Source organism: Dyella choica (genome assembly GCF_003977665.1).
Classification (GTDB): domain Bacteria; phylum Pseudomonadota; class Gammaproteobacteria; order Xanthomonadales; family Rhodanobacteraceae; genus Dyella_B; species Dyella_B choica.
Map to the genome: position 1 here is coordinate 55552 of NZ_RYYV01000011.1, position 55894 is coordinate 111445.

A 55894-nucleotide genomic window follows, 5' to 3' on the forward strand; every position below is an offset into this window, starting at 1 on the left:
CGTCGGTTCGCCGGTGGAATTTCCGTTGCGCGGAGAAGCCATCACGCTGGACTGGGCCGAAGGCGTGTATCCGCGTGTCGTTGCCTTTGAAGGCGGCCTCACGCTGGAAATTCCCCGCCCGCACAGCCGCGCTTTGCCGGTCGCGCGCGGCTTGCTTGCCTCGTATTTCGAAACCCAGATCCGCCGCGACGTCTCGCGCTGGCTCGCCAGCTATGTGCCGCAATTGGGCCTTGCACCGACCGCGCTGCGCATTCGTCCGATGAAGAGCCTATGGGGCAGCCTGGACACCCGCGATCGCATCAATCTGGATCTTGCGCTTGCCCTCGCGCCTCCTGCGGCTTTGCGCTACGTGTTGGCGCACGAGCTGTGTCACCTGAAAGTCCGCAATCACTCGCCGCGCTTCTGGGCGCATGTGGAAGCGATCTTCCCGGATTGGCGTGAGCAGCGTGACTGGCTGCGCCAGAACGGCGCATTGCTGAAAGCGGAGCTGGATCGTTTGATCGCCGACGTCGCTGACTGAAGGGGGTTCATGCGTCACTTCTTCTGCAAATTGCACGTCCCGCGCGCTACGTTTCCCGTCGACATCACACCGGAGGAACGGGCGCTGATGAGGGCGCACGCGGACTACTGGCGCGAACAGATGAGCAAGGGCCACGTGGTGGTGTTCGGCCCCGTGATGGATCCCGCATCCCCATACGGCATACTCGTCATGCAACTGCCCGATGACCTGGCCCCCGAGCGGCTGGTCGACGCGGATCCGGTGATGAAGGCCGAGTGCGGATTCCGCTTTGACGTGCACCCCATGCAGGCTGTGCTGCCGCAACCTGGATAGACGCACCATGCCAGCCTTGCCAGGCTTGTGGTTCGACATCGCTTGGCTGCTTTGGCTGGGCTACTGGGGTATCAGCGCGTTGCGAGTCAAACCCGCGGTCCGTGTCGAGTCGTCCGGATCGCGCTGGAGCAGGCATATGCTGCTGCTCATTCTGGCCGTGCTTCTGCTCGGCAGACACCCATGGCTGGACGGAACGTTTTTCAACCGGCGCTTTGTACCGGACCAGACATGGGTTGCATGGTTGGGTTTCGGCTTTACGCTGATCGGCTTGGGCCTGGCCTGCTGGGCGCGCGTAGTGCTGGGCCGCAACTGGAGCGGCATCGTGCAGCTCAAGCAGGATCACGAGCTGATCGTGCGCGGCCCGTATGCTTTCGTGCGGCATCCGATCTACACCGGCTTGCTGTTGGCCTATTTCGGTACCGGCCTCGCCATCGGCGAATGGCGGGTGCTGATCGGCACCGCGATCTTGGCCACCGCCTTCTGGCGCAAGCTTCGGCTCGAAGAGCGTTGGCTGTGCGAATTGTTCGGTGATCAATATCGCGGCTACATGCGCCAGGTGAAGGCCTTGGTGCCCTGGGTGTTGTGAAGCGCCGCGGCGATCTAATCCTTGGTGCGGTGATAGTAGCGGCGCGCCTTGTCCCGGCTTCCGCAATCGGCCATGTCGCACCAGCGCCGTTGACCGTTGCGGGTCTGATCCTCGAACAACCAGTCGCAGGAGGGGCAGTAGCGCAAGCGGCCGTGATCGCCTGCCGTAACCAGCTCGGCAGCGTCGAGTAAAAGCGGAAACAGCGCCTCTGCCGCGCTTTGCGGCGATGGCCAGCGCCACGTAAGGGTTGCGGCGTCGATAAGCCGGCTTTGCTGGGCTCGGGCAACCGCTTTGCTGAGTTGGTCGACGGCATCTCGCGCAGGCGGCTCGCCATGGGCAAGGGGCCGCAGCACGGCGTTCATCACGTGCCGTATGTCGCGCAGTGAGTCCAGTTCAACTTCCTTTCCACGCGGGAAAGGGAGGTTCATGGCCTGAAACCAGCGCTTTACGTTGCCCGGCGAGCCGAGCCAGTCGTGCCTGCGCTCCGTTTCGGGCCAGCTGATCGTGTTGATGAAATCGAGGGACGGCCGCCCCCCGACCGGCTTGTAGGTGCCCCGGTAATCGCCGGGATCGAGATTCATCGCTTCCATGGGCTTATTTTACCATCTATGCGTATTTGACAGGTGATGTTTATCAGAGTATATGCCTCACCGTCATGAGTACATTAGATAGTAAAGTAACCTCATCACCCTCTACGCTTGCCGAGCGCATTCCGCCGCAGGCGTTCTTCGTCGGCAGCGCGATTTTTCATTACCTGGGACCGTCGTTCGCTGTACTGCTGTTTGCTCGCGTGCCAGTTGCGGGCGTCGCATGGCTGCGCATCGTTTCGGCGGCGCTGGTCTTCGCGCTATGGCGGCGGCCATGGCGAAATTTCTTCGCCGCGAGCCGCCGTACACGCTGGACGATCGTCGCACTCGGCGGCGTCTTCGCCAGCATGAACTATTCCTTCTATCGGGCGATTGCCGAACTGCCGCTAGGCACCGTAGCGGCGATCGAATTCGTCGGACCGATTGTCCTGGCGCTGACGGGTGTGCGTTCCAGACGCAATCTTGCCGCGCTCATACTGGCCGTAGGCGGGGTATACCTTTTGACCGAAGTGCGACTGGCTGGCGCACCGCTTGCATTCGCGTGGGCGTTCGCCAACGCGATTCTGTTCGCGCTGTATATCGTGCTCGCCCACGATGTCGCGCGCGCCGATCCCCTGACGAGTCCAATCGATCGCCTTGGCGCCTCGATGATCATCGCCGGTGCTGCGATATCGCCTATCGGGCTAGACGCCGCCATACCAGCGTTGCTTGATCCGATCGCCCTTGGCGCGGGTGTGGCCGTGGGCATCAGTTCGTCGGTGATCCCCTATGTATTGGATCAGCTGGCGATGAAGCGTTTGCCGCGCGCGACCTACGCGCTGTTCGTTTCCCTGTTGCCGGCGACGGCAGTCATCATCGGCGTCATCGTCCTGCGTCAGGTGCCATCGCCCGTCGAAAGCCTTGGCGTATTGCTGGTGGCCTGCGGCGTGGCCTTGCACCGACCGGCGTCCTGAGCGAGGTGTTTGGTCATCGTTCGGCAACGCCAGGGATTGACCGTGGAGCAAGGTCAGGAGCGCGTAGGCTGGGATGATAATCCCAGCATTGCGTGCGACATCCCGGTGCTGGGATTGCCATCCCAGCCTACGCTGCGCCAGACGCGCATACAGACGTACAGTGCGGACTCGGGTACGTGGAACAGAGCATCCCCAGACCTTGCCCGTGGTGCAAGGTCAAGCGCGCGTCAATGCGCCAGCATGAAGCTGGTCAATACTTGCGTGAATGCTTCAGGCTTCTCCATCTGCGGCATGTGGTTGCAGCCGTTCAAAATGCTGGTGCTGATCGATGGTGCGTGCGTGAGGCCGCCGCGCAGGCTTTCCAGCGCCGAAATATCGATGATCTTGTCGTCATGGCACCACATGCCGAGCACCGGCATGGTGAGCTTGTCGAGCCGGGTCTGCAGCGACAGCACCTGTGAGTTCTCGCGCAGCTCATGGAAAGTGTTGTCGATGAAGGCGCGGTTCTTGATGTTGTCCTCAACGAACACGTCGACAAAGCGCCCAGGAAGCTTGGGTACGTGCTCGAAGGCCCAGGCACTGGCTCGTACGAAGCCGGCGTGGTCGTCGTAGACGAAGGGATCCTTGCCTCCCATCGCCTCCTTGGCGAAAGCGTTCTCCTTGAACTGGAGGCCGAACGCATCGACGAGCGCCAGCTGTGCGACGTCCTGCGGATGCTCGGCGGCATATACGCCGGCAATCGCCCCGCCCATCGAATGCCCCACGATCAGCGCATGCTGCAGATGCAGCGTCTGGACGAAATCGTTCAGGCGCTCGGCCTGGTTGTCTATGTTGTAGCTGGCGCCGGGATTGCGCGAAGACTCGCCCCAGCCGGGCAGGTCGGGAATCACTACGCGGAAATGCGCGGTCAGCATCGGTGCAACTTTCAGCCACACTTCTTTGCGTGCGGCGAAGCCGTGCAGCAGCACGATGGTTGGACCCTGGCCACCTTCGTAGTACACCCAGCGAGTATCGCCGGCTTGCACGTTGCGCTTTTCCAGCTGCGCGTTCATCGCTTCGCGCCAGCTGTTGACCTGCATTAGCCATTGCGGCGCGAACAGATAGCTGCCGCCAAGCACGACGATGGCGAGCGCCGCGATGATGCCCAGGAACTTGAGGCGGCGGATCAGCAGGCGCTGCCAGAGGGGGCGGGTGTTGCTGGTGTTCATTGGCTTCATGTCCAGGCCATGCAGAATTTGCTCCCTCCCCTGCTTGGCAGGGGAGGGCTGGGGTGGGGTCGTCCGAGCTTGCCCCGACGTTTGGAATCATCGCGAGGCTGCTTCACCCCGTCCAGGCACTCCCTTGCCACACGCAGGGGAGGGAATCTTGATGACGACAAGTGTGAACCGAGCGTCAGTGCTTGCCAGCCTTCTCAAACAACACTTCCACCGCCTGCTGCGTCAGCGGGTGGTAGCCGCTCTTCGCCTTTGCATACACCTGCCGGGCAAACGCCAGTCCATCCGGCGTCTTGGCCAGCGCACGGTACACCGGCAGGGTGAGATACAGGCGGCCTATGCGCGTCATATGTTCCGCCGCCGCCGGCCAGGCGGCCTTGTCGCCGGCGGCAATGGCGTGCACATACCAGCGCATGCCGATTTCCGCATTGGGCGTGCCGGTGAGGTGCCAGGCGGTGTCGAGTTCCTGCATCTTGGCCAGCGCAGGCGCGTCCGGCAGGCCGTCCAGGAAATACATCCATTCCTGCGTATTCCAGCCCTTAGAATCGAGCTTGTCCGCGCCCAGCGTGCCGGCGAGGAAGGCGCTGCGCGCCTTGTCGATGGCATCGAAACTTGCCGAATCGGGAATCGGTGCGCCCTTCGGGATGCCGGTGCCGTACACCCATTGCTTGACTTCATCCCAGCTCATCTTGCCGGGGTATTTGTCGATCAGATTGGGCTTGAGATAATCGAGCATCTGCTCGGTAGTGATGCTCTGGAAGGCAAAGTGATCGAAATAGCCTTTGAGGTAGTTGTCGAAGGCTTCGCGGCCAAAACGCTGCTCCAGCGTGCGCAGGAACCATGAGCCCTTGCTGTAGGGCAGGTCGGTGAGCGTGTCGTCCGCATCCACCTTGCCGGGCTCCGGGGCAAGCCGCTGCGAATTGTCCGGCAGCTCGCCGATATCCTTCTGCAGCGAGTGGATCGACAGCAGCGTTTCCTCGTCGGCCTGGCGCTTACCGTACACCGCTTCGGTGATACGGCCCTGCACATAGGTGGTAACACCTTCGTTGAGCCAGATGTCGCGCCACGTCGCCGCGGTCACCAGGTTGCCGGACCACGAGTGCGCCAGTTCATGCGCTACCAGCGATACCAGGCTCTTGTCGCCGACCAGCACCGTCGGCGTGGCGAAGGTCATGTTCGGGTTTTCCATGCCGCCATACGGAAAGCTCGGCGGTAGCACCAGGATGTCGTAACGCCCCCAGCGATAGGGGCCGTACAACTGCTCGGTGGTCTGGATCATTTTCTCGGTGTCTTCGAACTCGTGCGCGGCCTTGCCGATGACCGAAGGCTCCGCGTACACCGCGGAGCGGGGGCCGGTTTCCTTCACCGCCAGGTCGCCGGCGGCAATCGCCAGTAGATAGGAGGGGATCGGATGCGTCTGCTCGAAGCGGAAATCGCCATTCAAGCTGTGCGCCGGATCGTTCGGGGCGCTCATCGCAACACGCGCATCCTTCGGCGCAGTGACCTCGGCGGTGTAGGTGAAGCGGATCGCCGGCGAATCCTGCAGCGGCACCCAGGAGCGCGCATGGATGGATTCGGATTGCGAGAACATGAAAGGCTGTTTCTTGTCCGCGGTTTGCGCGGGCGGCAGCCACTGCAGGCCACTGGCGCCGGGTGCAGTGACGTAAATGATGCGCACCGCGCGCGGATGCTGGGGCGCCTGGATGGTCAGCTTGCTGCCAAGCTGCTTGTCATGTGGCGCCAGGGCATATTTGAGCGGCGATATGCCGCCATCGGCGCCTACGGCTTCCACGCCGCGGATGGTCAGGTCGCGCGTATCGAGCACCAGCGTGGGCGCCCTGGGGTCCTTCCAATCCAGGCTCAGCGTGGCTTGGCCATCCAGCTTGTGCTGAGAAAAATCGAGCTTGAGCTTGAGGTCCAGATGGGTGACGCGCACCTCGTCCGGCTGGGCATAGGAGTAGGGATCGTTGGCATGGGCGGCCAGCGGCAGGACCAGTGCGCCAAGGGCCAGGGTGCGAAGCGTGGACATCGTGCGGCTTCCATGGGGAATCGGGAGCGGCGAGTATGCCATCGTCACCCCGCCCATGGCCCGTGGCGGAGGTTGGTCCTGAGGCCGTTCAGCAGTAGCGATCGGCAAGTCTGTCGGTAGCCTGCACCAGCACATCGACGATCGCCGGTTCGGAGGCTGCATGCCCGGCCACGACGACATGAAAATCCGCTTCCGGCCAGACGGCCGCGAGATCGAAGGCGTTCTTCACCGGGCAGATGATGTCGTAGCGGCCATGCACGATGGTGGTGGGGATGTGACGCAGCTTGGCGACGTCGCGCAGCAGCTGGCCCGGTTCGAGAAAGGCGTGGTTGCGGAAATAGTGGGCCTCGATGCGCGCAAGGCTGAGCGCGACTTCCGGCGCCGCGAAACTCGCTTCGGTTTCCGGGCTCTCCTCCAGCGTAATGCCGCCGCCTTCCCAGGCGCCCCAGGCCTTGGCAGCTTCCAGGCGGACGTTCTCGTCATCGCTGGTCAGCCGCTTCCAATAGGCTTCCAGCATTTGGCTGCGCTCTGCCGGTGGTACCACTGCGGCATAGCGCTGCCACTTTTCCGGCAGGATCCACGAAGCGCCGCCTTCTTCGTAATACCAGCGGACTTCCTCGGGACGGCAAAGGAAGATGCCGCGCAGGACGAGCCCAAGCACGCGCTCGGGGTGTGTTTGCGCATAAGCGAGCGCCAACGTGGAACCCCAGGAGCCTCCGAACACCACCCAGCGCTCGATGTCCATCTGCTCGCGGATGGCTTCGATGTCCGAGACCAGGTGCCAGCTGGTGTTGTCGGTGAGATCGGCGAATGGCGTGGAGCGCCCCGCGCCGCGCTGGTCGAACAGCACGATGCGATAGCGTTGCGGATCGAAAAAGCGCCGGTGGTAAGGCGACAAACCTGCGCCAGGGCCGCCGTGCAGGAAGACTACCGGCAAGCCCTGCGGATTGCCGCATTCCTCGACGTGAAGCGTGTGCCTGTCGTCGACCGCAATGCGATGGCTGCGGTAGGGTTCGATCTCCGGATACATCGTGCGCATGGTTGGATTGTCCTCGGGCGCCTGTAGGCTGGGATGGCAATCCCAGCATCTGGAAATCGCCAGGGAGCTGGGATTGTCATCCCAGCCTACGTTGTGTGAACTCAGTCGGTCGAAAGCGAGCGTGCCGTATCCCACATGCTGCGTGTGATCGGGCGGTTCGTATGCGGTGTCTGCAGGACGATCAGCGTGGTGGTGCTTACGCTCGAATGTATCTTCAGCAGGCGATCGAGTACTGCTTCCAGATGCGTGATCGACATCGCCACCACGCGCAGCAGCGCGGAATCCTCGCCGGCGAGGCGGCGGCAATCCAGCACTTCCGGTATGTCGGTGACGAGTTTGCCCATGCGCGCGCAGGTGCCGCCATCGCAGCGCACACGCACCATCGCCTCGATGCCGAAACCCATGCGCTTGGGTTCGACCACGGCGCGGTAGCCGCTGATGACGCCGGCTTCTTCCATGCGTTTGATTCGTTCGGCCACGGCCGGCGCGGAAAGCCGCACCTTGCGGCCTAGCTCGGCGTAGCCAATCCGCGCATCGTGTTGTAGGGCTTCAAGTAATTGCCAATCCTTGATGTCCCAGTCGGGTTTCGATTCGTAAGTCATAGGCGCGGATTGATGCTTCGATCGATGGCGAAATATGGGGGTGGACTTCGGATGCATTATTCATCAGTGGCCACTCCAAGACTAGGATTTTCCCTACACCTGTCCCCCCTCCACGGGATCGTCCCCATGAACAGTACCGAACGCCTCGATGGGCGCGCGCTCATCTACATTGCCATTGCGCTGCTCACCTGGTCATCCGCCTATGCGGCGATCGCGTATGCGCTGCGCTCGTTCTCGCCAGGCGAGGTGGCACTGGCGCGCCTGGCCGTCGGCTCGCTGTGCTTCGTAGTGTTGTTGTGGATGCGGCGTGCAGCGTTGCCGCGGCGTGCCGATTGGGCGCGACTGGCAGTGCTCGGTGTATTGGGCCTTACCGTCTATCATTTGTGTCTCAACACTGCGGAAACACGCATCGCCAGCGGTACGGCGGCGATCCTGATATCGCTGATCCCGGCGGTAACGGCCGTGCTATCGGCATTCTGGATCGGCGAACGCATCAGCGCGCGCAGCATGCTTGGCCTGGGCGTGGCGATGTTTGGCGTGGTGCTGGTGGTGCTTGCCAGCGGCAAGGAAGTGCGGTTTGAACCTATGGCTGCGCTGGTGCTGATAAGCGTGCTGGCGTCAGCAGTGTTCTTCGTGGGTCAAAAGCCTTTGTTCGCGCGCAACGACATGATCGGCGTGACCACATTCGGCTTCCTTGCCGGGACGCTCGGCGCAGTACCGTTTGGTCTGGGACTGCCGCATGCGCTGGCGGTAGCGCCGTGGTCGCACATTGCTGCGCTGCTATGGCTGGGCATCGCGCCGACCTTCCTGGGTTACCTCACCTGGAACGCGGCACTGAAACGCGCGCCGGCTTCACAGGTCACCAGCTTTATCTACTTTTCGCCGCCGATTGCCGTGCTGATCGGCTGGGTAACGCTGGGCGAACAGCCGAGTTGGCCGATATTGCTGGGCGGTGTGATCACCGTCAGCGGCGTGGTCCTGGCGAATACACGCCGCCGTGCACCTGCCGCACCGGCGCAGATGCCATCTTCCACCGTCGAACAATCCTGCGAGCAGGCCTGACTGAAACCATGAGCCTGATCCGTTTGGCCGAATCTGCACAGCAGTTGCCGAACGCCTGGTCCTCCGGCCTTATCGCAAGATTCGGCAACGCCAGCCTCAAGCTGTTGCGCATGGATGCCAGCGCCTATCCGGAGGAATGCCATGACTACGCCGAAGGTCTGCTGGTGCTGGACGGCGAGATGGTGCTGCACGTTGACGGGCAGGTTTTGCGTGTAGGCGCGGGCGAGATCTACATCGTGCCGGCAGGCGTCGCCCATAGTGTCGGCGAGGGCAGTTACGGCAGCTTGCTCATCCTGGACACCTGAAGTCTTTTAAGGATGGTCTGAAAAAGTCCGTCATGGCGTTTTTCAGACGCGCCGCGTCCGGTACACGCCCGGACGCGGCTACACCAAATCAAGCGCTTACGCGCCTGAACTGTGGCGGGCTATCCCTGGCCCGCGGAAACTCCGAGCTTATTCAGAGTTTCCTTAACCCTTGAGGAGAGGCTCATGTACACGCTTTACATCGCCAACAAGAATTACTCCTCCTGGTCGCTGCGGCCGTGGGTGCTGCTGACCCAGCTGGAGATTCCCTTCGAGGAAAAGCTCGCGCCGTTCAGGGGCGGCACCTCATCGAGCTGGAGCGCCTTTCGTGCGTTTTCCCCCACCGGCAAGGTGCCTTGCCTGTATGACGGCGATACGGCCGTGTGGGATTCGCTGTCGATCGCCGAATACGTGGCGGAAAGTCATCCTGGGGTATGGCCGTCCGACGCACGCGCCAGGGCCTGGGCGCGGAGTGCCGCGGCGGAAATGCACTCGGGCTTGCAGGAGCTGCGCTCGCGCTGCCCGATGAATTGCGGCATCCGCCTGCAATTGCACGCGATAGCGCCTGAGCTCAAGCGCGACATCGATCGCGTGCAGGAACTGTGGAACGACGGCTTGCAGCGCTTCGGCGGACCTTTTCTGGCCGGCAACGCTTTTACGGCGGTCGATGCGTTCTATGCGCCGGTGACATTCCGTATCCAGAGCTATCAGCTGCCCGTCGATGACGTCGCCAGCGCCTACGTCCAGCGCATGCTGGCCCTGCCTTCGATGCGTGCCTGGTACGAGGCAGCGCTGAAGGAAACCTGGCGTGATGCCGATCATGAGCAGGAGACGCTGGGTCAGGGCGTGTTGCTGCAGGATCTGCGCGTGGCTTGACTCACGCGGCTTACGAATCCGCCCAGGTATCGAACATTCCCGGGGCGCTGCGTTGCGGGCCGCGTGGCGAAATCTTCGCCTTTCCAGAACAAATGAATAAGTAGGGTAGCGGCAGCCTGTTCCGGCAGCCGCGCGCGAGTGTGGCGGCTGGCCAAGCAAACCATCCGGGCGGATGGACAGGGGGGGGCTTGGCGGGGCGGACAGGCATAAACAGGCAGGTTTTCCGATGGCTGTGATGCCCGCTTACCGCCGCCTTGCGGCTGCGATGTTGTTGACCCTTATGATTTCGCCGGCCATGGCCGAAGGTCCGCGCTTTTCCATCGAAGGCGGCGAAAGCTTTCTGGGCGGCTATTTCACCTGGAACGATGGCGCGCCCACGGTGTTCGCCGAAGCCGTGTTCGATGCGCACCCTATGGGTAACAGTGCCTTCACCTGGGCACCTGATATCACGGCGGGCTGGATCGATGGCCGCGACAACATCAGCCGTTTTCGGTACGCCCGCTATACCACCCGCGATCACATCTGGATGCTTGCCGGCGGTGTGCGTTTTCAATACGGAGCGCCGGATGCGTGGTACCGCCGCTTGTTCTTCAGTTTTCAGCCCAGCCTGCATACCGGCCGCACGCAGGGGCTAAGCAGCAGCTACGAGTTCACCAGTACGCTGGGGTGGCAGGCCGAGCACTGGATGCTTGGCCTGCGCCACATCTCCAATGGATTTCTGCATATGCCCAACCGGGGCGAGAACATGCTGCTGGTCGGGGTTACGTTCTGATCAAAATTTGTACCCGCGGTGGATCGCCACGATCCCGTTGCTGAGATTGCGCACCTCAACGCGCTCAAGACCCGCGTTTTCCATCATGCTCTTGAGCGTTTCCTGATCGGGATGCTTGCGGATCGATTCGGCCAGATACTGGTAACTGTCCGCATCGCCCGCGAACAGCCGGCCCAGCTTCGGCAGCACCTGAAAGGAATGGAAATCGTAGAGCTTGCCGAACAGCTCGTTGCGCACCTTGGAAAACTCCAGTACCAGGGCGCGGCCGCCTGGCTTGAGCACGCGGCAGATATCGGCCAGCGCCTTGTCCTTGTCGGTTACGTTGCGCAGACCGAAGGCCATGGTTACTGCATCGAAGCTGTTATCCGGGAAAGGCAGCGCCTCGGCGTTCGACTGCACCCAGCGTAGCCCCGAGACCAGGCCACGATCGGTAAGGCGGTCGCGACCCACGCTGAGCATGGCCGCATTGATGTCGCCCACGACTACGTCGCCCTTGTCACCCACTACCGGTTTGAGCAACGCGGCGATGTCGCCGGTGCCGCCGGCCAGGTCCAGCACGCGGTCGCCGGGGCGGATGCCGCTGATGCTCACGAAGTAGCGCTTCCACACGCGGTGGATGCCGAACGACATGAGATCGTTCATCAGGTCGTAGTTGCGGGCGACTGAGGTGAACACCTGGCCGACCAGCTTTTGCTTGTCCGCGACCGGCACGTCGCGGAAACCGAAATGGGTAGTGGACTGCTCGCTCATCCGCGCATGGTACAGGATGTCCCTGGCGAATAAATCGGCCTTATATGTCATATAGGCAACATGAAGTGGCCTGATCGCTCCGGCTGGCGTAGCCTTGCCTTGGACACCCACGACGGAACGTAAACATGAAGTCTTCGATCGCGCTGTTCTCCATCCTAGGTTTGCTTGGGTTCGCCACCGCCACCGCTGCCGCCCAAGGCACAGCGAAGCAGGTGATCACCGCGGCCGGGAATTACCACCCCTTGCCCAACGCGGCTTACCAGCCCAACCCCGCCAATACCTACAAAGTGGTGTTCTCGCTGACCAAGGCAAGCGACAAGCCCGATCAGGTCAATCCGGCGCTGGAGCGCGTAGCGCGTACCGTCAACCTCTACGTTGGCGCCGGGGTGCCGCTGGATCATTTGAAGTTTGTGGCGGTGGCTTACGGTCCGGCGACGCCGTTGGTGCTCGACGATGAGCATTACAAAGCGCAATTCGGCGTGGCCAATCCCAACCTTCCGGTGATTGCGCAATTGCGCAAGGCGGGGATCGACGTGGTCGTATGCGGCCAGGCGATGGCCGAGCACCATTTCGCCAATGAGTGGGCGTCCAAGGACGTGACCCTCAGCCTGGCCGCCTTGACCACCATCACCGGGCTGCAGCAGCAGGGCTATGCCCTGATGCCGCTGTAGACCTAGGAGTCACGCATGTCGCCGTCGTGGAAGCGTTGCCGGCAGGTGTTGCTGGCAGGCTGGTTGTTTGCTGTCGGCAGCGTGGCGCAGGCCGCGCAGTCGGACTACCTGCCGCCATGGAATCCGCCGCCCCCCGGCGGTGTTTCGTTCGCGGTGCCGCCGTTCGACGCGATAGCCGATCTGCACGGCGATATCGTCGATCCACAGCTCACGGTATTTTTCGCCGGCAACCAGTTCATGGTGGTGCATGATCTGGTGGAGGCGTTCAAGCAGCGCTATCCCCAGGACCAGCGGGTGTTCGTGGAAACGCTGCCGCCCGGCATCCTGGCCAAGCAGATCGAAACGGGCTCGCTGGTGATGGGCAATCTGCGCATCGCACTGAAGCCGGACATTTTCACCAACGGCAAGAGCTCGATCGTCGAGCTGCAAAAGCAGCACGGCTGGTTTGCGCAAACGATTGACTACGCGCGCAATCCGCTGGCGATCATGGTCGCCAAAGGCAATCCCAAGCACATCGAAGGCTTGCAAGACCTCGGTCGCGCCGAAGTGCGAGTCAGCATGCCCAATCCGCAGTGGGAGGGCATTGCCAAGCAGATCGAAGCCAGCTATCGCAAAGCTGGCGGCGATGCCTTGGACCGCAGCATCATGCAGGACAAAGTGCGGGACGGCAGCACCTATCTCACCCGTATCCACCATCGCGAATCGCCGCTGCGCATCCTGCAAGGCTCATCGGATGCGGCGCCGGTGTGGTCGACCGAGGTGTATTTCCAGCAGCAGATCCTGCATCGCCCGGTGGAAACGGTGGCGATACCGGCGGACCAAAACGTCACCGCCACTTACACCGCCGCGCGCATGAAGGATGCGCCGCATGAACAGGCCGCCAAGGATTTTCTGGCCTTCATGGCCTCGGCCGAGGCGCAGGCGATCTACCGCAAATATGGCTTTCAGCCGGCGCAGCCATGAACGTGTTTGCTACCGCTCTCTTTGTGTGCGGTGCGCTGATCGCAAAGAGCGTGTCAGCGAACACGCCAGATGGCGCCGTCATCGCGCAGCAGGGCAATGGTCATGGCGTGGCACCTTGCATGGCTTGTCACGCTGCCGACGGCAGTGGGCAGTCAGCAGCCGGTTTTCCGCGCTTGGCGGGACTGTCCCCAACCTACTTGCGCAAGCAACTGGATGACTTCGCCAACGGTTCACGCACGAATGCGACCATGCAGCCGGTGGCGAGCGGATTGAGCGACGCGGAGCGCGATGCAGTTGCGGCCTATTACGGCGGACTGCCAGTGCCACGTGTTGCGCCTGCATCGGTCCCGTCGGGTGAAGTCGCGCAACTTGCGCAGACGCTCGCCACCCGCGGGCGCTGGCCGAAGGGTGTGCCGGCATGCGAGCAATGCCATGGACCAGGGGGGATGGGCGTAGGCGATCACTTTCCACCGCTTGCCGGACAGCCTGCGCTCTATCTTGGCAATCAACTGCATGCATGGCAGCAGGTAGCGCGTCGGAACGACCCGTTGCAGTTGATGCAAAGCGTTGCCGGCAAGTTGAACGATGCTGACATTGCCGCGATTAGCGCATGGTATGCGGCGCAGCCGGCTACGTTGGCGAAGGAGCAGCAGCCATGAAGCCGTTGCGATGGCTGGCGATGACGGTATTGCTTGCGCTTGCGGCTTGTCATCGTTCGGAGCCGCAGGCCGCTTCGCCGGCGCCACATGCATCGGCTGCCGTAACGCCGGTAACGAAAGATGCCGGCCGTTTCGAGCCGCCAGCGGAGTCCTCGATGCCTGCTGACGACTTCGGCAAGCAGATCCTCTTGGGGCGGCAGATCTTCAACGATACCAGTCATTACGCCCAAGCCTATGTCGGCAATGCACTGACCTGCGAAAACTGCCACCTGGACGCGGGCCGCCTCGCCAACAGCGCGCCGATGTGGGGTGCTTATCCGATGTATCCCGCGTACCGGGCCAAGACTCACCGCGTAAACACCTTTGCCGAACGCCTGCAGGGCTGCTTTCAATACAGCATGAACGGCAAGGCGCCGCCGTTGGGCGACGATGTGCTGGTTGCGCTGGAAGCGTATGCGTACTGGATGTCGCAACACGAGTCCATCGGCGTGGCGCCTCCCGGGCACGGCTACCCTAAATTGCCAAAGCCTGCGCAGGCTCCCGATTACGCGCGCGGTGCGGCGGTTTTCAAACGGGATTGTGCGCTCTGCCACGGTGACAACGGCCAGGGCCAGCAGACTGCAGGCCGCACTGTTTTTCCACCGCTGTGGGGCCCGCAATCCTTCAACTGGGGCGCGGGCATGGAGCGGCTCGACAACGCTGTGGGATTCATCAAGGCCAACATGCCGTTGGGGCGCGGCGACATGCTTACCGATCAGGATGCGTGGGACGTGGCGTATTTTATGAACGCGCACGAACGTCCGCAGGATCCCCGCTTCAGGGGCTCGGTCGCGGAGACGCGCAAGGCTTATCACGACACGCCCTATTCGTTGTATGGCGTGACGGTAAATGGCAAGGCGCTGGGCGAGGGCACGGCTCATCCCTGAGGCCCGAGATGTCTTGCCGCAAATTCATGGGAGCCGGCTGAGGTTGCATGCAATTTGCTGTGTCTATCGGCATGTACCATCCAGCAGGAAATGACGTAACATCGTGCGCGGAACAGGGGCAGGCACAACATTCAACGAAAGTGCCACGCAAGGGATAAGCAGAGCTTTAGCGTCACTGCACGCATCTGATCGAACGCTGCCGCAATTATGCCGGCCATGACGGATGCTTCTTGAGCGGATGGCTTCTGGAAGAAGGACAGACGGACGGCACGCCTCTGTCTCCATGTTATTCAGGGAGTCGATGGACCGATGTCAGTGCATTATTCAAGCGCCTTGCCGATCGCGACGATTGGCACCCGGTTGCATCAACCTGATCGCGCCTCAATCGCAGACTGCCAACGCAAGCGTCTTCATCGCTGACGCAGGGCCGTCTGTTTCTTCCGACACCGAAGTCGCGTGCGTATTGCATACCGGCAGCGCACGCATTTGCCTTTAACAGGGAGCGGCATCCATGAGTCTGTTCAATCGCCACAATGCGTTGGCATTTTCCGTAGCTATCGCGCTGACTGCTTCGCTCACCGCTTGTGGCGGAGGAGGCGGCGGCGGAAATGGCAATGTCCGCCCGGTGCAGACGCCTGTGCCGACTCCAGCGCCGACACCCACTCCGACGCCGACACCCACTCCGACGCCGACACCCACTCCGACGCCGACACCCACCCCGACGCCGACACCCACCCCGACGCCGACACCCACCCCGACGCCGACACCCACCCCGACGCCGACACCCACCCCGACGCCGACACCCACCCCGACACCGACACCCACTCCAACACCGACCTACGGGCCAGCACCCACAACGCTAACTGGCAGCCCGACGCCGCTTCCGACGCCGTTCATTCACGGCTATACACCCCTGCGCGCGCAATTGGACCCGGAGAACGTCCCCCTGGCGTGGGTGACGGCACAAAGCATTACCGGCAATCAGGGCCAAGGTGTGAAAGTCGGTGTCATGGACACTGGCGCGCAAGCCAGCAACCCGGGCCTGGTCAATCGCATCAGCTGGTTCAAGGATTATGTCGATCCCACCAACACGACGCCGCAGGATCCGGATGGCCACGGCACGATGATGGCCGAAATCATTGGCGGTACGGCGAACGCCAGCGGCCCGTTCGATGGCGGCGTGGCGCCGCAGTCTTCTCTGTACGTAGCGAGGATTGGCGACAGTAGTGGCAAATTCAATATGAGCCTGCAGCCTCAGGCACTTGCCGATCTGAATGCGCAAGGGGTCAAGCTGATCAACAATTCCTACGGTAGCTCGACTGCGATCACGGCTGTCAATTCGGCTGATCCACAGATTGCACTGCACTATGCTGCCTATTCGTCGACGGCGACCAACGGACAGTTGATGGTCTGGGCCGCGGGCAACGAAGGGAAATCCCAGCCGAGCATCGAAGCTGGTTTGCCGTATTTCGAGCCCAGCCTGCAAAACAATTGGCTTGCGGTGGTCAACGTTGCGCTGAACGCCAACGGCCAGGTGACGGGTCTGGATACGACGGCTACGTCGAATGCCTGTGGTGTTGCTGCGCCGTGGTGTCTGGCGGCGCCTGGCTACACTTACGTGTCTCCTGCAACGGGCACCTCCTTCGCAACAGGTGCGGCCGATGGCACATCGGGCTCGGCAGCTGTGGTCAGTGGCGTGGCGGCGCTTGTCTGGCAAAAATTTCCGTTTTTCACGGCATCCAATGTACAACAGACGCTCTTGGGCACAGCCACCAATCTGGGTAGCCCGGATTACTATGGCTACGGGTTGGTGAATGCGCAGGCAGCCGTCAATGGCCCTGGTCAGCTCAATTGGGGTGTGTTCGACGTCAACATTCCCGCCAATCAATCAGCAATTTTTTCAAACAACATGACCGGCAGCGGTACGCTTCAGTTTGATGGCGCGGGATATCTCTCGCTGGCAGGACAGAACAATATCGGCGGCATTGTCGTAAATGGCGGCGGGTTGATAATCGGAAGCAACACCAGCACGTCTGCCGGAGCAACTACGGTCAACGGCGGTCAACTCGCAGTCTTTGGAACGCTGAATTCTAATGTTGTCGTCAATCAGCAGGGAACTTTGACAGGAACCCTGATCAACGGCAATGTCCTCAACGGGGGTATGGTTTTTACAGCGGCCCCTACTACGCTCCAGATCAACGGCAACTACACTGTGGTCGCCGGGCAGCCAACGGGGCTGGTGATCAATACGCAGGTCACGCTCGGCTATCCGCTAAAAATATCGGGAACGGCGACGCTCAATAAATCCCTGCTCATCGTGGACGCTCCTACCGGCTACACCCCGCAGGCGCAGGAATTGGTGCTGCAGGCAAACGGCGGCGTATTGGACACATTCGGTTCGCTCTCCGTCAGTGGCAGCGTTTATACCGGCGGCACCTTGTCCTATACCCCGACACAGGTGGATGTAAGTCTCACCCAGGCCTCGATTTCCGCGATTGCTCAGGCGTCGATGCCAGCAGTGGCAACCACACAGCAAACCGCCCAGCACATCCAGGGTGCACTGGTGCAGGCCAACCAATGGGCCTCTACGGATTCCGCGTCGCATAAGGTATTTCTCGATGCCGCCGGCGACTTTCTCCATGTCAGTTCCTTCGAGCAGGCCGCCGCATCGATCAACAGCCTGTCCGGTCAATTGCTGGCATCTTCGCAAGAGTTGACTTTGCAACAGGCAGGTATCATCAACCGCACCGTAGCGGATCGTCTGGACGACCTGGGTGAAGATCATGCTGCACAAGGTGCGTGGTTCCAGGGCACTGGTGCCGATGGTGATATCGCGCGCTCCGGCTATGCCACTGGCCATTACAGCGGTGGCGGTTCCGTTGCCGGTTTTGACGCCAAGCTGGCGGACCGTTTTACGCTTGGCCTGGCCCTGGATTGGAACCGCCTGAGTTCCAACTACAGCATGCAAGGGGGCAACAATACGTCACGCAGCACTGGTGTGATGCTGTACGCCAAGTACGACATGGGCAACTCCTACATGTCGGGGCGCGTCGGCGAAGACTGGATTCATACCGATACCAGCCGCTGGGGGGTGCTTGGAACGTTGCCTGCGGCCATCAACAGTTCGCGCAACGACAAGATGACGTCGGCTTATCTGGAGCTTGGTTACGACGCCAAGTCCAATGCATGGACGACCACGCCGTTCGTCGCCGCGGGCGATGAATACCTGCGCCGGGGGACTATCGCGGAACAGGGCGCGGGGGGCTTCGGTATCAGCGCGTCAAGTCACGACTTCAATCAGAGTTTTGCGCAGTTTGGTGCACGCGTCGGTTACAACTGGCGCCTGGCCACAGGCCAGCTGTCGTTGAAGGGCTTTGCCTTGTATCAACGAGTACTGAGTGGGCAGAACCTGGGTTTCACGGCTGCGTATGCCGGCGCACCGAACGCGACGTTCGAACTGGAAGGTGTGAATTCGCCGCGCAACAGCGGCTGGATCGGTGCGGGTTTGAATGCCGTGCTGGGTGATCGCTGGTCGTGGTTCGCCAATCTGGATGGACAGATCGCCGGCGGTGGTACGAAAGCGGTCGTGTTCAGCGCTGGCGCGAGGTACCGCTTTTGATCGAATAGAACGCTGGGCGCGGATGTCGCCATCCGTGCCCAGCGCGACGGTCATTCCTTGGGGTGGTCAGCCGAAGCCCGCTCGTGCTCATGATGCTCGGCAATCACATGCCGTTCGTGCAGCTCTTCGCTGGTGTTCATCGGCTCGGGTGATTCGAGCGATTGTTCCGGCGCGGCCGAGGCCTGCTCTGCTCCCGCCGCGTTGCGAGAGGACTCTTTTTCTTCGCTGCCGGTGATTTTAAGAATGGCGTGGCGCATCTCGCGGGCCAGAATTACGCGGGCATCGCGCACCATGTCTTCCAGTGCGCTGTCGTAGTCGAGCTTGCCGTTGGCATCGGTCCATATCACCCGGCGTTCGCGCAGTTTCTGGATGAAGCCGCGGAACAGCGCCTTGTCGAAGAATTCCGGCGACAGCGATTCGCTGAGCAGGCTCAGCCGCTGGGCGGTGAGCGTGCAGACGTTCTCCAGCTCGGCGGCGGTAATGGCGTGCGGACCGTTCTTGGCGAGCGCGGCGATGGTGATGTAGTAGCGCTCGAAGGCCTGGATCAGGCTGCGCGCGATCACGCCCAGCCGATAGGCGCCATCGTCCTGGCCGGGCCCTCGTTCCAGTACACGCGCTTCGCCGACGGCTTCCAGCAGGCCGCGGCGTACGAAGAAGTCGATGGTGGACTGCAGTTGCGCGCCGAAGCCCTCGGCGTCCCACGGCAGGAACAGTTCGCCCTGGATGAAGGGGTAGATGATGCGGCCCAGCCGCAGCACCGAGGCGCGCGACATGCGACGGTTGTTGAGGAAGCAGCAGGCAACCCACGCCGCGGCGGCGGTGAGGTGCAGGACGTTGTTGCGGAAGTAGCTCAGCAACACGGCCTGCTCGCCTTCCAGCGTCAGCACGTCGCCGAGCGGATGGCGCACGCGCGTGATCCAGTTCATCTGCTCGCCGTAGGCGATGATCGCGCTGGGTGTCAGCGGTGTGAGCGTCATGCGCTCCGAATACGGCAGCTCTTCGAGCAGGGCTTTGAACAGATCCAATTGCGCGAGCAGGTCGTTTTCCGCCATCGCATGCTTGGGCGTGGACAGCAGCGCAAGCGCGAGCAGGTTGATCGGATTCACATCTGCCGCGCGGTTGATATTGACCTGGATTTTTTCTGCCAGCTGGTCGACGACAGAGCTCAACCATTCCGGCTTGGTGTTCGGGTCGCCGGTCGTTTCGCGCCAGCTGCTGCTGGCCGCATCGAGCAGGGGCGTCAGCTCGATCGGCTCGCCGAAGTTCAGCGCCACGTGGCCATAGCGTTGACGCAATACGCCAAGGCCGCGGATCAGGCCGACCAGCGATTCCTTTTCCTTGGGCTTGCCGGAGAGTTCGCCGATATAGCTCTTGCCTTCCATCAGCTTTTCGTAGCCGATGTACACCGGCTGGAACAACACCGGGCGGCGCGGCGCGCGCAGGAAGGCGCGCACGGTCATCACCAGCATGCCGGCGCGCGGTGCAAGCAGGCGGCCGGTCCGCGAACGCCCGCCTTCGATGAAGTATTCCATCGGTACGCCGCGATCGATCAGTTGCGCCACGTACTCGTTGAATACCACCGAGTACAACGCATTGCCCTTGAAGCTTCGGCGCAGGAAAAATGCTCCACAGCGGCGCAGAATCGGGCCGATCAGCGGCAGGTTGAGGTTCACGCCGGCGGCAATGTGCGGGACCACCACGCCCGATGCGTGCAACTGGTAGGAAAGCAGCAAATAGTCCGCGTGACTGCGGTGGCTGGGCACATAGACCACTTCGTAGCCCGGCGCGGCAGCGCGCGCCTTGTCGAAGTGGTGCATGGTGATGCCGTCGTACAGCTTGTTCCAGAAGTTGCGCAGCAGAAACGAGGCCGAGCGCACTATCGGATGGGAGTAGTCGGCCGCAATTTCCATCATCATCTTGTGCGCGCGTTCCCACGACTTCGCATAAGTGATGTTTTCCCTCGCCGCGGTGGTAGTGATCGCGGCGCGTACCGGCTCGGCATTGAGCACGGCATCGACCACGGTGCGGCGGTGCGAAAGGTCCGGCCCGATCACCGCTGCGCGGATGCGGCGGAAGTGCGTGCGCATCACGCGGGCCATCTTGCGAGCGAAGCGCTCGGGGCGCAGTTCGGTTTCTTCGCTCAGTACCGCGCGCAGCGAGACAGGGGCAGAGAAGTGCACCACCGTATCTCGGCCGTTGAGCAGCACTGCGAGCATGCGGCGGAAGCGGCCGACGACGACCCAGTTTTCCGAAAACAGCACGCTGAACCAGCCTGATTCACGGGTAGGCGCGCGCCCGACATAGATGGAGACCGGCACGATCTGGATATCGCGATCCGGAAAGCCTTCCAGTGCGCGCACCAGCTGACCGAACGGATCCTGCGGCGAACGCTTGCGATTGCGCCCGAACAGCCAGCCGTCACGACGTGCCAGCGCGAACACCGAGCGGCGGCGGCGGGTGAACGGCAGCGGTTGCATCGGGCTGGGCAGACCTGCTGCGCGGCAGGCGCGCTCCAGGATCAGCGCGTCGGAAAATCCGTCGCGTTCGATCACGTAGCAAACCGGGGCATCGCCCTGCAGCAGGCTGGCCGGTTCGGCCGGCTCGCGGCGCAGGCGCACCCAGGGCTCGAGCAGGTGCCCGGCGAGGTTGAACCACCAGGGGGCGCGGCTGCGGTAGCTAGGGTCCGCGGTCGTCATAGTCGGCATCTGCATAGTGTAGCGGTCGGCTTGACGTCAGGTTCAGGACTTGGCCGCCAGCGTAGTGCCGGTGGAGCTGCTGCTGGCCGGCGGTGGGGCGCTGGTGGCGGCGGGTGCCGGCGGATGCAGGAGTTGCTCGTGTTGCGCACGCTCGCTGTCGATCAGGTCCTTGCTGTACCAGCGCCCGTCCACCAGCTCCAGTTGCGAGTCGGTGCTCAGCGGCTTGCCCAGCAGGCTGTAGTCGATCTTCACGTGCGCCAGGCCGTGGTCGATGCCGATGGTGCTGACTTTTACCGAATTGAGCGTGTCGTCGACCGACAGCCCGTAGATCGCAAGCAACTGCTTGATGCCCTGGTACGCCGTGGCGTATTTCTTCATCGCCGTATCGAAATCCAGCCGCTGGAGCTGATCCGGACTCTTGAGGTCGAGCTGGCGCGCGCTGGCTACCACCACCCCCACCACCTGCTTGGCCTTGTCCTGGTCGAACCATGCCGTCTGTTGCGCCCAGGGCAGCAGCACGTTGAGCACGTCGCGCATCTGCTGCTTCTGGTTTTCGGTCATCGTCTTGTTCTGCGCGATGCCGGTGGTGAGTATGGCTTGGCCAATGCCGATCATTACCGGCAATTGGTCGTGGTATTGCTGCTCCATCTGCGTCAGCTTGGGCTTGAGCTGCTCATACAATGCGGTTTCCGCATCGGGCGCGGTGAGTTGCTTGACCGCCTGGTTGAAGCGGGCGCGATCCTCGTTGGTGATCGGTCGCTGGTCGGGACGCGGACGTGTCCAGTCGTCGCGCAGGTTGGCGTAGTCGGCCGGGGGCAGGGCGTGCTTCCAGAAGCCGGCGAAGTCGCCCGCCTTGACCAGTGCAACGGATTGCTGCACGGCGGCCTCGGGGCTGGTCCCCCCAGACGGCGCGGTGTTGTCTTCTTTTTGGTGACAGGCGGCCAGCACGAGCAGCGCCAGAACCAGCAGGCAATGCCTAAGTGTTTGGAAACGCATCAAATCTCTCACAGGGGCGAGCGTGGCTTGCCGTCCGGGCAAGGGGCAAAGGCGGCGCCGTACGGCGGGGCGCGGTGCATCTTACTTCAAGCATGCCCTGATCTATTCCACCTGCCAGGCATGACATCCGGAAGGCCCGCAGAGTGTGTCGCGCGGCACAGGTCAGGCTGGCCGTAAAAAGAAAACCCCGCGGGCGGTCGGGCCTCGCAGGGTCATGCCGGCAGTGCCGGAAGGGAAATGGCCTTGCCCGCAGCGATTGGAGGTCAGCAGGGTTGGCGAGCCCATGATACGGCCCCTTTTTAGTTCAGGCAATACTTTAAGATTGGTTCTGTAAGTAATTGATTTTTAGTCAGTCACTATGCAAGGCCTGGATTTCCTGCTGGCGCCGCTGGACGCGTGGCGTACTCCACTCATTGTTGAACAGGGCCGGCTCCCATGAGCCATACGTCGGGTTGGGCAGCACGAACCAGCGGCTGCCGATCCAGTCTTCATAGGGCGCCATGGCCTGGGCGCGAGCGGTTGGGGTGTTGCTCAGCACCGTGACGAAATCGCCGAGCTGGTCGCCAAATTGCATAAGTACGCGATAGTGCTGGCTGACCAACTGGCGGCGGCAATTTTTTTCGGTGCCCACCTGGTCGCAGCCCGGCAGGAGAGTGCCCAAGCCCAGAAATGCGTCCGGTCCGGACACCGGCAGGCCAGCCTTGCGCAAGTTGTTGAGCGTCGCCTCGTCCAGATCCTGGGCGCGGTTGGAAATGTAGATCACCGCAATGCCGTGCCGGGCGGCAAACTGGGTAAAGGCCACGGCGCCGGGCAGGGCGCGGGCGCGTTCCTCCTTGCACCAGGCGGCCCAGTCGGCTTCGTTGAACTCGCCGCCCTTGCGGATCAGGCGCGCCTGGTAGGGCGAGTTGTCGAGCACCGTTTCGTCGATGTCCAGGATTACAGCCGGCTTGAGTGGCTTGGACGGCGCGATCCGGTCTTCGGCAGGCAGGGCGTCCCAGTTCCGGTCTTTTAGCGCGCCGAGCAGCTGCGACTGCGCGCTACGGAAAGTCTCCTGGTAGATCAGGTCGTGCTCCAGCGCAGTCTGGGTCCAGGCGACGGCATGGAGATTGTCGTCAGCCGGAACGGACGCCGCGGCGACAGGGGCCGGAGCCGTTGCAGCCGATGTTGGCGCGGTGGAATGCGGAACCTGGCTGGCGCACGCGCCAAGCATGAGCATGCCCAATAAGACGGGCAGGGCCTTGGTCATGAAACACCCGGTAGTAGTGATGAGGGCTCGAGAGGATCGCCCAAGTTTATGACAGACTTGCCGGGCTTCGCCTTTGCCATGGATCGCCCTGTGTACGCAGCCCTTTCCTCTACCCGCGGCATTCGCATTGCCAGCTATGTATTGAGTGCCCTGGCGCTGGTGCTGGTGTTGAAGCTGCATCTTCTGCCGGCGCTGCTTGCTGGCCTGCTGGTCTACGAACTGGTCCACACCATGCGGCCGCTGCTGGGCCGGCGGATTTCCGGCGAGCGCGCGCGTCTGGTGGTCGTGACGGTGCTAGGCGTGGTGGTGGTCGGCTTGCTGACCTTGTTGATCGTTGCCTTGATCGGCTTCTTCCGCAATGAAATCAACAACCCCGCCATGTTATGGGAGCAGCAATTGATGCCGCTGGTGGAAAAGGCGCGCGCGCAGTTGCCGGCATCGCTTACCAACTGGTTGCCGGACAGCGTCGACGAATTGCGTGTGATGGCGCTGGATCTCACCCGCAAGCATGCGATGAGCCTGCAGAACGCCGGCAAGGAAACCGCGCGCGTGCTGGTGCACATCATTCTCGGCCTGGTGCTTGGTGCCCTGGTGGCGCTCAACCGCGCGCGTCCGCTGCATCAAGTAGGACCGTTGGCAGCAGCGCTGGGCGAGCGTTGCCACCATCTGGCTGCAGCGTTCCACCACATCGTGTTCGCGCAGATCAAGATCTCGCTGATCAATACCATCGCCAGCGGTATCTTCCTGCTCGGCGTGCTGCCGTTGATGGACATCCATGTGCCGCTGGCGAAAACCCTGGTGGTGGTCACCTTCCTCGCCGGCCTGCTGCCGGTGATCGGCAACCTCATCTCCAACACGGCCGTGACGATTGCCAGCCTGTCCGTGTCGATCTGGGTGGCGGCGGCGGCGCTGGCCTTCCTGATCGTGATCCACAAACTGGAGTACTTCCTCAATGCGCGCATCATCGGCGTGCAAATCCGCGCAAGGGCGTGGGAATTGCTGGTGGCAATGCTGGTGATGGAGGCAGCGTTCGGCTTGGCAGGACTGGTCGCCGCGCCGATCTACTATGCGTACTTGAAACGCGAGCTGGAACAGCAGCGTTTGATTTGAGTTTGCGGTACGCGTGAATCGCTGAGATAGCACACGATTCATGGAAAGAAATGCACGCTCGTTCGACAAGAATGCCCTACTAATTCGTGATGATGTCGTGACGAAAAATATCGTGAAGAAAAATTCACTTCTTTTAAAAGGATTTAATTTTTCACGCGCGCTATTTGTGAGACTTTTTCCGATTGCAATTGAAAATGCCCTAGGGTAGTTTGCCGCGGTTCGCCATTAGGGGTGACACATGGCGGGCGACTTTGTCAGGGATATGGGCCGAAGACTTCGGCCTGTAGTACGCAAGCATTCCTAATGTGTGCCCACAGGGAGCGGGAGGGGGCGGGCAACGCCAGGAATACGACGAAGCCTCTTTTTATAGGTGTGGAGCGAAACGTCAGTCCCGCTTGCGCGGAGATGCTGTGGTCCGGCGACCGCAGGGCGGGTCCTTTTGTTCTCTATAAATGAGGATACAAAATGTTCAAGCACAGGAAATACGGCCCGCTCAAGACGGCGGCCGTCTCTAGCTTGTTTGCGCTGGTCTCGGCCGGCGCTTTTGCGGCCGATAGCCAAACTGCGCCGCAAGTCAGCAATCCTTATTCGCCCGCGTATGGGCATGCTTACCGGCACGGCGTAGTGCCGACGCGTGAACAGCATGCGAAGATGAAGGCTTATTTGACGCAAATCGGTGCGGCGACCGGCCCTGAGACCTTGTCGTTTGGCGGCGGTATCGACGGCATCGGCGTCACCAGCGGCACGCCCAAGGTCTACCTGGTGTTCTATGGCAATCAGTGGGGCAGTTCGAGCACCGACAGCAACGGCAATCTGGCCTTTTCCAATGACCCCAGCGGCGCGGGTCCCTACCTGCAGCAAATGTTCAAGGGCCTGGGCACGGGTGGTGAATTGTGGTCGGGCACGATGACCCAGTATTGCGACGGGCCGTCGGTGGCAAGCGGTGCGACCTCTTGCCCGTCCGGCGCACCGTTGATCGGTTATCCCACCGGCGGTGCGCTTGCCGGCGTGTGGTACGACAATTCGCAAGCTTCGCCGGCTGCGGCAACCGGGGCGCAGCTTGCGCAGGAAGCCATCAACGCCGCGGCGCATTTCGGCAATACCACCGCGGCATCCAACCGCTACGTGCAGTACGTGATCCTGTCGCCCACGGGTGGCAATCCCGATAACTATCAGACGGGCGGCTTCTGCGCGTGGCACGATTACAACGGCGACCAGGGCGTAAGTTCGCCCTACGGCGACATCGCCTTCACCAACATGCCCTACGTGTCCGACCAGGGCAGTAGCTGCGGCGCGGGCTTCGTCAATGCCGGCAGCAACCTGGACGGCTTCTCGATCGTAAACGGTCATGAATACGCCGAAACGGTTACGGATCAGAACCCGGCGGGCGGCTGGACCAATCATCAGAGCGGAAGTTTCAGCGGACAGGAAAACGGCGACGAGTGCGCGTGGATCAGCTCGGGCCAAGGGGCCTCGGCCAACGTGAGCATGGGCACCGGTTCCTTTGCGATGCAAAGTACCTGGTCCAATGACACCAACCAGTGCGAAATTGCGCATCCGATCGTGGGTGGCGGCGGTGGCGGTGGCGGCACTCCTACGGCCAACTTCAGCGCCGTGACCAGTGGCCTTACGGCGAACTTCACCGACAGTTCCACCGACAGCGGCGGCAGCATCAACTCCTGGTCATGGACCTTCGGCGATGGTGGTACGTCCACCACGCAGAGCCCGTCGCATACCTATGCAGCAAGCGGCACGTACAGCGTGACCGAGACGGTAAAGGACAGTGTCAGCGGCAAGACCAGTTCGGCGACCAAGTCGGTCAGCGTGAGCAGCGGTGGCGGCTCGCAGCAATTGCTGGGCAATCCCGGCTTCGAAACCGGTGCCGCTTCGCCCTGGTCGATGACCGCCGGCGTACTCTGCAGCAATAGCGGTTGCCCGGGTGAAGTCGCCAACAACGGCCAATGGTTCGCATGGCTGGATGGCTACGGCACCACGCATACCGATACGGTGTCGCAGAAAGTTAGCATCCCGTCCGGCAAGAGCAGCGCCAACTTGCAGTTCTATCTGCATATCGATACGGACGAGACCACTACCACGGCTGCCCATGACACATTGAAGGTACAGTTGCTCAACAGCAGCGGAGCAGTGTTGGCGACGGTGGCAACATTCTCCAACCTCAACGCGGCATCGGGTTATCAGGTGCACAGCTATAACCTCAGCAAGTACATCGGCCAGACCGTGACCTTGAAGTTCACGGGTTCGGAAAACGCGTCTCTGCAGACTTCGTTTGTGCTGGATGACGTCACCTTGACGGTGCAGTAAGCACCAAACGCACCTCGCCCCGACGCGCGCTCATGCTGGCGTTCGGGGCGAGGTGCCATTCGTAGTGCTTGAAGCCAGTGCGCGTGCCCGGTGTCTTGCTCGATGTGTTGATGTCATTCTCGTGCAAGCTTTCATTCAGTCCGGGCACCTTCGCGAAGCGCTCGATTGCCATCCCATTCCATGATTGAATGGACGTCTAGACGTCTAGACGAGCCTTTCACAACATAATGGTTGCAATTGAAATTCCCCTGCGATAGGTTTTTGCGGTTCGCCATTGGGGATGTCATGCGGCGAACGACTTTGTCAGGGATTTAGGCCGAAGACTTCGGCTTATACGCAAAGCATTTCCAACGTCTGCCCGTAGGGACCGGGAGGGGGCGGGTAGCGCCGGAAATAAGACGAAGCCTCGTTTCAAAGATCAGGAGCGAAAAGCAAGCCCCGCTTGAGCGGCGTGCTGTGGCCTAGCGGCCGCAGGGCGGGTCCTTTTGTTCTCTGTATGAATGAGGATACAAAAATGTTCGAACACACGAAATACAGCCTGCTCAAGGTGGCGGCCATCTCCGGCTTGCTTGCACTGACGGCAGGCAGTGCTTTTGCGGCTCAAAATACCGAGTCACGAATCAGCAATCCCTATTCGCCCGCTTATGGGCATGCTTATCGCCACGGCGCCGTACCGACGCGTGCGGCTCACGCGAGAATGAAGGCTTATGCGGCGCAATTGGGTGCAGCAGCCTTGGGTTCGGCAACCGGTCCGAACACCTTGTCTTTCGGCGGCGGCATCGACGGTATTGGCGTCACCAGTGGCGCGCCCCAGGTCTACCTGGTGTTCTATGGGAGTGACTGGGGCAACGTGAGCACCGACGGCAATGGCGATCTGAACTTTGACAATGATCCCAGCGGGGCCGCTCCGTATCTGCAGGAGCTGTTCAAGGGGCTGGGTACCGGCGGGGAATTGTGGTCGGGTACGATGACCCAGTATTGCGACGGCCCGTCTGTGGCAACCGGGGCAACCTCTTGCCCGTCCGGTGCACCACTGATCGGCTATCCCACTGGTGGAGCGCTGGCCGGAGTGTGGTACGACAATTCGCAAGCCTCACCTGCCGCAGCGAGCGGTGCGCAGCTTGCGCAGGAAGCCATCAATGCCGCGGCGCATTTCGGCAACACCTCAGTCGACTCCAACCGCTATGTGCAGTACGTGATCCTGTCGCCCACCGGTGCCAATCCCGACAACTATCAGACGGGTGGTTTCTGTGCGTGGCATGATTACAACGGCGACGGCTCGTTGTCGGGTGGCCCGGTGTCATCGCCCTATGGCGACATTGCCTTCACCAACATGCCGTACGTGTCGGATCAGGGCAGCGGCTGCGGTGCGGGCTTCGTCAATGCCGGCAACAATCTGGACGGCTTCTCCATCGTGGAGGGCCATGAATACGCTGAAACGATCACGGACCAGAACCCGGCGGGCGGTTGGACCAATCCAGGCAACGGCCAGGAAAACGGCGATGAGTGTGCCTGGATCAGCTCGGGTCAGGGAGCGTCGGCCAACGTGAGCACGGGCACCGGTTCCTTTGCCATGCAAAGTACCTGGTCCAATGACACCAACCAATGCGAAATCGCGCATCCCGTCGTGCAGTGAGCTTGAAGCTCACCTGGGCTTAGGTTTGCTTTGCACTGGGTGACATCACTTTGATGCGGTACGCGCTAGCTGCACCTCACCCCATGGCGGGCATTTCGCTTGGGGTGGGGTGCCACTTCAAATCAGGGTGGCAGGTTTAGCCTCTACGGGGCATCCATTTGCAGCGAGAGTACGCCGATATGCTCATTCATCGTGCCCACCGCTTCGCCGACTAGTTGCGGATCGCGCACCTGGTGATACACGAAGCCCGCGTTGGTGCCGCCACCCGCTCCCAGTGCGATCCGTATATTGAGGTGCGCCATCGCTTCCAGATAACGCGCATTGTCCAGGTCGCCGGTCACCAACGGCGCAAAACCGGCATCGGTGGCGATGTTCGCCACGATCGTATTGGCCTGCGCATCGTCGCCGGCAATGAATGCCGTCACAGGATGTCCATCGCGATCCAGTCGTTGCACGGTCATGATGTCAGCGAAGACCGTATTGAATGCTTTGACGAGTCGTGCCTGCGGCAGTACCGCCGACAAGATTCGTGCGGCTGAGCCCACCGAACCCAGAGGTAACGGCGACCAGTCGTCTTGCAACGCGTTGGTGGCATCCACCACGATCTTGCCGCGCAGTAGAGGTTCCAGCGGCGCTAGCACCTGGGCGCAGGCTTGATAGAGGATGGCGATGATGACCACATCACCGTGCTGCGCAGCTGCCGTAATGCTGTCCACGCGATAGCGTGCATCGCTGCGCACCCTGGCTGGATCGCGCAGGCCGACTACTACGTCGTGGCCGGCGTCAGCCAACAGATTGCCCAGGTTTCCGCCGAAGTTGCCGCCGCCCAGTAATGCGATTTTCATAGGCTTGTCCTTGCGTGATGTGCGATGGACGGCATCATGGCACCATGCTTCCCATCGTCAATTAGGTACCCGAAAGTAACCATATGGCCAAGAAGATCGTGCTGCCTCCCGATGCCTTCCTGGATGTATGCCCTTCGCGCAACGTACTGGCGCGGGTGGGGCAGAAGTGGACAGTGCTGGCAATGGTGGCGCTGCACGCAGAGCCGATGCGTTTTGGCGACGTCAAGCGCCGCTTGCAAGGCGTCTCGCAGAAGATGCTTACGCAGACTTTGCGCGCCATGGAGCGCGACGGCCTGGTGGAGCGGCGGCTTTACGATGAACGTCCGTTGCGCGCGGAATATGCACTGAGCCCGTTGGGGCGCGCTTTGTTGCCGCTGGTGGCGGCGTTGAAATCCTGGGCGGAAGAATCGCTGCCCGCGGTCGAGGCGAGTAATCGTGCCTACGATCGCAAGCTGGCGCGAAAGCACGCGCGAGTGCATGGCCTGTAGGCTGGAATCAGTCTACAGGCTGCGTAAGGCTGTTATCAGCGCATCGTTCTCCACGGCGTCTTCCCACGTGTTTGCGTGCAGCAGCTGCTCCAGCGGCAGGCGAGAACGCCAGCCGGCGATTTCCAGTTCGGGTTTTGGCAGGAATTCGCTCACATAGCCCAGGCACAGATAGGCCAACGGATAAACCTGCGCAGGGAGTCGCAAGGTTTCCGCCAGACGCGCCGGGTCGACGATGCTCACCCAGCCTACGCCGATACCCTCGGCGCGTGCCGCCAGCCACAGGTTCTGCACGGCCAGGCAGGTGCTGAACAGGTCGGTATCCAGCATCGTATTGCGGCCGAGCACGTGCAGCCCGCCACGCTGGCGGTCGCAGGTGATGCAAAGATTGATCGGGCTTTCGACGATGCCTTCCAGTTTCAGCCGCCGGTACTGCGCTGCGCGATCGCCGGAGTAATTGCCGGCCGCCTGCGCATTCGCCTCCTCGTACAGCGACTTCACCGCTCGCTTCACATCGAGGTGGTCGATGAGGATGAAGTCCCACGGCTGCATGAAGCCCACCGAAGGGGCGTGATGCGCGGCCTCAAGCAGACGGGCAAGTACCTCGGGGGCAATCGGGTCGGGCAAAAACTGTGAACGTACGTCGCGTCGCTCGTGGATGGCGCGATACAGCCCTGCACGCTGTTCGTCGGTAAAACGATGGTCATTCATTCTGAAGCCTCAAGGGCCGGCCAGCATCGCGGCGATCTTCGCCATATGCGATTCGGCCGTTTCACGCACCGCTTCCTTGTCGGCTTCCGGATCCTTGCCTTCCCAATGCAGATCCTCTTGCGGCAATTCCTGCAGGAAACGGCTGGGCTGGTTGTTGTGGATTTCGCCGTAGCGTTTGGTCCGGGCCGACCATGACAAGGTGAGCAAATCCTTGGCGCGAGTGATGCCTACGTACATCAGGCGGCGCTCCTCCTCGACGCGGCCTTCGTCGATGGCCGCGTCGTTCGGCAGCGTGCCGTCTTCGCAGCCGACGATGAACACGAAGCGGAACTCCAGGCCCTTCGCCGCATGCAGGGTCATCATGCGCAAGGCATTGCCGGGTTCGTCGCGGTCGGCGTGGCTAAGCAAGGCAAGCTGCGCGGCAAGATCCCCTGCACTGTTGCCTTTCTGCATGGCGCGGAACCAGTCGGCCAGTTCGCGCAGATTGCCCAGGCGACGATCACGCAAGGCGACATCCTGCGTGCCGGCGGCGATGTGTGCCGCGTACTGGGTACGGGTCAGCACGCGGTCGACCAGGTCGGCCGCGCTTTCGTGCAGCGAAGCACTGCGGAATTCGTCCAGCAACTCCGAGAAAGACGCGAGCGCAGCGGCGGGGCGCGGGCTCAGCTGGCGCAATACGCTGTCGCTGCGCGTGGCTTCCAGCAGCGAGCAATGCTTGGTTTGTGCGATCTGGCCCAGTTTTTCCAGCGTGGTCGCGCCGATCTCGCGCTTGGGTACGTTCACCACGCGCAGGAAGGCGGCGTCATCGCTGGGATTGGTAAGCAGGCGCAGGTAGCAAAGCAGGTCCTTCACTTCCGCGCGGTCCAGAAACGACAGTGCACCGGTGAGGTGATAGGGCACGCGCGCCAGCCGCAGCGCTTTTTCCAGCGGACGCGCCTGGAAATTGCCGCGATACAGGATCGCCATGTCGTGCCAACGGACCTTGTGCTTTTCCGCCAGCGTAGCAATCATGCCGGCGATGCGTTCGGCTTCGTGCTCGGCCTCCTTGCATTCGATCACGCGGATCGGCGCGCCTTCCGGATGTTCACTCCACAGTTTCTTGGTGTGCAGGTGCGGGTTGTTGGCGATCAACGTATTGGCGGCGCGCAGGATGCGCCGGCCGCAGCGATAGTTCTGCTCCAGCTTGATCACGCGTAGGCTGGGCCAGTCCTTGCCCAGCTGTTCGATGTTCTCGGGATTGGCGCCGCGCCAGGCGTAGATTGACTGGTCGTCGTCACCCACGCAGGTGAAGCTGCCGCGGTCGCCCGCCAGCACTTTCAACAGCCGGTACTGCGCATCGTTGGTGTCCTGGTATTCGTCCACCAGCAAGTAGCGCAGGCGTTCGCGCCAGATGCTGCGGCATTCCTCGTCACTTTCCAGGATGCGCAGCGGCAACCGGATCAAGTCATCGAAATCGACCGCGTTGAACACGGCAAGGCGTTGCTGGTAGAGCTGGTAAATCGTCGCCGCTTCCAATTCGCGCGGACTGCGCGCGGCGGCCAGCGCTTCCTCCGGCGACAGGCCGCCGTTCTTGGCGCGGCTGAGCAGGTTGCGCAGCCCGAACAGCACGTCAGGCTTGATCCCCTTGGGTGCCAATTCCTTGACGATGCCCTCGCTGTCGTCCGCGTCCAGTACGGAAAAGCCGCGTCGCAATCCTGCGCGTGCATGCTCCATTTGCAGGAATTTCAAGCCCAGCGCGTGGAAAGTGCAGACGGTGAGTGCTTGCGCATCGTCCGCGCTCACCAGCTTGCCAACACGCTCACGCATCTCGCGTGCGGCCTTGTTGGTGAAGGTGATGGCGGCAATCCGGGATGCGGCAAGCTTGTGGCGCTGCACCAGATGCGCAATCTTCTGCGTGATCACGGAAGTCTTGCCGGAGCCGGCGCCCGCGAGCACCAGCAGCGGGCTGTCGACGTGTTCGACGGCGGCCAGTTGTTGGGGGTTGAGCATGCGTCGGTCGGATCGGTCAGCTGGGCGCAGCGCGAAGAGTGATCGTAGCAAACCCCGGGGCGCCCGAGCAGGCTTGCATCGCAACCGGCACGATGGCAGCGGACCGGGTTACCATGCACCCCTCCGTACGCGCGTCCACCCGAATGGCCAAGTTCTATTTCTATTATTCGTCGATGAATGCCGGCAAGACCACCAACTTGCTGCAAAGCGCCTACAACTACCATGAGCGCGGCATGCGCACCCTGATTCTCACGCCGGCGCTGGACAATCGCTATGGCGAGGGTGTGGTGGCGTCACGCATCGGCTTGCGCTCGCAGGCCGAGCGGTTCACGGCTGAAACCGATCTGCTCGCCGTGGTGCGCGCGGATATCTCGGCGCATGGCGACTTGCATTGCGTCTTCGTGGACGAGGCGCAGTTCCTGAACAAGGCGCAGGTCTGGCAGCTCAGCGATGTGGTCGATCTGCTCAACATTCCCGTGTTGGCCTATGGGCTGCGCACGGATTTCCGTGGCGAACTATTCGAGGGCAGCCGCTACCTGCTGGCCTGGGCGGACAGCCTGGAAGAGATCAAGACCATCTGCCACACCGGCCGCAAGGCCACCATGGTGGTGCGCGTGGACGAGCAGGGGCGGGCGATCACCGAAGGGCCTCAGGTTGAGATCGGCGGCAACGAGCGCTATGTCTCGGTGAGCCGGGCCGAGTTCAAGAAAGTCACTCAGGGACAAGGCCGCATCGAGCTGAAGCAGCCCGGCCTGCCGCTGGAACCAAAGCACTGATCCGCCCCAAGGAACAAGCATGAGCAACCCGGTAACGTATTTCCCGGCCTGGCAGCGCCCGCATTGGCAGCCCAGTGACGAGGAAGTCATCCTGCAGTTCTACGTGTTCGGCAAGTTCGAGCCGACCCGCGTGCCGTCTGTCCGGTATGGCAGCGACGGCCTGCCGGAAGAGGTGCAGCTGTCCAGCCACCACCATCATGTGCTGCGTGAGTGGGAGGGCTATCCGCTGAAAGAGCCGCTGGGCGACCTGTTCAGGCACGACTCGCCGGACACCTACGAGAAGGCGCTGGCCACGCCGCAGGTGCTCGTGCTGCACGGTCGTTTCAAGGACCAGCCCGATACCGGCTATCTGCGCGATACCTTCGGCGTGCTGGCGGGGCTACTGGACATCGGCGGCGTGGCGATTCTCGATCCGCAGATGCTGACGCTGTTCGACGCGGACGAGTGGCGCGATCGGTACCTGGTCAAGGATGGCGCGCCCTTGCGCAATCACGTGTTGATTCTGCGCGACGAAGACGAAGCTGGCCGCTATTGGATCCATACGCGGGGCATGCGTAAGTTCGGCCGCGCGGACATCAGTCTGCGCAATGTGCCGCAAGCGGATGTCGACCGTGCCGGCGCACTTTGCCAGCGGCTGGTCGAACTGGAGGCGCTGGGCGCGCACTTCGTGCAAGGCCAGGCGCTGGAGGTGGACGGTATTTTCGGCGGATTGGTGGCCGAGCTGGGTGGTGGTTACGACGATCCGCAGTTCAACAACACCTTCGTGGCATTTCACTGGCCCGACTGAGCGGAATGATAGCCCCGGCTTTGTTGCGTCATTTCTGATGCTGGGATTGTCATCCCAGCCTACTTTTGGCACTTCGGACACCAGAACGTCGAGCGTTGTCCGATCACTTGCTGGCGGATGGCGCTGCCGCAAACCTTGCATGGCTCGCCATCGCGTCCGTACACGAACAGCTCGCGAAAGAAATAGCCCGGCGCACCGTCGGGATTGAGAAAGTCGCGCAGGGTCGTGCCGCCGCGTTCGATCGCCCACGCCAGGATGCGTTTCACTTCCCCTGCCAGGCGCTGATGGCGTGCACGCGACACGCTGCCGGCCGGCCGGCGCGGATCGATGCCGGCGGCAAACAGCGCTTCGCTGGCGTAGATGTTGCCAACGCCCACCACGATCGCGTTATCCATCAGGAACAGCTTCACTGCCGCCTTGCGGCCGCGTGAGCGTTGCCACAACAAGTCGCCATCGAAAGCATCGGTAAGAGGTTCGGGCCCGAGATCGGCCAGCAATTCGTGCACGGTGCCGGGTGCCTGCCAAAGCAGGCAGCCGAAGCGGCGCGGGTCGGTGAAGCGCAGCAGGCGCGCACGTTCGCCCTGCAATGGTTCCAGTGCGAAATCGAAATGGTCGTGCGTGCCGGGCGGTACATCCGGCGGCAGCACGCGCAACACGCCGGTCATTCCCAGATGTATCAGCGCGCTGCCGGCATGCGTGTGCAGCAGCAGGTACTTGGCGCGGCGTTCCACTTCATCGATGCGCTGGCCGGGCAGCAGCTCGGTGATCTCGCGCGGAATCGGCCAGCGCAGATCTGAACGCCGCAGCGTGACACTGGCAATGCGCCGGCCGATCAGGTGCGGCGCGATGCCTCGCCGGGTGGTTTCGACCTCGGGCAGCTCAGGCATTAAGGACTATTCCGCCTGGATGGATGCGCTTTGCGCGGAGCGCGGCATGTAACGCAACGAAACGATACCTACGCGCTCGCCTGCCTGCACATAGACATTGTGGCCGATGGCGGTCATGGCACCGAAGCGCAAGGTTTCGTCGTCAAGTTCCAGTCGGGCTTGCGGCGGCGCCAGGCCGATCTTCGCCAGGTCGTAGCCACTTGCGGGTTGCCAGCTCTGTACGGGAGCCGCGGCGATGCCCAGCAGCCCGGTCAGGCGCTTGTCATCGGCGCGCGTGGGTGTCGCCTGGCCGTCAAGCCACCAATGCTCGCCGCGCTTCACATACTGCTCGGCGGGCGCACTACCTGTCTGCAGGGTTACGCGCGTGATCCGGTCGGGAGCAAGCGGCAGCAGCGTACCGGGCGCGGAAGCCTGGTCGCTATGGATCTGCCACCACGCGGCGATGAGTAGTGCAGTCACTGCGCCCAACAACCACCATTGACGTCGCCATGCGCGCTTCATGCACGCCGCCTGCGCCATGCAATCAAGCCGCCGATCACCAGCAGGACCAGCGGCATGACCAGCATGTAGCCGATCGTCAGCGCGCTCAGCTCGCCTTGCGACACCGCCAGGACCCGATCCGGCGCACCGCGTGCCGGCATGCTGATGAGCTGGTCATCGCCCAGCAGCCAGTTGAAGACGCGCTCGCCCAACGCGCGGTTGCCGCCATTGCCGAGATAGCTGTTGGACAGAAAATCGCCGTTGCCGATCACTGCCACGCGCTGCTCGCTGCGCGCCGGACTGGGCGAGAGGCGGCTGAAGGCGAAGCCGAAATCGAGCGGTCCCTTCAATGGCGTGGCCGCATCGCCATTCAACGATTGCGTGGTGGCCTGTGGACTGGAACGCAGGAACGGCTCGACCTTCCAATCGCTCTTGCGCACTTGCGCCAGCGGGGCCACTTCCGGAAACAGCGTGGTGAGCGTGAAGCCGTGCGCGATCATGCCGGGCGGGTAGTCACCCAGCGCGATCATGCGCGGGTCCTTCAGCCCCTGCGCCGAGGACGATGCATCGACCAGCTCACCCGGCAGTACGCGGATGCCGAGTGCATCGGCAAGGGGCTGTAGTCCTGGATCCAGATTGCCGGGGTCGACCAGCCACAGCAGGTTTCCACCATTGGCGAGGTAATCGGTCAGTGCCTTGGTGGTGCCTGGCTCGAGCGGCGCCTGTGGGCTGGCCAACACCACCAGGTCGGTTTGCGCGGGCACGCCGGTCACTTGCGAAAAATTCAGCGGCACGGCGCGCATGCCGCTTTGCTCAAGCTGCGTGACGAAGGTACCCAGATCTGCATTGGCGACGCCATCTGCGCGTCGCTCGCCGTGTCCGGTCATGAAGGCGACGATGCGGTCATTGCCGCGCACCAGGCGTTCCAGCGCATCGGTAAGACTGCGTTCGGTCAAGGTGTCCAGCCGCTGTTGGCGATCGTGGTAGTGCAGGATCAGTTCGCCATCGACCGTGATGCCGAGATTGCGCATGGCCACCGGATCCTGTTGCGGATCGACGAAACTCAGGTGCAGGTCGGGCTTGGCTTTTTGGTAGCGCTGCAGGGCGGCGGCGACCGTCTGGCGCAGGTCGCCCTGTGGGCTTGCATAGCTGACGACCTCCACCGGGCCGTCGAATTTCGCCAGCACGGCGCGCGTTTCCGGCGACATGCTCTTGCGGCTGTTGTAAGTCCAGTCGGCGGCGTGGTCGTGGCGTGCGGTGAGAAAACCGATGGCACCCGCGCCGAGCAGCACTAGCAACGCAAACAACCAGCCGTTGAAACGACGCATGAGGGAGACGTTCATCAGCCGCGCTCCCCCTCGGCAGCAAGGCGCCGGATGCCGAGCGCCAACGCTACGCCGATCGCCAGCAGGAACCACGTCACGTCCGTGCTCGATACCAGTCCACGCAGCAGATTTTCCTGATGCGTGCTCATCGCAAGCCAGTTGATGAAGCCGATGTTGATGCCGGCGAGCTGGGCTCCGAGATTTACGCAATTGAGTGCCAGTCCGAACATGAAAGCCGTCACGGCGGCGACTGCCGAATGCGAGGCGAACGCTGAACACGCAACGCCGATGGCGGCGAGCACGGCCAATGCAAGAAAGGTTCCCAGTGTGGCGGCACCGAGCATGCCCCAATCCAGTGTCACGCCATGGGCAAGACTCACCGGTACGGCCAGTGCGAACAACAGCCACAGCGCCAGCCAGGTCAGCACGGCCAGATATTTGCCCAGCAGGATGCTCGCAGGCGAAAGCCCGGTCGAAAATAACAGCGGCAACGTGCCCGCGCTGCGTTCGCTGGCCAAGCTGGACATCGTCAACAGCGGCACCAGCAACAACGCAAGTTCGATCAGGCCGAACGGCAAGGTGCTGCCGGTGATCAGGCTGCTCAGCAGGCGAACCGCCACCAGGTCGGTATAGCCCGGGCCGTCCGGCAGGGCGGCAAGCTTCACCTGGTTGAGCAGGAATATTTGCAACAGCAGAGCGAAACGCCAGCCGAGTTCCGCCAGCGCGAGGGCGGCGATGGTCCAGCCGAGCGGGCGCACGAACAGGCGGCGCAGTTCCAGCCGCGTCACAGCGAATAAGGTCATGCGGCTTGGGCCCTGCCGTGCATGGCGATGTCGAAGAAGGTTTTTTCCAGGGCGGCGTGCTGATCGGCCGGGAGCGGTGCGTCGTAGCGCAGCACACCTTCATGCAGGACCGCCACACGGTCGCACACGGCCGTCACCTCGCTCAGCTGGTGCGTGGACAGGATCACCGCGATGCCCTCTGCGGCCAGGTCGCGCAGCAGCTTGCGCAGCGCGACCACTTGCACCGGATCGAGCGCATTGGCCGGTTCGTCCAGCACCAGCAGGGCGGGGCGGTGCAGCAGGGCGCAGGCCAGTCCCAGGCGTTGGCGCTGGCCCTGCGACAAAACGCCCGCCAGGCGGCGCGACATATCCTTGAGCTCCAGCCGTTCGAGCACCGCATCGCCGGCTTCCTTCAGCCGGGCGCCGGTGAGGCCTCGCAAGCGGCCATGGGCGTTCAGATGTTCGCGCAGGGTCAATTCCGGCCACAGCGGGGCAGCTTCCGGCAGCCAGCCGATGGCCTGTCGCGCCAGTTCAGGATGCTCGAGAAAGTCCCGGTCCTGCAGGCGGATGGCCCCGCTGTCAGGCCGGAGCGCCCCAGCGATCAAGCTCAGGGTCGTGGACTTGCCAGCCCCGTTGACCCCAAGCAGCCCAAGGATCTGCCCGGCATGGAGGCGTAGCGAGAGATCGCGCACGGCCGGCCGGCCGGCCCGGCTGCGGCTGACCTGTTCAAGTTGCAGTACGGGAGGTAAAGCTGGCTTAGGCGCGTTCATTGCATGATTGTCGGGGTGACCCCATCCCCCACACAACCGTTTAACGTCACGGTTTAACGGGAGTCCAAGTGATAGGGTTGTACCATGCTGGTGGGTACGGACGCCCTCGACTAGACTGCTTTTTCCCCTCCAGGACCTTTCCACAATGCTCGATGCAGTGTTGCAATTCCTTTCCGGTGGTGTGGCCCACGCCGGGTGGGTGGCGATGCTTGTCTACCTGCTGGTAGTCACGCAGATCACCATTTTCACGGTCACCCTCTATCTGCACCGCTGCCAGACGCATCGCGGCGTCGACCTGCATTCGTCCATTGCGAATTTCTTCCGCTTCTGGGGCTGGCTCACCACCGGCATGGTGACCAAGGAGTGGGTGGCTGTGCACCGCAAGCACCACGCCAAGGTGGAAACCGAGGAAGATCCGCATAGCCCGCAGATCTACGGCATCAAGAAGGTGTTCTGGGATGGCGTGTCGCTGTACCGCGACGCCAGCTATGTGAAGGAAGACCTGGAAAAGTACGGCCGCGGCACGCCCGACGACTGGATCGAGCGCAAGCTTTACACCGCGCATCCGTATTGGGGGCCGGCCCTGATGCTGATCATCGATGTCACGCTGTTCGGCGTGATCGGTGCCGCCCTATGGGCGGTGCAGATGGCCTGGATTCCGTTCTGGGCGGCTGGTTTCGTCAACGGCATCGGCCACTGGTGGGGCTACCGTAATTTCGAAAGCTCCGACACGGCCACCAACCTGCTGCCGTGGGGTTTCTGGATCGGCGGCGAAGAGCTGCACAACAACCATCACGCGTTCCCGAGCTCGGCCAAGTTCGCGCTGCGCAAATGGGAATTCGACATCGGCTGGGCGGCCATTTGCGTGCTGCGCAAGCTGGGGCTGGCCAAAGTGTTGCGTGTAGCGCCCACGCTGGACATGCGCCCCAATGTGCACCTGCCGGATGCGGAAACCCTGAAGGCCGTGCTCACCCATCGCTTCCAGGCGATGACCGACTACTACCGCAACGTGATCGTGCCGACCCTGCGCGACGAAGCGCAGCATGCCGGCGAAGGCATCAAGTCCATTCCGCGCCGCCTGCGCCGTGCCTTGGCCGACGGCGGCCGCTGGCTCGACGGCGAGAACCGCGAGCGCATGCAGGATGTACTGGCCAAGCGCCCCATGCTCAAGACGGTGTGCGAATTCCGCAACCGCCTCGCCGAACTGATGGAGCAGCGCGGTGCCGACCAGGCGCTGAAGGGCCTGCAGCAGTGGATCGTCGAAGCCGAGCAGAGCGGCATCCGTGCGCTGCAGGAGTTTGCGCAGCGCTTGAAGGGATATTCGGTGGCGGCAGGCTGATCGGGACGCCAAAAAGGATGAACAAAAAAAGCCCGTCTTGCGCAAGACGGGCTTTTTCATTTTGTCTACCGTGCCTGTGGTGAATAGTGAAAGGCTCAGATTGGGTCTAATTAGCTTTGATAACCGTGGGGCTATGTTGGTCTCAGAACGGATAGATCCTGCGACTCGCACGCAGTTGCAAATACCTCAAAATCTTTCGCGGGCACCGTCGCCAGAGCAGTGTAAATATCTTGCATATCACCGCGAGAAATTTTTTCCCGAGGCTCGTAGGCTGGGATGACAATCCCAGCTTTGTGGCGGTTGCCGGATGCTGGGATGGTCATCCCAGCCGACTGGTTACGAGATGAAACGGGAGCGCTGCTCCAGGGTCGGCACAAAGCACTGCTCGCTGCGGCCGAACAGCTTGTAGCGGTGGCGTGCCACGAAGCGATAGGCCACGTCCCGAATGGGGCGTGGGACCGACAACATCATGACGCTCAGCCAGTGCCAGCGCCGATGGGGCAACCCGCGCAACACGCGGGCAATGGCGGTGGTATCGGTATAGCCGTGGCCATCTTCGACCAGCAGCATGGATAACGGCGAATCCGGATCGAGGCCATGTGTCTGCAACAGACGCCGACCGTTCTGTGATTGCATCGAGGCGAACCGGTAACGGCCTTCGCGATCGTGCTCAAGCAGAAAACGCACCCAGCGGCTGCACAATAGGCACACGCCGTCATAGACAACCACGGGAAATGACGCCGTTTCAGTCATCGGTAACGATCTCCAGCCAGCCCCGGTAAGCCACCAGTCGGCCTATCCATGGTAACCGGGTGTCGATGCGAAACGCGTAACGACCGTCGTGTTCGCCGCTGTGCGACAGCACTGTGCCCAGCCAGAGACGTGGCACGCGCACACCCAGCATCCATGCACCGTTCAAATGCCACGTCACACCGTGGGCATCGGGCACTAGTTTGAAACGTAGTGTGATGGGGCCGAGCCGTTCCAGCAGGTGCGAGGCGGTTGCATCGTTGCGTAGTGTCGATTGCATGCGGCCTAGCGCAAAGCGACGTTTCCAGGTTTCGCTGCTGCCGCTGCGTTCGATGCATACCTCCAAGGCTTGCTCCGGCGCGGGATGAGGCAAGCCCAGCAAGCGCCGCAAAGCTCGCAAGACCAGGTTGTTATCGCCTTCCACATCAGCAAGGCCACGCGCTATCACGCGCGCGTCGGCGCCATGCAAGCGACGGACTGGTTCGGGTAGGCTGCGCCAGGCTGTTTGGCCAAGCAGGCTGGGAAAAAGTCCCTCACCTGTGTTCATGCTCTTTCCGCCAGGACTTCGAGCGCGTATGTACGCTCAATGACCCAGTCTATACCGTGAGCTTTGTCAGTTCATCATCCAGCCATGCACGCAGGGCGGGGTCGCGCACTTCAAATAATTCAAACAGGCCCAGCGCCCGCAATGCGGGCAATTGGGCCATGAGCTTGGGTTCCATCGAGCACAGCACGGGCTCCGGAGTGGCTGGGTCCAGCATCTGATGAGCGCAGGCGACAAAGGTCTCAAGGGGGCACAAGCAGTAAGCGTGTTCCAATTTGATCGGCTCAGCCACGGACATGCAGTCATCCTCTAGAATTCAGCGCGTCATCAGCAGCGCAACGCGCTGCCAATGTCCAACCAACAAACCTATTGGGCGCCCTTGGGGCGGCCGGGCAGGAACGTCTCCAAGCCTTCAAGTCGCCCGCTCAGGCAGCACCTTTCACTGATGTTCCGACTGCTGCTGCATCGGTACCAGCGTGCGAGCCACGTCGGCCAGTGCAAACAAACGCGCCGTCCGCATCCAGCCGATAGCCAACACGATCAGCTGGTTGAGTGCCAGCGCCAACAGAAGGCCGGACAGGCCAAATGCGGTGACGCGAATACGCGCAACACTGAATAGGGATACAAGTGCAGTGCCCGCCAGCGTCACGGCCAGATAGAACAGCAGCGTCTTCCAGGGGCGACGGAAGAGTTGTCGGAGGCCACGCCATAACGCACACATTGCCGAACGCAGCGCCACATCGGCAATGAACGCCGCGCGCGCCGACTCCACGATCGACTGAATCAATACGAACACGAGCAGAGCGATGCCACGCATCGCATTTGAATACACGTCGACTTGCGATTCCAGCATGGCCGTCTCGGCATACTTATCTGCCCTATGCGAGCTTCCCACTGCAACCGCAACGACCAGCGCATACGGAAGCAGCGACCAAAGCATGAGCAGGAACATGCGGCCGTATTCGAGCAGGCCATTATGCAGGAGCTCACCGAAGCCGAGTACTCGTCCTGCCCTGCCGCTCCCAACGATCATTCCATCCAGAAAGGGCGACAACAGCAAAGTCAGCGCAAGGCCGATGATTGCCGCCACACCGAACCATTCGGCGTGGTCGGCCAAGGCAAAAATCACATCGGTGAACATCATGGCGCTGAAGTGTCGCGCCCACTCGGCTGCATGCGTCGAACCATCGAGCAGGCCGCTCAGCATCCGCCACAACGGCAAAGTAACCACGGTGGCGGGTATCAGCATGATTACCAACCACACCGCGAGCAGCCGCCACTGCACAGCCGCGACCATGGTGGACAAAAGCCCGCCAAAGCCGGCGGAGCGAGGTACGTCGTAGGCCATCACAATGTCACCAGCAAGGAGTAGAAAGTCTGCAGCAGGGCCGCTGCATCGGCCGTCCAGCGCCTGGACGCAGCGCCATTAGGCCTGCTGGTCAGGCTGTTGTTGAGCCGGTCGTAGTCGAGGTAGTTATGCCCTTCGGGATCCAGCTCGGCCGAGACGGCCTTGCTGGGTTTCACGAAGTCGAAGCGTGCCCAGCGGCGACCATCGTCCCATGTCACGTCTTCGTGAGTGCCATCTTCAAAGGTGACGCGCAGCAGCTCGGGTGTGGGCGCGCCATGGCGAACCAAGGTGATGGTGCTGTGCCATGCAAAGGGTCCGGATTCCTTCGGCTGCGCCTGGGGGTGAGCTTTCTTCCAATCTTCACGCTCTCTATCGATCTGCCTTTCCAGGTCAACCGCAACCACCTCGGTCTTCTTGTCGTCTTTCCAGCAGACGCCGGCCTGAGGCAGCTCTTCAAAACTATCGATGGATGAGATGCCATCTTCCATTACGCCCGTGCCATACACATAGGGGTTGAAGATGGCATCGACGTCTTTCGCGTCGCCCGAGCTATCGATCAAGGCGGCGCGAAAGTCCGCAACGGACGGATGACGAAAACGCCAGCGCTGGTAATACAGGCGGAACGCCTTTTCCAGCGCCGGGCGTCCCAGTCGTTGTTCCAGGTCGTGCAGGGCCGTTGACGCGCGCGTATACACCGTAAAGTAGCTGAAACTGGACATGCGGTCCCAGCTGTTCTGCGCCAGGGGATCATGCGGGTGCCTGAGCATCGCGCCAAGACGCTCGAACTCGAAGCCGGTGAGATGGGGCGTAATGCCCAGCCATTTGGTGAAGGGCGTGGCCAGCACGTAATCCTCATGGCGCTCGCCCAGCATTCGCATATCCCAGAATTCATTGAGGCCCTCGTCGAGCATGGGTTCTTCAAATTCATTCGAAGCGAGAATGCCGTAGAAGTAGCCGTGGCCGAATTCGTGGATGTTCACGATGTCTGAGGCCATCTGCGTCCAGGTATCGGGTTCAACGTACTGATAGGCTTCAGTCGTAGTGAAAGTCGGATACTCCATGCCACCGGCCTCGACCGCGTTGTAAGGCGGAACCACCACCGTGAGCGTGTCGTACGGATACGCGCCCAAGGTTTTGGAGAAGTAGCCGAGCGCATCGATGTTCGCCTTCAAGCTCGGCGCCGCGCTGGCCTCGTATTCCGGCGGATAGATCACCCGCACGGCTACCTTGGGGCTGCCCGGACCGGCATAGGTGCCATCCAGTGTTCGGTAACCCTTGGCGGCGACCCACGCAAAGTCATGGACGTCGCCTTGCACGAAGTGATAGGTCGTCCTGCCGCCTTTTTGCGCCAGCGTGCCTCGCAATTGACCGACCGCACCGACGGTGTAGTCGCTGGGCACCGTCAGATTGACGTCGTACAAACCAAAGTCGGCGAAGAACTCGCTGTTGAAGTGAAACTCATGGACGTTCCAGCGCACCTGCGTGGCGCCGCGTTCGCCCGCTAGCTCAAGCACGCCGATCTTGGGAAACCATTGCCCGACCAGATTGAAATCGCCCCACCAGCCGGTACGCGCGACCACACGCGGCAGCTGGCTGACAAAGTCGATATCCAGCACCAACGTGCCAGCGGATGGCACCGGTTGCGCCAGGTCGATACGCACCACGGTCTGGTCGGTTTCAGGGCCGCCATCGGGATGCACGAAGCGCCAGGTCAATGCAGCGCCGTCCTGTTGCACGTGCTGCAGACGAATCCAGCCCCATTGTCCTTCTTTCAGCGCAGCCAGGCCGCGCGAGCTGGCATGAGCGGTCTGCACATTGCGCTCGGTAAAGAAGGTGCTTCCCTCGTTCTGGAAGGCATTGAGATAGAGATGCAAGTAGACGCTGCGCACTTCGCGATCACTACGATTGCGCCAGGTCATGTGTTCCTTGCCGGTGACGGCATGCCTGGCAGCATCAAGATCCGCGTGGATGGTGTAGCTCACCACGCGATCGGATAGCGTCGGCTCCTTGCCGCTACGTTCGCCACCCCAGGCGTTGGGTGCACTTTGCTGCGTAATGATGGTGTTGTGCGCCGGTGCAAAGAGAATATCTTGCATCGCAGCGGGTGCGGTCTGCAGAGCGCTGGCCTGGCACGACCACGCAATCGCCAGGATCGCGAACCACGATGTGCATCTACCCATGACAGACCTCATTAGCGCCTGCCTGACAGGTGATTGTGCAGCCTGCGCAGGGGATGCCGATGGAGCATCGGCCAGAGGACATGGCGGCAGGGCAGGGCTCGTCGGCAGGTGCGCGATTCGATTTCCTGAAATCTGTAGCATCATCTATCGGTCGGTGAGTCCCGTCTTGATCGATAGACTGAGGGAGCAGTTTCAAGGTTGACTCGGGGAATTTTCAAGATTTGATCAAGAACGCCAAACTGTGATGAATGCAAAGAAAGTCCTGGTGGTCGAAGACGATGCGGACAGTGCCAGCATTTTGGAGGCGTACTTGCGCCGTGACGGGTTCGATGTGGGGCTTGCCGGTGATGGCCTGCGCGCCATTGAGGTGCACGCGCATTGGAAGCCGGACCTGGTCTTGCTGGATGTCATGCTTCCCAGGCTCAGCGGCATCGAGGTGCTGTCGTCCATTCGCCGTACCAGCAATACGCCCGTGATCATGGTCACGGCCGTTGGCGATGAGCCGGAGAAACTTGGCGCGCTGCGCTATGGCGCCGACGACTACGTGGTCAAGCCCTACAACCCCAAGGAAGTCGTGGCACGTGTCTACGCCGTATTACGGCGTTCCGTTTCCTACCAGCCTTTGAGTGAGCGACTGCGCCACGAGCAGCTTGTAGTGGATGCCACCGCCGTTACCGCAAGCATCGAGGCCGGCAACGGTCAATGTACGCCCATCGAACTGACGCCGACCGAATTCAATCTTCTGGTCACGCTGCTGAAAACGCCGCATAAGGCGTTTACACGCGGCGAATTGCTGGAAGCCTGTCTGCCCGACAGCGATGCCCTGGAGCGCGTCGTCGACACCCATATCCACAATCTGCGGCGCAAACTGGAAGTCCATGGCATTACCGGCGTGCTGGTGACCGTGCGCGCCATTGGGTATCGCTTCCGATGAAATGGGCCCTGCCGCGTCGTGGCAAATCGATGCCCCTGTTGTGGTGGCTGGGACTTCGCATGAGCGCCCTCGCAGCGGGGGCGGTCGTCGTCATCGCCTTCAGCATGTGGCTGCGATACGTGATCTGGGATGCCATGATGCTGCGTGCGCTGCCACCCGATGCGCGTCAGCAAATGCAGCAATGGCTGGCAAGTCCACGCGGCCACGAACAACAGTTGTGGCGGCTGCTTGCCCGCTATTACGACGTTGTCGATTTCCTGCCCGGCCTGACCAACCGCGACTGGCTCGTTCTGGCGGCGCTTGTGCTTGGCTCGGTCCCGGTGATTGTGCTGTTCGGCCTCATCTATTCGCGTCCGTTGTCGCGCCAGTTTTCACATGTCGTCGGGGCCGCCCATCGGGTGGCCGACGGAGACTTTTCCGCGCGTGCGTCGTTGGTACAGGGCGCTCCTGGTGAATTGTCGCGCCTGGCGGTGGACTTCAACAGCATGACCGCCAAATTGCAGCAGTACGAGCGCGAAATCCGTGAATCGAGTGCCATGCTGGCCCACGAGTTGCGCACGCCGCTGAATGCGGCCATGGGGCGTGTCCAGGGCATGCTCGAGGATGTATTCCCGCGCGACGCGGAACAGCTTGTGCTGATCCAGCGGCAATTGGAGCAAATCAATCGTCTGGTCGGCGACCTGCATTTCCTGTCGATGGAGCGAGCAGGACAGCTGCCGTTGGAAAGGGAGGATTTCTCGCTCGCGGACCTCGTACAAGAGCGCCTGACGTGGGCGTCACTGCAATTGAAGGATGCAGGTATGGCCGTGACGTGCCACGTGCCTGCCGACACGCGGATCAACGCCGATCGGGACCGCATTGGGCAGGCACTATCCATCCTGATCGACAATGCAGTCCGATATGCCGCATCGGGAAGACAGCTGCACATCGAGGTCATGCAGTCTGCGGCCGGCACATCCATCGCTGTCACCGATCACGGACCTGGTGTGAGCGATGAACATCTGGCCCGCATGCAGGATCGGTTTTGGCGTGCTGATCATTCGCGTGCCCGCCATTTGGGCGGAAGCGGCCTCGGCCTGGCCATCGCTTCGGCCATATGTCAAAGCCACGGCGGCGCGTTGGAGATGACACGCGGTTCCGAGCGCGGGATTCGCGCACGAATCAGGTTTCCGGTCAGCGGATAGCCTCAGCCTGTCATCAAAGACCGTCGTGCGACGGTACGCCCGGCCCAAACAAAAAAAGCCCGCCTTACGGCGGGCTTCCTGGATCTCGGCCTTCGCCGGGATGACCTGCCTGGAACAAAAAAGCCCGCCTTGCGGCGGGCTTTCCTGGATCCCGGCTTTCGCCGGGATGACCTGCCTAACGGCAGGTCACTTGATCTTGCCTTCCTTGTAGATCACGTGCTTGCGCACGACCGGATCGTATTTCTTGAACTCGAACTTTTCCGGGGTGTTCTTCTTGTTCTTCTGCGTGGTGTAGAAGTGGCCGGTGCCGGCCGACGAGATCAGGCGGATCTTGTCGCTCTTGCTCTTGGACATGGCTCAACGCTCCTCAGATCTTTTCGCCGCGGGCACGCAGGTCGGCAATCACGGCCTCGATGCCCTTCTTGTCGATGGTGCGCAGCGCCTGGTTGGAGACGCGCAGTTTCACCCAGCGGTTTTCGCTGGCAACCCAGAACCGGCGCTCATGCAGGTTGGGCAACCAACGGCGGCGGGTTTTGTTGTTGGCGTGCGAGACGTTATTGCCGGTCTGCACACCCTTTCCGGTGACTTGGCATACACGGGCCATGATGACCTCCGTAGATTTGTAGACCGCCCGTTGGCCAGGGCGACATCGGCCCAGCGGCGCTTTGCGCCACGCGATGCTGGAGGGTATTGCTTCCGCCTTGAGTCGTGAGGTCCGCATCGCGTCGCGGACATGCCCGGAGGCCGGGTCGACTCATGGCGAGCCGTGCATTATCCAGCAAAAACAGCCGGATGTGCAATCCATAGCCACGTTGACGGCTTTTGCCCACATGGCGGCAGGCGGGGATGTATGGAACAATTCCCCACCTTTGCGCCTGTGCGCCTTAGCTTATCGAACCCGAGGGATACCCATGGCAGACATCACCGCCAACGGCCTGGCCACAGGCTCGGCCAGCCAACCGCAGCTCGTGCTGCAGAAGATCTACGTCAAGGACGTGTCCTTCGAGGCGCCCAATGCGCCGCAGATTTACCAGGAAATCGGCGAGATCACCGAGGCCCCGCAGGTGCAGCTCAACCTGTCCCAGCGCGCCACCGGCCTCGGCAACGACCTCTACGAAGTCGTGCTCACCCTGACCCTTACCTGCACCATCAACGAGCGCACCGCCTACCTGGCGGAAGTGCACCAGGCTGGCCTGTTCGGCATTGCCGGCTTCAGTGAAGCCGAGCAGGCCGGCATCATCGGCAGCTACTGCCCGAACCTGCTGTTCCCGTATGCCCGCCAGGTGATCTCCAGCCTGGTGCAGGAAGGCGGCTTCCCGCCGTTCCTGCTGCAGCCGATCAATTTCGAGGCTCTGTACGCCGAGCAGCAGCGCCGCACGGGCGCGAGCGGCGAGGCGCCGACGCTCAACAGCTGAAGCCGCGAACAGGCCTGAAAACATGACCGACCAGCCGATCCTGGCTGTCCTCGGGGCTGGCTCCTGGGGCACGGCCTTGGCCACGCTGGCCGCGCGCAATGGCGTTCCCACCCGCTTGTGGGGACGCGATGCGGCGGCTCTGGCGGAGATGGCCGCCAGCCATCGCAATCAGCGCTACCTGCCGGATCTGGAACTGCCAGCCGGACTCGCCTTCGAGCCTGATCTGGCCAAGGCAGTGCATGGTGCTACCACGGTATTGATCGTGGTGCCCAGCCATGCGTTCGCGCAAATGCTCGGCGAGCTCGTGCCATTGCTCGGTCCGGACACCAGCATCTCCTGGGCGACCAAAGGCTTCGAGCCTGGCACCGGGCGGTTCCTGCATGAACTGGTGGCCGAAAGGCTGCCGGGTCGGGCCGCCGCGGTGCTTACCGGCCCGTCGTTCGCACGCGAAGTGGCGGCCGGCATGCCCAGTGCGGTGACGGTGCACTCCGAGCATGAGGCGTTCGCGCAGCGGCTTGCCGACTTGTTGCACGCCCCGAACTTCCGTGTGTACACCGGCAACGACGTGCTGGGTGCGGAATTGGGTGGCGCGATGAAGAACGTGCTGGCGGTTGCCACCGGGGTGGCCGACGGCATGCGGCTCGGCCTGAACGCGCGCGCGGGCCTGATCACCCGCGGCATGAATGAGATGCTGCGACTGGGCGTGGCGCTGGGCGCGAAACCGGAGACGCTGATGGGCCTGTCCGGCCTCGGCGACCTGGTGCTGACCTGCACCGGTGATCTTTCGCGAAACCGGCGCCTGGGGCTTGCGTTGGGGCAAGGCGTCGGCATCCATGAAGCGGTGGCGCAGATCGGCCAGGTGGTCGAAAGCATGGTCACCGCCAACGAAGTCGCGCGTCTTGCCGACAAGCACGGGCTGGACCTGCCGATCAGCAAGGGCGTGCGCGCCGTGCTGCGTGGCGAGGTCACGCCGGTCGAAGGCATGAAGGCGCTGATGGCGCGCGAGCAGAAGCCGGAATACCCGCAGGGCTTGTTCGGAACGCATTGAAGAAAGGTTTTTGGGATGGTCTGAAAAAATCCGTCCTGGATTTTTCAGACGCGTCGCGCGCGGCGCATGTGCTTGCTCCATCCCTGGAGCAAGCCCTACGGGCCAGCCAGGGGCTGTCCAAATCCGCTCCCGGCGGATTTGTCCGCACGCGACTACCACGAATCAAACACTTACGTGCTTGATTCGTGGGCGGTGCATCCTTGCACCGCGGAAGCTCTGAATAAATCGGAGCTTCCCTTGGGAGGAGTGTGCGTAACCGCTTGCGGCACGCACCCGGATCGCTGCTAAGCTCAAGGTTTTGGTCGCCCCAGGGATCGCATGCGCATGCATCTACCGGACGAGAACCAGCACCGCGATCCTTCCGCCCCGAATGGGGAGCGCGAGGAAAGCCTGCCCGGCACCTGGCGCAAGCTGCTGGGGCGGCCGCCTGTGGCCGCGGCGCACGACCATGTGCTGCTCGGTTTCTTTTTCGAGGTGATGCCTGAAGACGGCGCGCCTTACGCACGCCTGGATGCCGCCCCGGTACTGCTGGTGCCGGGGGAGCATGGCCGTTTCACCCGTCCGTCCCCGCTGGAAAGCAAACTGCTTGCGCATTCCGTGCTGACTTTGCACGAGCAGCGGCTGGCGACCACCGCACTGGGCTTGCCGCAGGCCTTGCGCAAATCGCGCAGCTACGCGCGCCTGTCAGGCCAAGTGGGCAATGCCCTGCTGGCAGAGATGCTGGATACCGCGCCCTGCTTCCTTGGCGGCCTTGCCGGCCTGCGCCTGTCGCGCGGCAAATCGCACCAACTCAACTGGCATTGGCATCTGGAGCAGGACGGCAGCCAGCGCCTGCTGCCGGCGTTGCCGCACAGCCAGCGCCTGTTGCGCATCGAAGGGCTGTGGTACCTGGACGCGGAGCGGGCAGAGCTTGGCCATCTCGAAGCAGACCCGGAAGAAACCCATTGGCTGGACCTGCCGCCGCTCAAGCACGAATACAGCCGGGCCTTGCGCCGCCACCTGCCTTCGAGCCGCCTGGCGCAGCGCATTCCGCTGCCGCAGGTCTTCGACGAACTGCGTCGCGCCGAGCTCGCCCCCAAGCCCGTACTGACCCTGCATGCACTTACGCGCCATGCCCGCCTCGCGGCCGGTACGCCGCCGCTGGCCTATGCGCGGCTTGCGTTCGACTATGCCGGCGAGCGCCTGCCCGGGCGTGGCGGCGAGCCCTTGGTACGCCGCGTGCGCAACGGCCAGCTGGTGGAAATCACGCGCAAGCGCGCGGAGGAGCTGTCCACGATGGAGCAGCTCGAACGCGCCGGCCTCACCCTGGGAGTGGATACCGAAGGCTTACCCTGGGATCTGGCGGACACGCTGCCGGAAGACGCCTGGCTGTTTCCCGGCAAGGGACACGCAGGCGCGTTGGAAGTGAACACTCCCGCGCGCTGGCTGGCCCTGCGACCCAAGCTTGAAACGGAAGGCTTCCTGCTCGAGTACGCGCCGAGCTTTCCGTTCGAAGTGCTGGAAGGTCCGGTGCGCTGGTACGGCAACGCGGTGGAAGACGCCGACGACCACGCCTTCGACTTGGAGATCGGCATCGAGGTGGAAGGCAAGCGCCGCAACCTGCTGCCCGCCGTGGCGCAGGCGCTGGCCGAGCATCAACTCAATCTCAGCCCGGCGCCGAACGAGCCGGATGATGCCGTGTGGTACGCCCCGGTCGACGACCGTCGTCGTGTGCCGGTGCGCCTGAAGGAGCTGCGCGGCTTGCTGGCGCCGCTCGCCGAATACCTCGAAAAGCCGAAGAAAAAACTGCACCTGCCGCGTGTGCAGGCAGGGCGCCTGGAAGAAATCGTCGAGGCGTTGCCGGCCGGCGGCGAGCTGCAGGCACCGGAACAGCTGCGCGGCTTCACCGCGCGTCTGCGCGATGCGGCTGAACGCGCGAGCGACGCCATTCCCGAGGGCCTCACGGTTGAACTGCGCCCCTATCAACGCGAAGGCCTGCGCTGGTTGAACGCACTGGCCGAAGCCGGCGTTGGCGGCGTGCTGGCCGATGACATGGGCCTGGGCAAGACGCTGCAGCTGATTACGCACCTGCTGGCGCTGAAAGAGCGTGGCGCCTTGCAACAGCCCGCGTTGATCGTGGTGCCCACCAGCCTGATTCCCAATTGGCTGGCGGAAATCGCGCGCTTTGCGCCATCGCTGCGCGCGCTCGCCTTGCATGGCCCGCAGCGCAGTGGCGATTTTTCGCAGATCGCTGTGCAGGACATCATCCTTACCAGTTATGCCTTGCTGCCGCGCGACGTGGTGACCTTGCGCAAGCAGCCTTTCTCGCTGATCGTGTTCGACGAAGCGCAGCAGGTGAAGAATCCGCGCACGCAGGCGCGCCGCGCGGCGCTCACTTTGCGCGCACCGCGCTGCATCTGCCTCACCGGCACGCCGCTGGAAAATCACCTGGGCGAACTTTGGTCGCAGGTGGATCTGGCTGTGCCTGGCCTGCTGGGCGATGAAGGGGCATTCCGCCGCCACTACCGCGTACCGATCGAAAAGCAGCGCGATGAAGAATGCCAGGCGCGCCTCAATCGCCGGCTGGCGCCGTTCATCCTGCGCCGAACCAAGGCGCAAGTGGCGTCAGAGCTGCCGTCGAAGACGGAAATCACCCGCCGTGTGGTGCTCGACGGCCGCCAGCGCGAGCTGTACGAAAGCCTGCGCCTGTCGCTGGCCGACGAGCTGCGTGAGGTGATTGCACAGCGTGGCATCGCGCACAGCGGCATCGTGGTGCTCGATGCGCTGCTCAAGCTGCGCCAGGTCTGCTGCGATCCGCGTCTGGTGAAACTGGAAGCCGCGCGCGGCGTGCGCGATTCGGCCAAGTTCGAGCTGCTGATGGACATGTTGCCTGCGCTGCTCGCCGAAGGGCGCAAGGTGCTGCTGTTCTCGCAGTTCACCGAAATGCTCAAGCTGATCGCGAACGAACTGGAGCGCCATCGAATCAGCTACGTGATGCTCACCGGCGAAACGCGCGACCGCGCCGAGCCGGTGCAGCGCTTCCAGGAAGGCGACGTACCGCTGTTCCTGCTCTCGCTGAAAGCCGGCGGCGTGGGGCTCAACCTCACCGCCGCGGACACGGTGATCCACTATGACCCCTGGTGGAACCCCGCCGCGGAAGCGCAAGCCAGCGATCGCGCCCATCGTATCGGGCAGGACAAGCCGGTGTTCGTGTTCCGCCTGATTACCTCGGGCACGGTGGAAGAGCGGATCGAAGAACTGAAGGCGCGCAAGGCGGAACTGGCCCAGGCGGTGCTGGAGGGCGGCGGTACGCGCGAGAAGCTGAGCTTCGATCAGGCCGATCTGGATGCGCTGCTCGCACCAGGCTGACGTCGTAGGCTGGGATGCCAATCCCAGCATTGCCATGCATGCCACTGCGCGAATGCTGGGATTGTCATCCCAGCCTACGCAAAGGTGCTATTTCGCATCGTTCCTTTGCGTCCTTGCGGATCATTTTGATGACGCTCAGTCGCGCGCGGCGACTTCGTCGATGTGCCTGAGCAGGTCGGCCGGATCGTCATACACGCGAAATGCGCCCGAGCGTTGCAATTCATCCTGACCATAGCCGCCGGAGAGCAGTCCCACGCCTAGCGCCCGCGCCCGCTGGGCAGCCAACATATCCCAGATGCTGTCGCCAATCACCAGCGAGCGATGGATGTCCACGCCCAGCCGTTCGGCGGCAGCGATGAACAAGTCCGGATCTGGCTTGGCATGACGCACCATGTCGCGCGTCACGACCGGTATTTCATCGGGATCGACGCCCAGCGCGGCGAGATTGTGCGCGGCGGTACGCATGCGGCCGCTGGTAGCGATCGCCCAGGGGATTTTTTCCTGGCTCAGGAACTGCAGCAGCTCGCGAGCACCCGGCAGGGGACGCACCGAACCCTGGGTGTGATGGCGATTGAAGGCTTCCGCGTGCCGCTGTTGCAGGCGCTCGATCCGTTCCGGCGTGATGTCCAGATCGGTCTCGCGCAGCAGGATGTTGGTGAACAGGCCGCCGCTCATGCCAATCTTGCGATGGATGCTCCACACCGGCAGCACCACGCCTTCTTCATCCAGCGCTTCCTTCCAGGCCAGCACGTGTTGGTAAACGCTATCGATCAGCGTGCCGTCGAGGTCGAACAGGAATGCGGTATTTGAGCGCGGCATGGCGATCCTCATCCTTTTTCAAGGCCGTCATTCCCGCGCAAGCGAGAATCCAGCTACGTCGTTGCGTGAGAGCAATGGATCCCGTTTGCGCGGGAATGACGAACGTATGTGATTACTCGCTGGGCAAGCTGCGGCCGGATTCCAGCACCGCCAGCGCCGCCGCGCCAAGCAGGCCCGGCTCCGGGTGCGTGATGGCAATCGTGGGCACGCGTTCCATGGTATCGCGAAAGCGGCCCTTCGCTTCGAAGCGTTCGCGGAACCCGCCGCTCTGCAGCCATGGCATCAGGATCTTCAGCACGCCGCCGGTGAGGTAGACGCCATCCCAGCCACCCAGGCTCAGCACCAGGTCGCCGGCCACGCTGCCGAAGATGCCGGCCAATGTTTCCACTGTGCGCACGCACAAGGCGTCGCTGCCGTCGGTGGCACGTGCGGTGATGTCTTCTGGCGTGTATTCCTGCGCGGGCTGGCCGGCGATGTCGGCCAGAGCAAGGTAGAGATTGACCAGGCCGTTGCCGCAGATCATGCGCTCGTTCGAAACGCGGCCGAAGCGCGCGTTGAGGCGATGCAGGATCTCCACATCCTCGGCCGTATGCGCGGCGAAGCCGGAATGGCCGCCTTCGGTTTCCAACACGATCCAGTGACCGTGGCGCAGCAGCAAGCCGGCCACGCCCAGACCCGTGCCCGGGCCCATCACCACGAAGGTCTGCGCCGATTTGTGATTGTGCTCCGGCGGCAGCACCCTGCCGACCGCCTGCAACTGGTCTTTCTTGAGCAGCGGAATCGACATGCCCTGTGCGGCGAAATCGTTCACCAGGCGCACGCGCTCGAAGCCCAGCTCCGTCTCCAGGCCGTGCGCGGACACGGCCCAAGGGTTATTCGTGATCTGTACCGTTTCGCCGTTGGCGATGCGACCGGCGGCAGCAATGATCGCCTGCTGGGCGGTATGGCCGGTGTCGGCGAAATACTGGCGGATGGTAGCGGCCAGCGTATCGAAATCCTTCACGCGGTAGCGTCGCACGCTGTCCAGTAGAAGCGGATCGGAGGAAGCAGTATCGGCGAGCGCGAAACGGACGTTGGTGCCGCCGAGATCGGCCAGCAGAGTGGGTGCAGAGATGGAGCGATCCATGGGGAATCCAGGGTAACGAACCTTACAAGACTGCCCGTTGTTGCCGGATTCGTCCAGCATGGCTTGCCTGAGTTCAGCGGTCCGGAGGGTAGGGCTTTACAGGTGCCACCCCTGCTGCGCCGACAACGAGCTCCTTGGGCTCTGGAGCTGCCGCAAGGCAGCCCTTGGGACGCGGCATTCTGTCCGGACGCTGCCGCGGTGCCAGCGCTAAACTACGCACGGTTTTCGCAAGAGATTCGTGCATGAACTTCCCTGCCGTCCGCATGCGTCGCATGCGCCGTGATGCCTTTTCCCGCGCCCTGATGCGAGAGCACACGCTATTGCCTTCGGACCTGATCATGGTGGCTTTCGTGATCGACGGCGAAGGCAAGCGCGAAGGGATCCCGTCCATGCCGGGCGTGGAACGAGTGTCGATCGACGGCCTGCTGGAACTGGCCGGGGAATGCGTGCGCCTGGGTGTTCCCGCGCTGGCCTTGTTTCCCTCGCCGGGTCCTGCGGCGAAGAGCGAAGACGCGGCCGAGGCGTGGAATCCGCAAGGACTGATGCAGCGCGCGACGCGTGCGCTGAAGGCGAAATACCCGGACTTGGGGCTGATCGGTGACGTGGCATTGGACCCGTACACCACGCATGGCCAGGACGGTCTGATCGACGAGAACGGCTACGTGATGAACGAGCCTACCGTCGAGGCGCTGATCAAGATGTCGCTGGCGCAGGCCGAGGCGGGCATGGATTTCGTCGCGCCTTCGGACATGATGGACGGCCGCATTGGTGCCATCCGCGAGGCACTGGAACAGGCCGGCTACATCCATACGCGCATTCTTGCCTATTCCGCCAAGTACGCCTCGTCGTTTTACGGACCATTCCGTGATGCGGTCGGCTCCGCCGCCAGCCTCGGCAAGGGCAACAAGCACACCTATCAGATGGATATCGGCAACAGCGATGAGGCCCTGCGCGAAGTGGAGCTGGATATCGCCGAAGGCGCCGATGCCGTCATGGTGAAGCCGGGTTTGCCGTATCTGGATGTGCTGCGCCGCGTAAAGGATGCCTTCGGCGTGCCGACGTTCGTGTACCAGGTAAGCGGCGAATACGCGATGCTGAAGGCCGCGGCGCTCAATGGCTGGTTGAACGAGCGCGCGGTGGTGCTTGAAACGCTGACTGCGTTCAAACGCGCCGGGGCGGATGCAATTCTTACGTACTACGCGCTGGATGCTGCGCGGTGGTTGCGCGAGTAACTTTCGTTTTCGCGCGGCTATGTACGTTGCCGTGAAAGTATGCGTTCCTTCACGGCCGTCATTCCCGCGAAAGCGGAGGAGTTTTTCAACGGCGAAGGCCGGTCAATCCATCTTGCTCTGCTGCCACCGTGGAAATGGATTCCCGCTTTCGCGGGAATGACGGCCACGAGGCGAGGTGACTTTTTTGGCGATCTACAAATTTCGCCGTCACACGTATTGAGCTATCCCGTTCCCGAACGACCAGTTTTCCTTGGCCGTTTCCAGCAGGTTGATGAAGACGTCCTCCGGCCGTACGCCAGGATCTGCCGCCAGCTTCTCCGCCACGCTGCGGTAGAACGCCTG

At 62.3% G+C, this 55894-nt stretch carries 53 protein-coding genes (2 of these 53 running past the window's edge); 26 read left to right on the forward strand and 27 right to left on the reverse strand.

All coding sequences use genetic code 11. From position 1 onward, the window contains the following. The 3 genes in view from EKH80_RS14985 to EKH80_RS14995 are tightly spaced (at most 9 nt apart) and all read left to right on the forward strand, a layout consistent with a single transcriptional unit that may run on beyond the window. A protein-coding gene (locus EKH80_RS14985; RefSeq protein WP_230473719.1) for a M48 family metallopeptidase crosses the window boundary here: on the forward strand, positions 1 to 520 show its 3' portion. The gene continues 248 nt to the left of window position 1, outside the view; only the last 520 of its 768 coding nucleotides appear in the window; its start codon lies off the left edge, out of view; the stop codon is at positions 518 to 520. 9 nt (positions 521 to 529) lie between these two features. Next, a complete protein-coding gene (locus tag EKH80_RS14990) occupies positions 530 to 832 on the forward strand; it encodes a YciI family protein (RefSeq protein ID WP_126685586.1) in 303 nt (100 codons plus the stop codon). Between the two features lie 7 nt (positions 833 to 839). Next, a complete protein-coding gene (locus tag EKH80_RS14995) occupies positions 840 to 1418 on the forward strand; it encodes a methyltransferase family protein (RefSeq protein WP_126685587.1) in 579 nt (192 codons plus the stop codon). A 14-nt stretch (positions 1419 to 1432) separates the two neighbouring features. Here the strand turns inward: EKH80_RS14995 and EKH80_RS15000 are convergent, their stop codons facing one another. Continuing rightward, entirely contained in the window at positions 1433 to 2008 is a 576-nt protein-coding gene (locus EKH80_RS15000) for a CGNR zinc finger domain-containing protein (protein WP_126685588.1), read from the reverse strand. A 65-nt stretch (positions 2009 to 2073) separates the two neighbouring features. On the opposite strand from EKH80_RS15000, the gene EKH80_RS15005 reads away from it, so the two are divergent. Next, a complete protein-coding gene (locus EKH80_RS15005) occupies positions 2074 to 2958 on the forward strand; it encodes an EamA family transporter (RefSeq protein WP_126685589.1) in 885 nt (294 codons plus the stop codon). Positions 2959 to 3185: 227 nt separating this feature from the next. On the opposite strand, the gene EKH80_RS15010 is transcribed toward EKH80_RS15005, so the two are convergent. The 4 genes from EKH80_RS15010 to EKH80_RS15025 form a co-directional block, all read right to left on the reverse strand. Beyond that, positions 3186 to 4166 (reverse strand): alpha/beta fold hydrolase, encoded by a 981-nt coding sequence (locus tag EKH80_RS15010; protein WP_230473721.1) that lies wholly within the window; start codon positions 4164 to 4166, stop codon positions 3186 to 3188. 184 nt (positions 4167 to 4350) lie between these two features. Then, positions 4351 to 6201: a M1 family metallopeptidase gene (locus EKH80_RS15015; RefSeq protein ID WP_126685590.1), complete on the reverse strand. Its 1851-nt coding sequence runs from the start codon at positions 6199 to 6201 to the stop codon at positions 4351 to 4353. An 88-nt stretch (positions 6202 to 6289) separates the two neighbouring features. Then, positions 6290 to 7240, reverse strand: a complete 951-nt coding sequence (pip, locus tag EKH80_RS15020) for a prolyl aminopeptidase (RefSeq protein WP_126685591.1) — start codon at positions 7238 to 7240, stop codon at positions 6290 to 6292. A gap of 101 nt (positions 7241 to 7341) precedes the next feature. Continuing rightward, a complete protein-coding gene (locus EKH80_RS15025; RefSeq protein WP_126685592.1) occupies positions 7342 to 7842 on the reverse strand; it encodes an Lrp/AsnC family transcriptional regulator in 501 nt (166 codons plus the stop codon). 126 nt (positions 7843 to 7968) lie between these two features. Between EKH80_RS15025 and EKH80_RS15030 the strand changes: the two genes are divergently transcribed. From EKH80_RS15030 to EKH80_RS15045, 4 genes are all read left to right on the forward strand, one after another. After that, complete coding sequence (locus EKH80_RS15030; protein WP_126685593.1) at positions 7969 to 8904, forward strand: DMT family transporter; 936 nt, start codon at positions 7969 to 7971, stop codon at positions 8902 to 8904. A gap of 8 nt (positions 8905 to 8912) precedes the next feature. Next, entirely contained in the window at positions 8913 to 9209 is a 297-nt protein-coding gene (locus EKH80_RS15035) for a cupin domain-containing protein (RefSeq protein ID WP_126685594.1), read from the forward strand. Between the two features lie 183 nt (positions 9210 to 9392). Then, positions 9393 to 10082, forward strand: a complete 690-nt coding sequence (locus EKH80_RS15040; RefSeq protein WP_126685595.1) for a glutathione S-transferase family protein — start codon at positions 9393 to 9395, stop codon at positions 10080 to 10082. 226 nt (positions 10083 to 10308) lie between these two features. Further along, positions 10309 to 10854 carry a porin family protein gene (locus EKH80_RS15045; RefSeq protein WP_230473723.1) on the forward strand — a complete coding sequence of 182 codons (546 nt, stop codon included), beginning with the start codon at positions 10309 to 10311 and terminating at the stop codon, positions 10852 to 10854. Here EKH80_RS15045 and ubiE read toward each other — a convergent pair whose 3' ends face one another. Next, on the reverse strand, positions 10855 to 11604 hold the full coding sequence (gene ubiE / locus EKH80_RS15050) for a bifunctional demethylmenaquinone methyltransferase/2-methoxy-6-polyprenyl-1,4-benzoquinol methylase UbiE (protein WP_126685596.1): 750 nt from the start codon (positions 11602 to 11604) through the stop codon (positions 10855 to 10857). A gap of 125 nt (positions 11605 to 11729) precedes the next feature. On the opposite strand from ubiE, the gene EKH80_RS15055 reads away from it, so the two are divergent. From EKH80_RS15055 to EKH80_RS15080, 5 genes are all read left to right on the forward strand, one after another. Further along, on the forward strand, positions 11730 to 12275 hold the full coding sequence (locus tag EKH80_RS15055) for a DsrE family protein (protein WP_126685597.1): 546 nt from the start codon (positions 11730 to 11732) through the stop codon (positions 12273 to 12275). A 15-nt stretch (positions 12276 to 12290) separates the two neighbouring features. Continuing rightward, on the forward strand, positions 12291 to 13238 hold the full coding sequence (locus EKH80_RS15060) for a substrate-binding domain-containing protein (RefSeq protein ID WP_126685598.1): 948 nt from the start codon (positions 12291 to 12293) through the stop codon (positions 13236 to 13238). After that, complete coding sequence (locus EKH80_RS15065; RefSeq protein WP_126685599.1) at positions 13235 to 13897, forward strand: c-type cytochrome; 663 nt, start codon at positions 13235 to 13237, stop codon at positions 13895 to 13897. Before EKH80_RS15060 ends, EKH80_RS15065 begins: the two co-directional genes overlap by 4 nt. Continuing rightward, positions 13894 to 14823: a c-type cytochrome gene (locus tag EKH80_RS15070; protein WP_126685600.1), complete on the forward strand. Its 930-nt coding sequence runs from the start codon at positions 13894 to 13896 to the stop codon at positions 14821 to 14823. The genes EKH80_RS15065 and EKH80_RS15070 overlap by 4 nt, the downstream gene beginning before the upstream one ends. Positions 14824 to 15334: 511 nt before the next feature. Beyond that, the gene (locus EKH80_RS15080; protein WP_158628850.1) at positions 15335 to 18442 is read left to right on the forward strand and encodes a S8 family serine peptidase; all 3108 of its coding nucleotides are present in this window, start codon (positions 15335 to 15337) and stop codon (positions 18440 to 18442) included. Positions 18443 to 18492: 50 nt separating this feature from the next. On the opposite strand, the gene plsB is transcribed toward EKH80_RS15080, so the two are convergent. The 3 genes from plsB to EKH80_RS15095 all read right to left on the reverse strand — a co-directional run bounded on the left by plsB (position 18493) and on the right by EKH80_RS15095 (position 23380). Continuing rightward, a complete protein-coding gene (plsB, locus tag EKH80_RS15085) occupies positions 18493 to 21147 on the reverse strand; it encodes a glycerol-3-phosphate 1-O-acyltransferase PlsB (RefSeq protein ID WP_126685602.1) in 2655 nt (884 codons plus the stop codon). A 33-nt stretch (positions 21148 to 21180) separates the two neighbouring features. Beyond that, a complete protein-coding gene (locus EKH80_RS15090; RefSeq protein WP_126685603.1) occupies positions 21181 to 22134 on the reverse strand; it encodes a hypothetical protein in 954 nt (317 codons plus the stop codon). 349 nt (positions 22135 to 22483) lie between these two features. Next, the gene (locus EKH80_RS15095) at positions 22484 to 23380 is read right to left on the reverse strand and encodes a 5'-nucleotidase, lipoprotein e(P4) family (protein ID WP_126685604.1); all 897 of its coding nucleotides are present in this window, start codon (positions 23378 to 23380) and stop codon (positions 22484 to 22486) included. A gap of 78 nt (positions 23381 to 23458) precedes the next feature. Here EKH80_RS15095 and EKH80_RS15100 point away from each other — a divergent pair, with 78 nt between their 5' ends. The 3 genes from EKH80_RS15100 to EKH80_RS15110 all read left to right on the forward strand — a co-directional run bounded on the left by EKH80_RS15100 (position 23459) and on the right by EKH80_RS15110 (position 28448). Next, positions 23459 to 24490, forward strand: coding sequence for an AI-2E family transporter (locus EKH80_RS15100; protein ID WP_126685673.1), 1032 nt, complete (start codon positions 23459 to 23461; stop codon positions 24488 to 24490). A 465-nt stretch (positions 24491 to 24955) separates the two neighbouring features. Further along, entirely contained in the window at positions 24956 to 26812 is a 1857-nt protein-coding gene (locus EKH80_RS15105; RefSeq protein WP_126685605.1) for a PKD domain-containing protein, read from the forward strand. Between the two features lie 514 nt (positions 26813 to 27326). Next, complete coding sequence (locus EKH80_RS15110; protein WP_126685606.1) at positions 27327 to 28448, forward strand: hypothetical protein; 1122 nt, start codon at positions 27327 to 27329, stop codon at positions 28446 to 28448. 143 nt (positions 28449 to 28591) lie between these two features. Here the strand turns inward: EKH80_RS15110 and EKH80_RS15115 are convergent, their stop codons facing one another. Continuing rightward, entirely contained in the window at positions 28592 to 29293 is a 702-nt protein-coding gene (locus EKH80_RS15115) for an NADPH-dependent F420 reductase (protein ID WP_126685607.1), read from the reverse strand. A gap of 83 nt (positions 29294 to 29376) precedes the next feature. Between EKH80_RS15115 and EKH80_RS15120 the strand changes: the two genes are divergently transcribed. After that, complete coding sequence (locus EKH80_RS15120; protein ID WP_126685608.1) at positions 29377 to 29781, forward strand: winged helix-turn-helix transcriptional regulator; 405 nt, start codon at positions 29377 to 29379, stop codon at positions 29779 to 29781. 12 nt (positions 29782 to 29793) lie between these two features. Here EKH80_RS15120 and bluB read toward each other — a convergent pair whose 3' ends face one another. Both bluB and EKH80_RS15130 read right to left on the reverse strand, forming a co-directional pair. Then, on the reverse strand, positions 29794 to 30489 hold the full coding sequence (gene bluB / locus EKH80_RS15125) for a 5,6-dimethylbenzimidazole synthase (protein WP_126685609.1): 696 nt from the start codon (positions 30487 to 30489) through the stop codon (positions 29794 to 29796). A gap of 9 nt (positions 30490 to 30498) precedes the next feature. After that, the gene (locus EKH80_RS15130) at positions 30499 to 32478 is read right to left on the reverse strand and encodes a UvrD-helicase domain-containing protein (protein WP_126685610.1); all 1980 of its coding nucleotides are present in this window, start codon (positions 32476 to 32478) and stop codon (positions 30499 to 30501) included. 143 nt (positions 32479 to 32621) lie between these two features. Here EKH80_RS15130 and EKH80_RS15135 point away from each other — a divergent pair, with 143 nt between their 5' ends. Beyond that, the gene (locus EKH80_RS15135) at positions 32622 to 33254 is read left to right on the forward strand and encodes a thymidine kinase (protein ID WP_126685674.1); all 633 of its coding nucleotides are present in this window, start codon (positions 32622 to 32624) and stop codon (positions 33252 to 33254) included. Between the two features lie 19 nt (positions 33255 to 33273). Continuing rightward, on the forward strand, positions 33274 to 34041 hold the full coding sequence (locus EKH80_RS15140) for a hypothetical protein (protein WP_126685611.1): 768 nt from the start codon (positions 33274 to 33276) through the stop codon (positions 34039 to 34041). A gap of 59 nt (positions 34042 to 34100) precedes the next feature. On the opposite strand, the gene mutM is transcribed toward EKH80_RS15140, so the two are convergent. The 5 genes from mutM to EKH80_RS15165 are packed head-to-tail and all read right to left on the reverse strand — an operon-like array spanning position 34101 to position 38285. Beyond that, positions 34101 to 34928, reverse strand: coding sequence for a bifunctional DNA-formamidopyrimidine glycosylase/DNA-(apurinic or apyrimidinic site) lyase (gene mutM / locus EKH80_RS15145; RefSeq protein WP_126685612.1), 828 nt, complete (start codon positions 34926 to 34928; stop codon positions 34101 to 34103). 6 nt (positions 34929 to 34934) lie between these two features. Beyond that, positions 34935 to 35429 (reverse strand): hypothetical protein, encoded by a 495-nt coding sequence (locus EKH80_RS15150; protein WP_126685613.1) that lies wholly within the window; start codon positions 35427 to 35429, stop codon positions 34935 to 34937. Further along, on the reverse strand, positions 35426 to 36751 hold the full coding sequence (locus EKH80_RS15155) for a GldG family protein (RefSeq protein ID WP_126685614.1): 1326 nt from the start codon (positions 36749 to 36751) through the stop codon (positions 35426 to 35428). Before EKH80_RS15155 ends, EKH80_RS15150 begins: the two co-directional genes overlap by 4 nt. Beyond that, entirely contained in the window at positions 36751 to 37536 is a 786-nt protein-coding gene (locus tag EKH80_RS15160; RefSeq protein WP_126685615.1) for an ABC transporter permease, read from the reverse strand. Before EKH80_RS15160 ends, EKH80_RS15155 begins: the two co-directional genes overlap by 1 nt. Continuing rightward, complete coding sequence (locus EKH80_RS15165) at positions 37533 to 38285, reverse strand: ABC transporter ATP-binding protein (RefSeq protein WP_126685616.1); 753 nt, start codon at positions 38283 to 38285, stop codon at positions 37533 to 37535. Before EKH80_RS15165 ends, EKH80_RS15160 begins: the two co-directional genes overlap by 4 nt. Before the next feature lie 145 nt (positions 38286 to 38430). Here EKH80_RS15165 and EKH80_RS15170 point away from each other — a divergent pair, with 145 nt between their 5' ends. After that, on the forward strand, positions 38431 to 39624 hold the full coding sequence (locus EKH80_RS15170; RefSeq protein ID WP_126685617.1) for a DesA family fatty acid desaturase: 1194 nt from the start codon (positions 38431 to 38433) through the stop codon (positions 39622 to 39624). A gap of 336 nt (positions 39625 to 39960) precedes the next feature. On the opposite strand, the gene EKH80_RS15175 is transcribed toward EKH80_RS15170, so the two are convergent. The 5 genes from EKH80_RS15175 to EKH80_RS15195 form a co-directional block, all read right to left on the reverse strand. After that, on the reverse strand, positions 39961 to 40377 hold the full coding sequence (locus EKH80_RS15175; protein ID WP_126685618.1) for a thiol-disulfide oxidoreductase DCC family protein: 417 nt from the start codon (positions 40375 to 40377) through the stop codon (positions 39961 to 39963). Continuing rightward, positions 40370 to 40921 carry a DUF4166 domain-containing protein gene (locus EKH80_RS15180; RefSeq protein ID WP_126685619.1) on the reverse strand — a complete coding sequence of 184 codons (552 nt, stop codon included), beginning with the start codon at positions 40919 to 40921 and terminating at the stop codon, positions 40370 to 40372. Before EKH80_RS15180 ends, EKH80_RS15175 begins: the two co-directional genes overlap by 8 nt. 49 nt (positions 40922 to 40970) lie before the next feature. Beyond that, positions 40971 to 41216, reverse strand: coding sequence for a hypothetical protein (locus EKH80_RS15185; RefSeq protein WP_126685620.1), 246 nt, complete (start codon positions 41214 to 41216; stop codon positions 40971 to 40973). A 141-nt stretch (positions 41217 to 41357) separates the two neighbouring features. After that, positions 41358 to 42266 carry a hypothetical protein gene (locus EKH80_RS15190; protein ID WP_126685621.1) on the reverse strand — a complete coding sequence of 303 codons (909 nt, stop codon included), beginning with the start codon at positions 42264 to 42266 and terminating at the stop codon, positions 41358 to 41360. Beyond that, the gene (locus EKH80_RS15195) at positions 42266 to 44446 is read right to left on the reverse strand and encodes a M1 family metallopeptidase (protein WP_126685622.1); all 2181 of its coding nucleotides are present in this window, start codon (positions 44444 to 44446) and stop codon (positions 42266 to 42268) included. The genes EKH80_RS15190 and EKH80_RS15195 overlap by 1 nt, the downstream gene beginning before the upstream one ends. A 244-nt stretch (positions 44447 to 44690) precedes the next feature. Between EKH80_RS15195 and EKH80_RS15200 the strand changes: the two genes are divergently transcribed. Both EKH80_RS15200 and EKH80_RS15205 read left to right on the forward strand, forming a co-directional pair. Then, a complete protein-coding gene (locus tag EKH80_RS15200; protein ID WP_126685623.1) occupies positions 44691 to 45380 on the forward strand; it encodes a response regulator in 690 nt (229 codons plus the stop codon). Beyond that, entirely contained in the window at positions 45377 to 46564 is a 1188-nt protein-coding gene (locus EKH80_RS15205) for a sensor histidine kinase (RefSeq protein ID WP_126685624.1), read from the forward strand. The genes EKH80_RS15200 and EKH80_RS15205 overlap by 4 nt, the downstream gene beginning before the upstream one ends. Positions 46565 to 46750: 186 nt before the next feature. Here the strand turns inward: EKH80_RS15205 and rpmG are convergent, their stop codons facing one another. Both rpmG and rpmB read right to left on the reverse strand, forming a co-directional pair. Further along, positions 46751 to 46918 carry a 50S ribosomal protein L33 gene (gene rpmG / locus EKH80_RS15210; RefSeq protein WP_126685625.1) on the reverse strand — a complete coding sequence of 56 codons (168 nt, stop codon included), beginning with the start codon at positions 46916 to 46918 and terminating at the stop codon, positions 46751 to 46753. A gap of 13 nt (positions 46919 to 46931) precedes the next feature. Continuing rightward, a complete protein-coding gene (rpmB, locus tag EKH80_RS15215; protein WP_026635436.1) occupies positions 46932 to 47168 on the reverse strand; it encodes a 50S ribosomal protein L28 in 237 nt (78 codons plus the stop codon). A 307-nt stretch (positions 47169 to 47475) separates the two neighbouring features. On the opposite strand from rpmB, the gene secB reads away from it, so the two are divergent. The 3 genes from secB (at position 47476) to EKH80_RS15230 (ending at position 52375) form a co-directional block, all read left to right on the forward strand. Further along, on the forward strand, positions 47476 to 47979 hold the full coding sequence (secB, locus tag EKH80_RS15220) for a protein-export chaperone SecB (protein ID WP_126685626.1): 504 nt from the start codon (positions 47476 to 47478) through the stop codon (positions 47977 to 47979). Positions 47980 to 48001: 22 nt separating this feature from the next. After that, entirely contained in the window at positions 48002 to 49027 is a 1026-nt protein-coding gene (locus EKH80_RS15225) for an NAD(P)H-dependent glycerol-3-phosphate dehydrogenase (RefSeq protein WP_126685627.1), read from the forward strand. 324 nt (positions 49028 to 49351) lie between these two features. After that, positions 49352 to 52375 (forward strand): DEAD/DEAH box helicase, encoded by a 3024-nt coding sequence (locus tag EKH80_RS15230; protein ID WP_126685628.1) that lies wholly within the window; start codon positions 49352 to 49354, stop codon positions 52373 to 52375. Between the two features lie 135 nt (positions 52376 to 52510). On the opposite strand, the gene EKH80_RS15235 is transcribed toward EKH80_RS15230, so the two are convergent. Then, positions 52511 to 53194, reverse strand: a complete 684-nt coding sequence (locus EKH80_RS15235) for an HAD family hydrolase (RefSeq protein ID WP_126685629.1) — start codon at positions 53192 to 53194, stop codon at positions 52511 to 52513. Positions 53195 to 53306: 112 nt separating this feature from the next. After that, positions 53307 to 54320, reverse strand: a complete 1014-nt coding sequence (gene glk / locus EKH80_RS15240; RefSeq protein ID WP_126685630.1) for a glucokinase — start codon at positions 54318 to 54320, stop codon at positions 53307 to 53309. A gap of 242 nt (positions 54321 to 54562) precedes the next feature. On the opposite strand from glk, the gene hemB reads away from it, so the two are divergent. Beyond that, entirely contained in the window at positions 54563 to 55552 is a 990-nt protein-coding gene (gene hemB, locus EKH80_RS15245; RefSeq protein WP_126685631.1) for a porphobilinogen synthase, read from the forward strand. 207 nt (positions 55553 to 55759) lie between these two features. On the opposite strand, the gene EKH80_RS15250 is transcribed toward hemB, so the two are convergent. Further along, positions 55760 to 55894, reverse strand: the 3' portion of a protein-coding gene (locus EKH80_RS15250; protein ID WP_126685632.1) for a tautomerase family protein. 246 nt of this gene lie beyond the right edge of the window; only the last 135 of its 381 coding nucleotides appear in the window; its start codon lies beyond the right edge, outside the window; the stop codon is at positions 55760 to 55762.

Bases quoted from the DNA above. Each gene is read 5' to 3' on its own strand.
- EKH80_RS15115 (WP_126685607.1), bottom strand. From the start codon at position 29,293: ATGAAAATCGCATTACTGGGCGGCGGCAACTTCGGCGGAAACCTGGGC.
- EKH80_RS14990 (WP_126685586.1), top strand. From the start codon at position 530: ATGCGTCACTTCTTCTGCAAATTGCACGTCCCGCGCGCTACGTTTCCC.
- EKH80_RS15175 (WP_126685618.1), bottom strand. From the start codon at position 40,377: ATGACTGAAACGGCGTCATTTCCCGTGGTTGTCTATGACGGCGTGTGC.
- EKH80_RS15055 (WP_126685597.1), top strand. From the start codon at position 11,730: ATGAAGTCTTCGATCGCGCTGTTCTCCATCCTAGGTTTGCTTGGGTTC.
- EKH80_RS15065 (WP_126685599.1), top strand. From the start codon at position 13,235: ATGAACGTGTTTGCTACCGCTCTCTTTGTGTGCGGTGCGCTGATCGCA.
- EKH80_RS15000 (WP_126685588.1), bottom strand. From the start codon at position 2,008: ATGGAAGCGATGAATCTCGATCCCGGCGATTACCGGGGCACCTACAAG.
- EKH80_RS15070 (WP_126685600.1), top strand. From the start codon at position 13,894: ATGAAGCCGTTGCGATGGCTGGCGATGACGGTATTGCTTGCGCTTGCG.
- EKH80_RS15155 (WP_126685614.1), bottom strand. From the start codon at position 36,751: ATGAACGTCTCCCTCATGCGTCGTTTCAACGGCTGGTTGTTTGCGTTG.
- EKH80_RS15200 (WP_126685623.1), top strand. From the start codon at position 44,691: ATGAATGCAAAGAAAGTCCTGGTGGTCGAAGACGATGCGGACAGTGCC.
- EKH80_RS15105 (WP_126685605.1), top strand. From the start codon at position 24,956: ATGTTCAAGCACAGGAAATACGGCCCGCTCAAGACGGCGGCCGTCTCT.
- EKH80_RS15045 (WP_230473723.1), top strand. From the start codon at position 10,309: ATGGCTGTGATGCCCGCTTACCGCCGCCTTGCGGCTGCGATGTTGTTG.
- EKH80_RS15160 (WP_126685615.1), bottom strand. From the start codon at position 37,536: ATGACCTTATTCGCTGTGACGCGGCTGGAACTGCGCCGCCTGTTCGTG.
- EKH80_RS15165 (WP_126685616.1), bottom strand. From the start codon at position 38,285: ATGAACGCGCCTAAGCCAGCTTTACCTCCCGTACTGCAACTTGAACAG.
- hemB (WP_126685631.1), top strand. From the start codon at position 54,563: ATGAACTTCCCTGCCGTCCGCATGCGTCGCATGCGCCGTGATGCCTTT.
- mutM (WP_126685612.1), bottom strand. From the start codon at position 34,928: ATGCCTGAGCTGCCCGAGGTCGAAACCACCCGGCGAGGCATCGCGCCG.
- EKH80_RS15120 (WP_126685608.1), top strand. From the start codon at position 29,377: ATGGCCAAGAAGATCGTGCTGCCTCCCGATGCCTTCCTGGATGTATGC.
- EKH80_RS15150 (WP_126685613.1), bottom strand. From the start codon at position 35,429: ATGAAGCGCGCATGGCGACGTCAATGGTGGTTGTTGGGCGCAGTGACT.
- EKH80_RS15135 (WP_126685674.1), top strand. From the start codon at position 32,622: ATGGCCAAGTTCTATTTCTATTATTCGTCGATGAATGCCGGCAAGACC.
- plsB (WP_126685602.1), bottom strand. From the start codon at position 21,147: ATGCCGACTATGACGACCGCGGACCCTAGCTACCGCAGCCGCGCCCCC.
- EKH80_RS15180 (WP_126685619.1), bottom strand. From the start codon at position 40,921: ATGAACACAGGTGAGGGACTTTTTCCCAGCCTGCTTGGCCAAACAGCC.
- ubiE (WP_126685596.1), bottom strand. From the start codon at position 11,604: ATGAGCGAGCAGTCCACTACCCATTTCGGTTTCCGCGACGTGCCGGTC.
- EKH80_RS15080 (WP_158628850.1), top strand. From the start codon at position 15,335: ATGAGTCTGTTCAATCGCCACAATGCGTTGGCATTTTCCGTAGCTATC.
- rpmB (WP_026635436.1), bottom strand. From the start codon at position 47,168: ATGGCCCGTGTATGCCAAGTCACCGGAAAGGGTGTGCAGACCGGCAAT.
- EKH80_RS15235 (WP_126685629.1), bottom strand. From the start codon at position 53,194: ATGCCGCGCTCAAATACCGCATTCCTGTTCGACCTCGACGGCACGCTG.
- EKH80_RS15195 (WP_126685622.1), bottom strand. From the start codon at position 44,446: ATGGGTAGATGCACATCGTGGTTCGCGATCCTGGCGATTGCGTGGTCG.
- EKH80_RS15100 (WP_126685673.1), top strand. From the start codon at position 23,459: ATGGATCGCCCTGTGTACGCAGCCCTTTCCTCTACCCGCGGCATTCGC.
- EKH80_RS15040 (WP_126685595.1), top strand. From the start codon at position 9,393: ATGTACACGCTTTACATCGCCAACAAGAATTACTCCTCCTGGTCGCTG.
- secB (WP_126685626.1), top strand. From the start codon at position 47,476: ATGGCAGACATCACCGCCAACGGCCTGGCCACAGGCTCGGCCAGCCAA.
- EKH80_RS15005 (WP_126685589.1), top strand. From the start codon at position 2,074: ATGAGTACATTAGATAGTAAAGTAACCTCATCACCCTCTACGCTTGCC.
- bluB (WP_126685609.1), bottom strand. From the start codon at position 30,489: ATGAATGACCATCGTTTTACCGACGAACAGCGTGCAGGGCTGTATCGC.
- EKH80_RS15090 (WP_126685603.1), bottom strand. From the start codon at position 22,134: ATGCGTTTCCAAACACTTAGGCATTGCCTGCTGGTTCTGGCGCTGCTC.
- glk (WP_126685630.1), bottom strand. From the start codon at position 54,320: ATGGATCGCTCCATCTCTGCACCCACTCTGCTGGCCGATCTCGGCGGC.
- EKH80_RS15190 (WP_126685621.1), bottom strand. From the start codon at position 42,266: ATGGCCTACGACGTACCTCGCTCCGCCGGCTTTGGCGGGCTTTTGTCC.
- EKH80_RS15010 (WP_230473721.1), bottom strand. From the start codon at position 4,166: ATGAACACCAGCAACACCCGCCCCCTCTGGCAGCGCCTGCTGATCCGC.
- EKH80_RS15205 (WP_126685624.1), top strand. From the start codon at position 45,377: ATGAAATGGGCCCTGCCGCGTCGTGGCAAATCGATGCCCCTGTTGTGG.
- EKH80_RS14995 (WP_126685587.1), top strand. From the start codon at position 840: ATGCCAGCCTTGCCAGGCTTGTGGTTCGACATCGCTTGGCTGCTTTGG.
- EKH80_RS15185 (WP_126685620.1), bottom strand. From the start codon at position 41,216: ATGTCCGTGGCTGAGCCGATCAAATTGGAACACGCTTACTGCTTGTGC.
- EKH80_RS15230 (WP_126685628.1), top strand. From the start codon at position 49,352: ATGCATCTACCGGACGAGAACCAGCACCGCGATCCTTCCGCCCCGAAT.
- EKH80_RS15060 (WP_126685598.1), top strand. From the start codon at position 12,291: ATGTCGCCGTCGTGGAAGCGTTGCCGGCAGGTGTTGCTGGCAGGCTGG.
- EKH80_RS15030 (WP_126685593.1), top strand. From the start codon at position 7,969: ATGAACAGTACCGAACGCCTCGATGGGCGCGCGCTCATCTACATTGCC.
- EKH80_RS15130 (WP_126685610.1), bottom strand. From the start codon at position 32,478: ATGCTCAACCCCCAACAACTGGCCGCCGTCGAACACGTCGACAGCCCG.
- rpmG (WP_126685625.1), bottom strand. From the start codon at position 46,918: ATGTCCAAGAGCAAGAGCGACAAGATCCGCCTGATCTCGTCGGCCGGC.
- EKH80_RS15015 (WP_126685590.1), bottom strand. From the start codon at position 6,201: ATGTCCACGCTTCGCACCCTGGCCCTTGGCGCACTGGTCCTGCCGCTG.
- EKH80_RS15225 (WP_126685627.1), top strand. From the start codon at position 48,002: ATGACCGACCAGCCGATCCTGGCTGTCCTCGGGGCTGGCTCCTGGGGC.
- EKH80_RS15140 (WP_126685611.1), top strand. From the start codon at position 33,274: ATGAGCAACCCGGTAACGTATTTCCCGGCCTGGCAGCGCCCGCATTGG.
- pip (WP_126685591.1), bottom strand. From the start codon at position 7,240: ATGCGCACGATGTATCCGGAGATCGAACCCTACCGCAGCCATCGCATT.
- EKH80_RS15095 (WP_126685604.1), bottom strand. From the start codon at position 23,380: ATGACCAAGGCCCTGCCCGTCTTATTGGGCATGCTCATGCTTGGCGCG.
- EKH80_RS15110 (WP_126685606.1), top strand. From the start codon at position 27,327: ATGTTCGAACACACGAAATACAGCCTGCTCAAGGTGGCGGCCATCTCC.
- EKH80_RS15035 (WP_126685594.1), top strand. From the start codon at position 8,913: ATGAGCCTGATCCGTTTGGCCGAATCTGCACAGCAGTTGCCGAACGCC.
- EKH80_RS15170 (WP_126685617.1), top strand. From the start codon at position 38,431: ATGCTCGATGCAGTGTTGCAATTCCTTTCCGGTGGTGTGGCCCACGCC.
- EKH80_RS15025 (WP_126685592.1), bottom strand. From the start codon at position 7,842: ATGACTTACGAATCGAAACCCGACTGGGACATCAAGGATTGGCAATTA.